Here is a 56,736-nt window from a genome sequence, read left to right as displayed (position 1 = left end):
GCTCAGCCAGTGCGGCGCGTGACCACAACGGTCCAGCGAGCCGACGGAGCTCCGGCCACGCTGATCAGGTCTCCACCAACAAGCTGGCGGCGAATCTGCACCAGGCCACACGGAACCTGCATGTCGTCGCCGAACTGTCCCTCGAGCCCGACTCGGCCTCCGCTGCACCGTGAATACAGCATGATGTCCGGATCCGCGGGGACGGCAATCGGAGTCCGGCTGTCACCGGCACCGGACCTGATCGTCAGAACGGTTTCGTCAGGCGGAATGTGAACGATGGTGTCAGGCACACCCACAGCTCGTCCTGGAAACGGATCAGGACTGGCGGCATAGCGGTTCTGGTCGCCGCTCGTGTAGGTGTGCGGTTGGTTGTCGGAAGACGATGCACAAGCCGTTGTCAGAAGCGCACTACCGACCACGCCTCCGACGACCCGCCCAAATGGGGTCAACGTTGGTACCAACTCCTGCGAATCCGGTGCGTCCCTCGAACGCACACCGAGCGATGGAAACGGAACCTCGCCTGGAGTTATTCATCGGAGAATCCTTTCGCTCGGCACAGGGACCCGGCCGCACAGTACTCACGCCACCCTGACACCTGCCCAGTCGGCCGTCCACACAATTACGAGCGCCACCGGCGTACCCAACGCTGCGGTTTGACCCACCGACGAGGGTCGGTGGGTCAAACCTCCCGAACATCGGGTTCAGCTCAGGGACGCCTTCCAGACCTGGTGCTGGTTGTTGTCGCATGCCTGGACGGTGATCGGGCCGGGGCGGGCGGTCGATCCGTCGGCGGTGAGACAGCGACCGTCGGCCTTCAGTTGGTAGTAGCCGACGCCCGCATTGACGAGGTTCCAGGTCTCGCCGGCGCCCTTGTCGCAGGGCTCCACGCGGCCGTCGATCTTCAGACACGCATCGCCGGCGGCGCGGACGGCGTACGAACCCTCACCCAGCTTGCTGACCTGCCAGCGCTGCACCGCTGTCGCGTCGCAACTCCCCTGGCCGGCATGGTCGGTGCCGACCGCGATGCCAAGACAGAGTGCGGTGGCTGCACTGGTCAGTGACGAGGTGGCCCCGTCACGGACCCCGGCGTCGTCGCCGGTGCCGACGCTCGAGCCGGTGTCGAAGTACGCCTTGCACTCCCCGTCGGAGGCCCAGGCGCTGGCGATCTCCAGGACCTTCCGGCCGTCCTCGGACGGCAAGAGGGGCGAGCTGTAGTTGGGGCAGAAGTTGTTGTACGGGTTCGGCACCTCGACCGGCGCGGCGATCTCGTACCAGGGGCCAGTGCCGTTGTCGCTGTTCACGAGGATCGTCCTGCCGTTGCCGTCGGCAACGGAGCCGTCCGCGTTCTGGAGGATCTGCCCGATCAGCAGCAGCTTGCCGTCACGCCTGCCCTCGTTGGCGCTCCAGGCAATCGTCGGCGTATGGGTGAAGTACTTCCCGTCAGCGGTGCGCGGCTGGACACCCCGATCCTTCGGGTCGCCCCAGTTCCATCCGTCCCGCGACGTCCGGGAGAACACCGCACAGTCGTACTGGCCGCCGAGAGCGCAGATCTCGTACGTCATGAAATAGCTGCCGTTCGGCAGCCTCCGGACGATCGGCATCCCCGGGCGGTGCCGCGAATCGTCGCTGGTCACCGTCGCCCTCCGATCGGTCCAGTGCACTCCGTCGGCCGAGCGGACCTCCATCAACTTCTGGTTCTGGGCCGGGTCGGTCTCATCGGAGTAGTGACAGACGAGCTGACCGTCGGCCGCGACGGAGAACTCCGGCTCCCACAAGCCGCGCGTGTTCGTCGCGTCCGCACAGTCGGACAGGTACGACCACGTCCTGCCCAGGTCGTTGCTGCGCCAGATCCGCAAGGACATCGGCCGGTCCGAAGCCCCGACCGAGGCAGACCACAGCAGCGTCCCGGCCGGCAGGTCGCCTACCGCCCGCGGCAGCTCGTACAACGTGGCGCAGCACAGTCCCTGACCGTCCGCGGACTCCGGGTCGGCGACCGCGCCGACCTGACGGAAACTGGCACCCTCGTCGCTGCTCTCGTAGATCGCGCCGAGCCCGTCGCCGTTCCCGACGAACGTGACGACCTCGGCCAGGATCCGGCCATTCGCCGCACCGCTGTGCTGCAACCGGATCGCCCGGGGATACAGCCCCGCTCCGTCGCGAAGCAAGGTACCGCCCGCGCCGTCCCCGACGGCGGCCGGCGCAACCGAGGACACGGCCGGAACACCGGACGCAGTAGGCGAGCCACCGGCGACGCAAGCCGTGGCGACGAGGACGACCGCCGGCAATATCCGCGCCACCGTCCTCGCGAATCCTCGTAACTGGTTCAGCATGGTTTGCAGATCCTCTCTGGGCGGGGGGCGGACGACCACTGCTCTGCAACCCGGGTCATGCAGCGTTGCGCAGCATCCTCGCCGATCCATTACAACGATGCAATAGCCCGTGGAGCTGTCTGAGCTCGGCTGAGGTCTTGCCGAGCAGGCGCCGCGCGACGATCAACTGCTGGATTTGCCCATCCTTCACAGTCAGCATTCCGTCGACGCCATCGCGGGCGGTCGCTCAGGCCCGCCCCTACCCGCTCAGCGATCTCTCCGGCAGCACCATCCCCTGCGTCAAGTAGACCGAGATGGGCGGCATGGCCCTCGCGCGCCTTACGTCGCTCGTGAGCGCGACCTGAAGACGATGCGGTGGCGGGCTCGCGGCCGCCAGGGTGGGTCCATGAACAGCAGATATCTGACAGTGGTTGCCCTGTTGGCGGCAGGGGTTGCGTCGGTGCTCAGTCTGATCGTCGGGCCTGGCGCGGACTATGCGCGGATCTTTCCGCCGCCGTGGCTGGGTCTGGTCGCGGCGGCTCTTGCGGCCGCGTCTGTCACGGTGCGGTGCGGGCGTTCAGGCTTCGGATGGGCGGCGACGGCCGTGTTCTTCGGAGCTTCCGGAGGGGTGATACTCGACGTGTTTCGCGCCTTCTTCGCCGTGACCGGTATCCCGGCGGGTGAGTTCTCGACCGTCGACTGGCCTGGCGCGGTCAGCCGGGCGATCTACCTCGTCGCCGCCTTCGCGACGGTACTATTCACCTCGCAGTCGGCCCGGCCGCCGGTGCGCGCCGGCGGACGGCGGATGCTCGCCTGGGGAGGGGTGGTGTTGTCGGTGCCCTACCCGCTGCTGAAGTTCTTCTGGTGGATGCAGGGTCACGCGAGCGTCGGATTCCCCATCATGGAACTGGTCTCGTTCGGCGCGGCGGCGATCTGGGTCGTCCTGCTCACTACGCCGGCCGGAGGTCGACTGCCCAGGTTCGTTCTCACGATCGGAGGCTGGCTGTCCTCGTTCGCACTCCTGAGCATGGGCGGTCTGATGGTCTTCGGCATGCTGTCGCAGCTCACCGGGCTGGCGAGCGAGGCTGTCGACTTCGGCAGCGAGTCCGCGTCGGTGATCGTGTTCGGGGTGTACGGCTGCTGGTTGGCACTCGGTGTTGTCATGCTGGCGTCTACGCTGTCATTCACGGCGCACAGGCGAAATGAGGTCGCAGTGTGAAGTTCAGCTCGGCTGTCATCGCGATCGTCGCCGCTGTCGTACTGCTGCCCTTCACGGCGGTGATGGCGTTCCAATCGTTGCCGTTAGCAATAGCTTGCGCCGTGACCGCGCTCGCCGCGGCTGCCCACGCAGCCGTCGCCTGGCGCAGTACACGCCCGACACTCGCGCTGGTGCTGGTCGCTACCGCCGTTGCCGGTCAGGCCGTGTTCACGGGACTGTTCTTCCTGTTCCCGTCCACCCTCGTCGTACTGCTCGTGATCTACGCCGCGGCGGCGTACGGGAGTCGGGTGGCCGCTCTCGCCGTCGGGCTCGCGGGCGCCGGCGCAGCCGCCGTGCGCTATGCAATCGATCCCGACGTGGCGGGCTCCGGTTTCGGGCCTGCCCCGTGGATGCTGTTCCTGCTGCTCGGTGCCGTGGTGAGTGTCGCCTGGACCATGGGGCTGCTCCGCCGTTCCCAATTGGATGCCGCAGCACTGGCCGTCGAGAGTGCCGAGTACGAACGCCGGGACCGCGAAAGCCGCGCGGTGGCGGCGGAACGGGCCAGGATCTCGCGCGATCTGCACGACATCCTGGCCCACTCGCTGACCGTCATTGTCGGTCAGTCCCGAGTGGTCCGCTTCGACACCTCCAAATCGGACGCTGCCCTCGACGTTATCGAGTCGACCGCGCGCGCCTCGCTGAGCGAGTTGCGGTCGACGCTGCGGTCGCTCCGCGACACAACGCTTCAACCCCAGGGGACGCTGCCGCAACTGCTGGCGCAGATGTCCAGCCTCGGTCAGCAGGTAGCACATACTGTCACCGGCACACCGCGCACGCTCAGCCCGTCTTCCGAGCTAGCGCTGTACCGCTTTGTCCAGGAAGGTCTGACGAACGCCGCGAAACACGCCCCTGGCGCCGAAGTCCGCTTCCACGAGCACTGGGAGACTGACCGAGTGACGATGACGCTCAGCAACAACGCGCCGGAGGACCGTGCCCCCGGCGTACCCGGACTCGGCCTGGTCGGCATGCGTGAGCGACTCGCGGCCGTCGGCGGTCGTCTGGTGGTCCGCGACGAATGCGGCTTCATCGTCATCGCCCAAGTGCCGTACCTGGTCGCGGAGCCGGCGTGATCAAGGTCTTCGTCGCCGACGATCAGGATCTGGTCCGGGCCGGCGCTGTCGCGACGGTGAACGCACAGCCTGACATGACAGTGGTGGGCGAGGCAGCCGACGGCGAGCAGGCAGTGCGCGGTGCGGCGAGTACCCGGGCCGACGTCGTACTGATGGACCTCCGGATGCCGCTCCTGGACGGGATCGAGGCGACCCGGAGGATCGTCGGATCGGAGCGACCGGCCAAGATCCTCGTACTGACGACGTTCGACGCCGACGAGTACGTGTACGCCGCGCTCCGCGCCGGTGCATCCGGGTTCGTGGTGAAGGACGCGCCGGTCGGCGAAATCGCGAGCGCCGTCCGGGCCGTCCATCGCGGAGACTCAGTACTGTCACCGTCGGTCACACACCGAGTGGTCGAGCAGTTGCTGGCCTTCGCCCCTGACCCTGCCCTGCGACAGGCTGGCGCGGAGCTACTCAGCGACCGCGAGCTCGAGGTCGTCCGCCTGGTCGCGACCGGCCTCAGCAACGCGGAGATCGGCGAGCGCGTCTTCCTGTCCGAAGCCACCGTGAAAACCCACGTCGGCCGCGTCCTGACCAAACTCAGCCTCCGCGACCGAGTCCAAATAGCCGTCTGGGCACACCGCCACGGCCTGGCCCGCTAGTCGCGCGTGTGGTCACAACAAGCCGGCTGACATAGGTGCCACGATCGCATCGGGCCTATTCCGGACGAGCGAGCGGCATGATTGTTGCACCGTGCTCGGTGCGAACACACCGGGACCAGCCGCCCCGTCCACCTTGCTGCGACAGGTGAGGTAGACGGTGCGCACCACAGCGACGACGGCGAGGCACGAGCAGCGGCCACCGGCATGTGGGTCGGTGAATCGGGTACTGGGCGACCGCTGCGGCGGCCAGCAGCGAGCCCGACGCCGCCGACAACGTACGAGGACCTCCGAACCCCTTTGATGAAAGGAGTCAGGAAACATGGACGAGCTCACCGCCGAGGTCGCCGTCAGGGCCGGCTCCCTGGAGTCTTATCGGGCGTTCACCGAGCAGATGGGGCAGTGGTGGCCGCCGGAGTTTTCGTGGTCGAGCGCCGATTTCCTCGTCCAAATCGGTCTGCGCGACGACGTCTTGTACGAGATCGGACCTCACGGCCTGCGGTGGGACTGGGGCCGCATGCTCACGTCCGAACCCGGTCGCCGACTGGTGTTCAGCTGGCAGATCGGGCCCGATCGTGTTCCGGTACCACGCGCCGAGGACGCAACCGAGGTCGCCGTCACCTTTAGTGACAACAGAGTCAGCATCACACACCGCTGCTGGGAACGACACGGTACGGCGGCCGACCAGTACCGCGAGAACTTCAAGGACGTCTGGCCCTACATCCTCAATCGCTTCGCCGACCACGTCGCCCGCCACCACTCCTAGCCACCTCACCAGTCACCGGCTGCACCGACGCATCGCACCCAAGGCGTTTCGCCGCAATCATTCGATGGCCGGGCTGCGGGCAACGACGCTGTGTACCTTCCACGTGGTTTGTCCGGCCGGCGTGAGGGCAACCGGGCAGAGGACACGAAGGAAGTGGTATCCGATGGACGAGCCAATTGTCGGTACTGAGGGTGAGCCGCTCGACGGGGTCCGCGAGAACATGCGTGTTCTCGATCGCAGCGGCGCGGAGTTGGGCAGTGTCGAATTGGTCAAGATGGGCGATCCGGAGGCGGTGACGACTGCCGGTCAGACCGGCGAAGGGACGGCTGGAGGGATCATCGGCGTACTGCGTCGCGCGATCGGTGGCGCCGAGCCGGACATACCGGAACCGCTGGCCGCCCGTTTGCTGCGGAAGGGCTTCCTGAAAGTCGACGGAAAGGGCGCCCTCGAGCGCGAAAAGTACGTGTCCGCCGACCAGATCGACAGAGTCGAGGACGACAACGTACACCTCAACGTCGACAAGGCGGACCTGGTCAAAGCCACCACCCGCGCGCCATAGCACGCACCGCGTCTGCGGGCACGGCGCCCAGCTACACGCCGACGCCGTCCGGTACGCCGGCCCCAGCACGTCCACGGCGTACGCCTGGCTCAGGACAGTGCGGACAGCACGACGCCGGCCCCGAGACCCAGTATGAGGCTGAGGGCGGCGGCAGCGGCGGCGGTTCGGAGCGGCCAGGTGAGGGCCTGAGCGGTCACTGGAGCTGGCTCCTCCGACGGCCGGCCGAACTGGAAGACCTGGATGATCCAGCGCAGGTAGTAGAACAAGCTGATCAGAGAGTTGCCGAGGACAACGAGTGCGAGCCATCGCAGTCCGCCGTCCCAGGCTGCGGTGGCGGTGGTGAGTTTGCCGACAAACACGACCGTGGGCGGCGTCCCCACAAGCCCCAGCAGCGCCACCAGGAGAGCTCCGGCCGGTACTGGGTGTGTCCGGCCAAGTCCGCGGTACGACGTCAGGTCGCGGCGATCCGGGAAGGCCATCGTCACGGCGAAGGCGGCAATGTTCGTGACCGTATAGCCTCCCAAGTACAGCAAGAGTGACGGGAGTGCCAGGTCGCTCCGGCCCGCGGCCGCGACCGGCACCAGAAGGAATCCGGCTTGGCTGACCGTCGACCATCCGAGCAGGCGGCGCGGGTCGTTCTGCCAGTACGCGGCGAGGTTCCCCAGCGTCATGCTCACGGTGGCGAGCGCCGCCACGAGCAGACCCCAGTCAGTCCCGTGGGGCATCGCGCCGATGAGTCGGTACGCCGCGATCAGGGCGCCGATCTTCGGCACAGTCGTGAGGAAAGTGGCAGCGGCGCCTCCCGCGCCCTGGGCCGCGTCCGGCACCCAGAAGTGTGCCGGGACACCACCGGCCTTGAACATCAGACCGGCCAAAACGCCGATGAACCCGACCGCCACGCCCGCGGCCGGTGCGTCCGCGAGGCTGCTCGGCAGGTCGGCGTACCTGCTGCTCGAGCCCAGCCCGGAGAGGATGGTGATGCCGAGCAGAAGCAGGATGCCGAACAGTGAACCGAGCAGATAGGTCTTGAGGGCGGCCTCGACCCCACCAGGACCGCGGACCATCCCGATGAGTGCATAGAGCGGGATGCTGGCCAGCAGGAACGCGACCGCGATCACCAGCAGGTCGGCAGCGCCTCCGAGCACAACAGTGCCGGTGGTAGCAAACAGCAACAGCGCGTAGAACTCGCTCTCTCGCGGCGAACCCGCCATCTCCTCCGTCGCCGCCGCGATCACCAGCAGAGCTCCGACCGCCGCCGCGATCCGAACCAGCCCGGTCGCGGTGTCGACGTCGACGGTCCCGTCGAACGCCGAACGATCAGGCCCGGCCAACTGTGCGATCGAGACGGCGACCGCGGCAATCAGCGCGAGTACGGCGACCACCCTGGTGATCCACTGCCCGCGCCGTGGCAGGAAGGAACCACTGATCAGGGAAACCAGCCCGCCGAGGAACATGAGGATCTCAGGCAGCATTCGCAGCGGCTCCATCCCCGATGTCATCTGCTCATCTCCCGACCAGATCGACAGCGGCCTTCGCGGCCGGCTCGATCACGTCCAGCAGCGGTCGAGGAAACACGCCAATAGCCAGCGAGAGCACCAGCAGCGGACCAACCGACCACAGCTCGGCAGGCCGCAGGTCGGTGAAGCCGTCCGACAGACCGCACATTCTGCCGGTGAAGAGTCGTTGCAGAGCCTTCAGGAACAGCGCCGCCGTGATCACGATGCCGATCAGGCTGATCGCGGTCGCCGGAGCGGCCGCGATACTCCCCGCGAAGATCTGGAACTCCGCGATGAACCCCGACAGGCCGGGCAACCCCAATGACGCAAAAGCACCGACTGCGAACACCGCGGCGTACCTCGGTGCGGGACCGGCCAGTCCACCATAGGCATCGAGGTCGTACGACGCCCCGCGGTCCTGAAGTACACCCGCCACCAGGAACAGTGCCCCGGTAACCAATCCATGGCTCACCATCTGGGTCACCGCCCCGGTGACCGCCACCGAGCGAGCCTGGGCATCCGTCGCGGAGACAAGCCCGGCGACACCGACCGCCATCGCGATGTAGCCCATGTGGTTGACCGATGTATACGCGACCATGCGTTTGAAGTTGCTCTGGGCAAGCGCCACCAGAGCGCCGTACAGGACCGACACGACACCGACCGCGACAATCACCCACGCCCACGACCGCCACGCGCCCGGGAGCATCGGCATCGCGATCCGGACGAAGCCGTACGTGCCCATTTTCAGCAGAACTCCGGCGAGTACTGCGGACCCCGACGCCGGAGCATCCGTGTGCGCGGGCGGAAGCCAGGTGTGGAACGGAAACGTCGGGGTCTTGACCGCCAGTCCGAGCAGGATCGCTCCGAGCACCGCTCCGCCCGCCAGGCCGTTGCCGGCCAGCGGAGTGGTCGCCGCCAGCCGCACCATGTCGAACGTGTGTGGGTCGGAGGCGACGTACAGGCCGATGAACCCGGCCAGCAGAGCGAGAGAGCCGAGGAACGTGTACAGGAAGAACTTCAGCGCCGAGCGAGCCGCGTTGCCATGTCCCCATCCGGCGATCACGAAGTACATCCCGACGATGGAGAGGTCGAAGAAGACGAAGAACAGGATCAGATCCGCCGAGACGAAGAGCCCAAGACTCACGCTCTCGAGGAGGAGGAACAGCGCAGCCCGCACCCGCGGCCGCCGCTGCGCGCTCAGATCGTAGACGGAACAGGCCAGAAAGATGATCGCGGTCATCGCGACCAGCGGCAACGCAAGACCGTCGACGCCGACGTGGTAGCTGCTGTTCACCCCGGGAATCCACGGGATCTGTTCCTCGAACGCGAGCCGGCCCGGGCCGGGATCGCTGTATCCGATCCAGGTCGCAACCACCAGCCCGAGCACGACCGCGCTCACGACGACCCAACTCCAACGGGCCGTCTTGTCTCCAAGGCGCGTCCAGAAGGCCAGCACGGCGGCTGCGGCCAGCGGCAGGAAGACGATCAGACTGAGCACGGGTCACCTCACCACGAGGAGGAGGACGACGCCGACGGCCAGCACCGCCACGGCTTGGACGTAGTACTCATGAAGCTGCCCGGTCTGCGGCATCCGAGCCAACCGGCCAAGTCGGCGCACCCCGCTCGCCAGACCCTCCACAGCCCCGTCGATCCGCCGGGCGTCAAAGCGGGACAGCGCTCGCGCGGTCCGTCGACACGCGGTCGCAGTCTTCTCCACGCATTGATCGACCACGCGGTCGTCGAAGCGGGCGAGCGCATCAGCCAGCCGGTACGTCGGCCGTACGACGAGGTACCGGGCGGCGTGTTCGAGACCGAGCCAGCTCACGGCCCAGCGCGGTGCCGGCACTCGCAGGCGCGTCATCAAGAGGACCACCGCCACCGCGATCACCGCGGATACCACCAACTCGGCGATCGTTGCCCCTGGTCCCTTGCCGACGGCAGCAGTCACCGCCGGGAGCGGCAGGCTCAGCACACCAAGTCCAGCGGCTCCGATGGCGAGAATCACCAGCGGCACCTGCTGAAGCCGCTCGACATGGCGTATCCCCGTCTCCTCCTCATCGGCGAAAGCATCGGCGGCCGCGGTCCGGGATCGCCAGATCACCACAAACACCCTTCCGGCGTAGGCGGCCGACAATGCGGAAGCGGCCAGCCCTGCCACATAGAGGGCGATCGAGTCATGCCGCGCGGCGGCCAGCACTTCGTCCTTCGTCACCCACATCGACAACGGCGCCACACCCGCCAACGAGAGCGCACCGACCGTCGCCGCCACGCCGACCATCCGCCACCGGCGAGCGACACCGGCGAGACCGTCCAATCGCTTGGTCCCCAGTGCGGTCAGCCACGCGCCGGCCGCCAGAAAGAGGAGGGCCTTGGTGAATGCGTGGGCGATCAAATGGACGGTTCCACCGCTCACTGAGCCGACGCCGGCAGCCAGGACCACCAGACCCAACTGGGCGCCTGTCGAGGCGGCCAGCAGTTGTTTGAGATCCGACTGCCACACTGCCACCGCCCCCAGCACGAGCGCGGTCACCGCTCCCACCCACGCCACCAGCGGACCGGCCCAACCGGTCGCCGTCAGCAGCGGATCTACCCTCAGCAGCAAGTAGGCGCCCATGGCCACCATCGCCGCCGAGTGCAACAGCGCGCTGACCGGGCTCGGTCCCTCCATCGCCCGCGACAACCAGAACGAGAACGGCAACTGTGCTGCCTTGCCCAAGGCGGCGACGAGGATTCCGAGCGCAGCGACATCGCGCCACCCACCACTCGCCGCAGGCAGATCCGCCAGCCGCATGCCGGCACCGCCCGCCAGCGCGGCCCCCGCAGCGACGTACAGACCCAGATCCGCCGCGCGTGTCGTCACGAACGCGGTCAGCCCCGCCGACACCTTGCCCTCGTCATGCCATCTGAACCCGATCAAGGCGTACGACGTCGCGCCCATCACCTCCCAGGCGATCAGCAGCGCCGGCAACGTCGCGGCGATCGCCGTCAGCATCGCAGCGGCGGCGAACAGCAGCATCAGGCCGTGGAATCTCGGCCTGGACTCGGCGATGTCGGCGGCCGAGAACATCAGGACCAGGAACGTTACGACAGCGATGGTTGGCACGACCAACGCGGCCAGTCCGTCGACCGCCAGACCGAACTCGGCACCGTGGACGAACGGCACCGACGTCCGCGGCCGCTCCACCGCCACGACGCCGGCTGCAGCCAGCCCTAGCCCAGCGGTCGTCACAGCGATCGGTGCCGCCACTCGTTCGGCCCGGGAGGTGAGTGCGAGAACACCGCCGACTGCTGCCGGAAGCAGGACGAGAGTCCACAACGCGATCTGGGCAGGACTCGTCATTGCCGTAGCTCCGAGGCCGCGTCGGTCATGTCCAGCGATCGCTCGCGATGGAACAATGTCGCGATGGCGAACCCCATCGTCATCTCGACGGTCATCGCGGCGATGATCACCAGCAGGAGCACCTGACCGGTCGTGTTCGGTGCGAGGAACCACCACAGTCCCGCTGCTATCAGGATAACCGCATTGATCATGAGTTCCAGGCCCATCATCACCATGACGACCACCTGCTGCGACAGGGCGCCGTACAACCCCACGCTGAACAGGGCAGCCCCGACGAGCAGTACCGTCTGCAAGGTCATCGGCCGACACCTCCTGGCTGCGGATCGTCCGGCCTCGAGCGCTTCAGGTCGTCGCCGTACCGGTCGTACCGTCCGCGCGGGGCCGCGAGTACGACGCCCGCGACGATCGTCGCCACCATCGCCGGAGCGATCACCGCCATGACGAGCATCTTCGATCCCATCAAGGCCTCACCGAGCGCTCGGGCCGTGTCCGCCGGCGGTGTCCCCCGGCGCGACGGCCAGGGTACGAGCAGCGCGCCCGCGCCGAGGACGGCGAACGTCGCACCAGCCGCGATCACGGCCGTTCGCTTGCTGTGCACCATCTTCATCGGCATCAAGGCCGGGTTCATGCCCATGAACATGACCATGTAGACCGCCATCACCGCCATCTCCATCACCATCATCAGGATCGTGACGAGGCCGATGTAGTCCTGGTGCAGGAGGACGACGACGATGCCGACGGTGATGAAGGAGATCGCCAGAGCGTACGTCGCCCGTGCCATCGAGTTCACCCGGAAGACGGCGGCCCCGGACAGCACCGTAGCGACAGCCAGTACCCAGAAGACAATGTTGACGAGCAATCTCAGCCCCTCCAAATCGCGATCACGGCAACGAGCAGGTCCTGCGCGAGAACCAGTGGCAGAACAAGTACCCAGGCCACCTCGAGGAGCCGGTCCGCGCGCAACAGCGGCAACCGGCGTCCCAGCCAGACCAGGGCAGCCAGCAACGCGAGCGTCTTGAACAAGGTCCATCCCCAGGGCGGAAGGAGCGGACCAGCACCACCGCCGAGGAACATCGGCACCGCGAACGCCGAACCAGCGGCGAGCAACGCGTAGCGCCCGGCCGCGAACAGCAGGCGATCAACCCCCGACAGCTCTGACTCGACCCCGCCCGCCAGATCGCTCCCCCGTGCCGGACCAAGCGGTCCCCAGACCGCGAAGCCGGCGACGCCGAGGCAGTAGACCACGAACGCCACCGGCATCCAGGTGACAAACCACAGACCGCTCTGGGCCGCGACGATGTCACCGACCCGCAAGCTGCCGGCCGCGACCGGCGGAGCGACGAGGGCGAACATCAATGGCAACTCGTAGGCCAGTGCCTGGGCCAAGAACCGGTAACCCCCAACCAGCGAGTGCACGGCGTTCGGTCCCCAGCCGACCAGCCACACGAGCGCCCAGACGAAGACGTCCATCGCGTTGAACCAGACGACACCGACGCTCAGGTCGGCCAGGGTCCATCGTCCCAGCGGGATCACCGCGATCATCAGCAGCGCGACCACGATCAGACCACTGCTGCCGACCCGCCACAACAAGTTGTCGGCAGCAACCGTCGTACGCCGGTTCTGCCGCAGCAGCCGCGCGGAGTCGCGGAGCGGGGCGAGTACTGCAGGTCCCATCGCAGCTCCCTCGGACCGCGCTGCCAAGATGGTGTCGAGCGCAGCGGCAACCACCGACAGGCCTAGGAGAATCCCAGCGGCAACGATCGCCCATGGACCTGACACGGTTGTGAGTGGCGGCTCAGCCATGAGCGGCCGTCTCGGAGTGAGCATCGAGACCGAGGCTGGCGATGACCAGCCGCGCCGCCCCCAAGTCCAGACCAGAGACGAGACTGGGCAGCATGTCCGACGGCGCGCCGGCCGGCCCCCGTCGCTCCCCCGTGAGCTCGTCACGAGCGCAGAGCAGCGCCGCAAGCAGTCTTTCGTGCACATCGCCGACCAGGTGTGTGGGTGCGTGCGGCGCATTGACCATGCCGAGATCGCGCAGCGACCAGCGCAAGAGGCGCGACCGCGAGACCTGACGATGCAGCCGCACGAGAGATGCCTCCATCCGGTTCCCTTCTGCTGCCGCGAGCGATTGGGTCACTCGGCGTGCATCGGCGGCTGCCTGCTGCCAACCGGCGAGCGCCAGTACCCCGGTCACGACGTCGCACCACCTGGCGGCACGCAGACGCGGTGACGCCGGATCCGGGCCGATCGGAGGTACGCCGCCCGGTAGCACGGTCGGCACCGCCTCGGCGATCACATCTCCGTGCAGGACACATCGCAGTACGAGCCCAGGCGGCCAGTACGGCAGCACCGGACCGAGCGGCACGTGCAGCACGTCCATCTCGAGCCCATCCCGATCCGAACGCCCCCGCGCCAGCCGAATCCCCGCCGGCGCCATCCCGCCATGACCCATCGCGTCGTGGCCCATCGCGCCGTGGCCCATCGCGCCGTGATCCATCGCGCCGTGGCTCATCGCCTCGTGATCCATCGCTCCGTGGTCGGGCGAGGACTGCTTGCCGTGCTCGACGGTCTCAGTGCTTGCTCTCGTCTCCGGCGGCGAATCACGCAGAATCAAAACGAGCGAATCCAGCGCAACCTGCAGCGTCTCACCAGACTCCACAACGGTTCGCGCACGAGGCCCGGGCAACTGCTCCCAAACCAGGTCAATCGCCCCAGAAAGCTCAGATCCCGGGATCCCACAGACAACGAGCGCGTCAGCCTCGGCAGGCGACAATGCCCGCACCCACCCCCGCGCGACGATCGCTCGCTCGGTCATCACCCGCAACAACCAGAAACCCGGTACCTCGGCAACAAGCACATGCAACCGCCGTACGGCAATCCGAGCCAGCCCCGACTTCATACCCATCGGAACGCTCCCTCACGCCAGGCCCAGACGACAGCCACGACCAGCGCACCGAGGAAGAGGAACATCTCCCACAACGCACTCGCACCCAACTCGGCCACCACGACTGCCCAGGGATACATGAACAGCATCTCGACATCGAAGGCCAAGAACACCAAAGTCGCCAGATACCACCGGACGTGAAACCTCGACAACGCATGCTGCTCCGGCCGCCAGCCCGACAGAAACGGCAACGCACCGGTGACGTCCTCCTCGGACGTCAACCGGTGCAGCAGCCGAACTCCCGCAACGCCGGCGAGGGCAACGAGTCCCAGATACACCACGCCCGCGTACATCCACTGTCCTCCGCCCTCTGGCTCTCTGCCAGGTTCCGAGTCCGTGACAACACTAAGCTGCCCGATTCAGACGGTGACGGATTGGACCCCCTCTGTCGCTCACAGATCCCCCGTCGGAGAGCCAACGAGGACGTGTACTCCGTCGTGTAGTCCGGTCCGCGCGCCGGCCGGAGGGCGACTACCACCAAGATCCTCTGCACCGGGTGCCTTTCGTCCTCTCGGCGACGAAGCTGTCTGATGATTCGTGGCGAGGTCTCCGGCGAACCTTACGAAGATGACCGCGAACGTCGGGTGATACGTCGGTCCGTTCGGCGTACGATCGTGAGCCAGTTGCTCCCAGCAACATCGCTTTGGATGCGTACGAAGTCAAGTCCACGTTCCCGTGCTTGGCGGGCCTGGTGCAAGCGTGGAGTCGGGTGTCCTCCACCGCAACACGCCCGAGCGCAGCAGTTTGAGAGTTCATGACGATCATTTCCGGCCCGACGACTGCGATGCCGCACTGAGCTACAGTCTGTGCAGGCACCGTCGGCTAGAAGCGGGTGAGGTCTCGGTGGCATTCGAGCGGGTGGTGTCCTGCTCGAATCAACTTCGCAGCCACTCCGGACCTGTCCTGGACCAGCCGGTCGTGCGGACCCGGATGCCGGTGACGGTCGACTGGTGGGGGGACGCCGTCGCCGGCATCCGGCTGGTCAGCAGCGAAAGTGCGAGAGATACGACGCGTTGAGTCAGTCCGGACGCGCGTCGAAGGCGAGGTCAGCGGCTATGTCGAGGGCGACGGTCGCGCAGTCGAGCACTTCGAGCGTCGGGTTCTCAGCCGTGGGCTCGCCGTAGACGCACGGGGCCTGGCGTCCGTCGGCTGTACTGCTGGCGATCTCGACCCGCAGCCCTACTCGCCGTACAGCCTGGCTCCCCGAGCTGAGCGAGCGCATACACGCGATCGGCGCTGTGCAGCGACAGGTGCATCGGCCGTTCCAGATCGTGCAGCCTCTCGGACCAGGCAGCGTCGACCAGAGGGTCCACAACGCGCCGATGTCGGTGCCGGGGCATGGCGTCAGCAAATGTCCGATGCCGGTGAGTGGGTCGAGGTACGCCGTGTGGGCGGTGAATTCCACGATCGTCACGTCGATGTACCCGGCGCCTGCCGACCGTCGGCCGTGCGTCCGGCCGGCTCGATCAGGCCCTCGCTGTTCTCGAGCAACTTCCAGCCGGCCCGGTCCAGCTCATCGAGGACATGAGCACGGTCCGCACTGTGCAACGAGAGACCACCGGCAGGCCTGTACGTCTCCCAGCCACCCGACCAGGCGACCTCGAGAAACCAATCATCCGGAGCAACCACATCCGTCTCAGGTCGAGGCGCCACGAGCAGGCCGATGGTAGTGCGTGAGCGCGGAGAGCGGAATCCTGCACGTCGACAGACTGTGGACACGCTCCGCCATCAACATCCTTCCGTTCGGGACTCCCCCAACCTTCTCCACCGCGCTTTGAGATCGCCCGATCACCCTCTTTACGATCCGATGACGCCGGGCGGTCACCGCCGAGCCAATGAATTGCCGTGTGCAATATTTGCGTGCACCAACACATCCGCCTGGCCTGCGGCCAGTCCCGGCTCGGATCAAGCGACGTGACCGCCCTCTAGCCGAGATTTGCGTTCTCTTGACGATTGCGGCAGTCCTCTTTGGCAACGACGGACCGGCGGGTAGATCTGGAGCCAGGTTCATGACGGCGAGAGGAGACCGGCAATGCCTCGGCTCGACAAATCTCCACATCCCGGAGAAGCATTTCAGGAAGCTGACAACACGACGGGCGGCACCGGCGACTGGTTCGACGTCGCCGTACTGGTCGAGAACGAATTGTCCAGCAGCTCCGCTCGGCGGATGACCGAGCTCTACCAGATCAAGAACACCTCGCTTCGGTACCACCTCGTCAGGCCTCTCGGAGACCCCTCGGCACGCACACACGGCCTTCGCGAAGACGCTGAGCGCCTCATGCAGAAGAGTGTCGAGCGTATGGAGGCTCTTCAGGCGCCGGTCACTGGCGTCGTCTCCGAACAGGAGCCGGTCGGGGCCCTGCTCGAGGTTGTCGCGACGACCCGGAGCCAGGAGGTGGTGATCGTGACGAGGCGGCACCGATTGGCGACGCTGCTCCACCGAGACCTTGCATCGCAGGTACGCGCCCGGGTGACCATCCCCCTTATCCACCTCATCGAGCGGTGAAGCGCGGTCACGCAGACATGGGTGTTCATTGCGATCGGCTGAACGAGTCCGATCGGTTGTTACCGAAGCGATCCTCTGGGTACGGGAAGTGAACAATGACTCATCAGGTGGTTGTCGCGGTGGAAGGTGAGCTGTCCGCTCACGATGCGTCGGCGGCCGTTGCCCAGTGTGCGACCGGGCGCCGCGTGGACTGTCACCTGCTCATCGCCACGAGGGAGGCGCCCCCGACGAGGGGCCTCGCGATGCTGGGTGTGCGGCCTGGCGACACGTTCGGCTCCGAGGCACTCGCCCGGCGTATGCATGTCCAAGTACCCGGAGACGACGCGACGGCCGCTTCCGACCTCGGAAAGCTCATGGCACAAAGCGCCGAGCACCTGAGATCCGCCTGCGGCGGCGAGGTCACCGTGTCGATCGCCCACGGCGACATGCTCGCCGGCGCCCGAGCCCTGATGAACGCTACGGGAAGCCAAGATGCCATCTTCGTTGTCGATCCGGGACGCTACCCCCAGTTCGCGATGCCTGAGTGGAAAGACCAACTGTCCGTCTACCTGGGCGCCACACACGTGCACGCAATCGAGCACGTCGCCGACTGACCGACGAGCGCCGGCGCTCACACCCATCCGGCGACGGGTCTCACTTTGAGAGTTCATGACGGTTCCTGCGCATCTCGTCGGCCGCGGCACCGATCCACCTATAGTCAAGGGCCGAACACAGCCCTCTGCCTGGCGGACTCACCGTGCCTTGGCGGCCCAGAGAAGGAGCGTCTGTGGAACGTCAACCGCCCAGCACCAATGCGACACCGACCCAAGAGATGAGCCTCTGGATCGCGGGAGCACTACTGACCCTCGCCTGGTTCGGATTCCTTACCCTGCTGGCCGGTCAGGTCGAGAGCCTCGACCTCGGCGAACGTCTCTTCGGACTCTTCGACGTCTCGGTGGTCCACAACTGCTTGCACCTTCTGCTCGCTGCGGCGGCGTTGCTCAGCGCACGCTCGTACCGAGGTTCCCAACGATTCCTGATGTGCGCAGGCATTGCGATGATGACGCTGACCATCTACAGCCAGATCGACAGCGCGCCTGCTCTTCCCCACCTGGTACCAATCGGCCCGGCCGACGGCGTGTTGCACGCCCTGGTCGGGCTGGCAATGATCGTGGCCGCCATCCTGCCCATGAGCCTCGGCCGCACATCACCGCCAAGGCCGTAAGCCGTGCACTCGCTGATGGCCCTTGTCGGGCCGTTGACGCAGATATTGAGACTTGTTGACGTTCCCCGGAGAGGTCATCTCTGGCTGGAGACCTTCCGTTTCCTGCTCTAGCGTCGCCCACAGGCCCGACAGACCTGGCGCGAACTCAGGCCGAGTGGACGCCCGGCCGGCGGCCGTTGAGGGGCGGCCGTCGCCGGCGTCCATCAACCGGGTACAGAAGCCTTCTACCCGATGCGCGTGACCGAAGCTCACGTCAGGGCAGATGCCTGTCGATACGGCGCAGGATCCAGCCGGCCAGCGGCAACTGGTGCCAACCGCGGGCAACGAACCAAGCCCGCGCACGACGGACACCGACTCGAAGCCATCGACCAGCAGACGGCTGCTGCGCGTCGTACCGCTCCGCCGCGCGCCGTTGAAGGAACCGAACGCAGCGAAGACACACGCCGACCTCAGGGTGCGACCCCAACCGCACCAACTCGCGCTCGGCGAACTCACCGCCGCAGCACCAACACCTGGGCGTCACCGCCCGAACCGTCTCGGCTTGCTCAGTCACACCTGCATCATCCCTCGACTGCACCAACCGGCCTAGTTCGTTGCCGACGTTCCCAGGCGTCGATCGGGCTGAACGGAAGACAGAACAGGTAGTCGTTGCGACGCAGTACCAGGTTCGGTACTGCGAGCAGCTCACAGCCGCCGCGCCCCACAATCGCGAGCAGCAGCAACGGCGCAGAGACGGCCACGAAGACCGCAACGGGATAGAACCGCGCGAGAGCGACGACCCCGATCGTCACCGCGCAGGCCGCACCATGGCCGAGGTGAAGCCTGGGCGCATTCCGGCCACGCACGAGAACCGCCAGGGTCAGCACCACCGGTACGACAACCCCGAAAGGACGCGGTCCGGGTACCGGGACTACCCGGACTGGACCGTCAACCTGGTCCGGTTCGTCAAACGCTCCCAGGACCTCGGGTACTCACTGACAGACATCGAACACCTGCTGCACCTCGCCGACGGCGGCGCGGCGAGCTGTGCCGAGGCCCGCGCCATCACCGCCGCACGATTGGCCGACCTCGACCGCAGGATCGCAGACCTGCGCCGGATGCGCGACTGCCTCGCAGATGTGGGCACAATCTGCCAAGGACCAGGCCCGGGCCGGCGCTGCCGACTGATCACACGAACGATCGAGAGCATCGCCCCGGACAGCATCGACGACACCCGAGCCGAATGCGACTGCAGCACACGTTGACGGCCACGACGCCCCGGCCACCGCGGGATTCCCGTCCATTGCCCTGAGCAACTGATTGGCCACGAAGCCCATCATCGCGGCCAGCCAGCCGCCCACCAGCGGCAACAGACAGGTCAACCAGGTCTTGGTCACGTCGCGACGTCGCAGAGCACGTCGGCGGAGGAGGTGGGGCAGTGCCGGCGCGCGCCGTGCCAGGTGTAAGGTTCCCTCTCGGTGTGCCGGGAAGTCTGGTCGGCGATACGCACATCCATACCCAGTGTCAGGAACTTGTGATGCCCAAACCGCCGACATCCGCAACCGCCACAGCACAGGTGCACGCGCGCAAAGTGCCACCACGCTGGGTGCTGTTCTTCGCCTTCGCCTTCGCAGTCATCGCCGACCCGGTCTCCTCCGTGGCTTACGCCATCGAAGCTGCCCTGCGGGCGCTGCACGGCGACCTGTCCCGCCTGCTGCCGACGATGACGCTGGTAGTCGCACTGGTGACAGTGGTGACAGCCAACTACTGGCAACTCGTTGCGCGCTTCCCACGCGGCGGTGGCGCCGCCGCGGCCGCAGGGCGGGCCTTCGGACCCCGATGGACATTCCTGCCGATCGGCGCTCTGGTCGTCGACTTCGTCCTCACCATCGGCATCTCCATCTCCGCCGCTGCCAGCGCGGTCATCGCGCTGGCACCGGCCCTGGCTCCATGGCGCATCGCCTTTGCGCTGATCCTGCTGGTAATAGTGGCCGGGCTAACATGGTTCGGGCACGGCGGACGACTCCTCTTCGCGCTGATGACCGCCCTCTTCGTCCTCGTCGCGCTGGCGGTGCTGCTGATGGGCTTCGCTGCCCCACACTCCATGGGACACGCCCCGGCCACCCCGCACCCCGGCGCACACTCAGCGACGCTGGCGGTCCTACTGGCATTTCCAGTGGCGATGGCGCTGGCTACCGGGGTCGAAGCGCCCTCGACCGCCATTGCGCAGCTCGGTCAGCTCGACAACACCGCACGACGGCGCTTCGGGCGTGGCACGCTCGTCCTGCTGGTCGTGATCGTCGGCGGCCTGACCCTTGCGCTGACTGCACTGGCTGGGCGACTGCACATCGGCATACCCGCAAACGACTCCACGCAGATCGCCGACATCGCTCACGCCGCGACCGGTCCCGGCTGGCTGTACGCCGCGTTCCAACTCACCAGTTCCCTACTGCTGCTGGCCGCCGCGAGCTCATCCTTCCAGGCCGGTCCCGGCCTGCTCAAAGCCCTCGCCGGCACCGACCAGCGGCCCGGCGTCCTGCCCGCCTGGCTGGGACGAACCAACCAGCACCACACCCCGTACTTCGCGGTCGTGGTCTACCTTCTCGCCGCCGGCCTGATCATCGTGGCCGCCGCCGGGCAGGAACAGGAACTCGTCCTGTTCTACGCGGTGGCGGTGTTCGTCAGCTTCCTGGTAGGCCTGATCGCGATGACGCGCTTCGCCCGCGCAGAACGCAAGCCTACCCTCGCGATCGTCAACGCAACCGCTGCGGCCGCCGTCGCCTTCACACTGGCCGTCAATCTCACACGCGGCTGGCCAATCCTCTCCCTGCTGGGCACCGTGTTGATCGCCGGCGCACTGTACCTGCGATGGACACGCGCCGGCAGGCCCAGCGACATCGAGGACGTCGAGGCCAGAGCCGAAGCCGACTGAACCCGACCTACTGATCGCGAGAAGGGGGCGTTCTTCCCGTACGTCAACGCGTGCCCCGCGGTCGGCTGCCCGCTGCACCGTGCGCTCGAGCCGCACCATGACGTTCACGATGCGCCTCCATTCGCGGACCACATGGTCCACGAATGGGTAGACTAACACCATGGCAAGAACACCGAAGCCACTCGCCCCGGAACGCGAAGAACTGCTGCTACTGGTGGCCGCACGCCACTTCGCTGCCGCGGGGTACACCGGCACCTCGCTGAACACGGTGATTTCCGAGGCCGACTGGGGAAAGAGCTCCTTCTACCACTACTTCTCGGACAAGCGCCGGCTGCACGACCATGTAGTTCGCACGTTGGCGGCACGCCTCACCCAGAAGGTCCAAGCGCCCGACGTCAAGACTCTGTCAGCCACTCAGTTCTGGCCGGCGATGACCGAGCTCGCCGAGCGACTCCATCAGGCAGGGCAACGTCGACCCGAGACGCGGTTCCTCGGCGAGATGTTCCACCGACCTGCCGACCGTGATGACGGAGCTCTGCAGGATGTGCGCGATCAGGTCGACCAATGGCTACGACAGGCGCTCAAGCGGGGCCGAGAACTCGGTGTCATCCGCAACGATCTCCCCTACGAACTTCTCACAGAACTCACATTGGCGGTACTGCGCTCCCTCGACCGCTGGGCCATCGACCATAAGCGCCCCCTCGCACCGGAGCGTTCCATAGCTTTGGTACGCAGTCTCATCGAGCAACGGTGAGCGCCTCAGCCGCGCTGTTCGCGGCTCGCACGGGTCGCGTGCGAGCGCATCGACAGCCGGATGTTCTCGCCGAGTGCTAACGTGGGCTATTCATAGACCAACTGGTACATGAATGGAGGTGTCGCGTGCGGGTGCTCGTCTCTGGCGGTGGTGTGGCTGGCCTCACCTGTGCCTACTGGTTGGATCAGGCGGGTCATACGCCCGTCGTTGTTGAGCGTGGCCAAGCTGGCCCCTTAGGCGGCTACGGCATCGACTTCTCCGGGACCGGGTACGACATCGCTCAGCGAATGGGCATCCTCGGGCGGCTCGCGGAGCGTCCGCTGCGCTCGGACTCGATCGCGTATGTGGATGCCTCCGGCCGGGTGGTGGGGCGCCTGGATCGACCGTTGGCTGAGAAGGTACTGCGCGGCCCGTATCTCGCCCTGATGCACACCACGCTCGAAGCCGTCCTGGCCGATGCCGTACGGGACCGTGTCGAGGTCCGCCATCGACAGAGCATCGCCGAAGTGGAGCAGGACAACGGCGTTCTCGTGACGTTCGCCGATGGCACCCAGGAGGAATTCGACGTACTGGTTGGCGCCGACGGTGTGCACTCGCGCACCCGCGAACTCGCCTTCGGCGCCGAATCACAGTGGGCTCGCCATCTGGGCCTCACCATGGCGTGCTACCCGGTGCCAGATATCGCGGGCCTGACGGATGTGCGTACCCATTTCGCGGAACCTGGTCGCCAAACCGTTCTGTACCCGACGGACAATGTCGGCACATCGATCGCACTGTTCCTCTACCGGGATTCGGCACCACATCACGTCGCACGCGCGGAGCGGGCTGCACGGCTGCGGACGATCTACACCGGCTCCAGATGGCACACGCCCGAACTACTCGCGCATGCGCCTGACGACGACCTCTTCATGGACACCCTCACTCAGATCGAGATGCCCCGCTGGCACGTCGGCAGGGTCGCGCTGATCGGTGATGCTTGTGGTGCCCTGACCCTCGCCTCCGCCCAGGGAGCCTCACTCGCAATGGCCGGCGGCTACCTGCTGGCCGAAGCGCTCGCTAAGCATCTCCACGACCACGCGGCCGCGTTCGCCGCCTATGAGGCACGCCTACGACCGGTCGTCACCCGCCGTCAGCGTCGTACCCGATCGCTCGCCCGCAGTCTGGTGCCGGCCACGCATGCCGGGCACGAGTTCCAGCGAGCAATCGCCCGGCTGATTCTGCGGGAGAACTGCGCGTCGTTGCTGCGCCGCGGCTTCGGCAACACCAGCACGATCCTGCCCACAACACCCGTCAGGTGAAGCAGAAGGAGAAGGACCAATGAGGGTTCTCGTCGCCGGTTCCACCGGCTATCTGGGACGGCACACCGTCCGGGAACTGAGCGACCGTGGGCACTACGTGCGAGCGCTTGCCCGCGACCACACGCGATTGGAGCCGATCCGCGATGCGGTCGACGAAGTCTTCACGGCCGACGCCACCGACGCGAAGACACTCGCCGGCTGCTGCGACAGCATGGATGCGGTCATTAGCTCTGTGGGACTCGTGGGTAAGGCACGCGGGCAAACTTGCTGGGACGTGGACTACGGGGCCAATCGGAACCTTCTGGAGGTGGCGCGCCACTCCGGAGTCAGCAAGTTCGTCTACACCTCAGTAGTCAGCGCGCCTGCCCTCGAGAAGCTGCAACTGGTCCGCGCGAAGCGGGCGTTCGAACAGGAACTACGCGACTCCGGGATGGCTCACACGATCCTGCGGCCCAACGGCTACTTCTCCGACTTCGACGCGTACCTCGATATGGCCCGCAAGGGTCGCGTCTACCTTTTCGGGGACGGCAGCTTCCGGATCAATCCGATCGACGGTGCCGACGTCGCCGCGGCTGCAGTCGACGCCCTGGAGGCGGGCGCAAGCGAGGTAGAACTGGGCGGCCCCGAAATCCTCACCCACGAGGAAATCGCCCGAGAAGCATTCGATGCGCTCGGGGCGGCGCCGCACATCACTCATATTCCCACCTGGATTCTCGCATCCAGTCTCGCGCTCATGAGGCGGGTGACCCCGCTGCGCGTTTATGGCGTCATCGAGTTCCCGCTCACGGTCCTCACCAACGACGTGCTCTCCCCGAAAACCGGAGCGCAACGTCTCGCCGACCACTACAAGAAGGCGGCACTGTGAATTCGCGGTATGAACCAACGTGCGATCAGTGCGCAGTCATCCGTGGTGATCGCGCACCACCACCACTGGGCATCTGGCTTGCTGAGCGCAGTGCTGACCCACCGACCCCAGGAGCATCCCCGCGAAAGCACCGTGGCCACGGCTTCCGTCCACAAGCAGGTCGGCGTCCTGCGCGGCTTCGACCAGCACGGCAGCGGCCGGTCCCTGAATTGCGGCCGAGGAAACTGACACTGAGCTAGTCGGCCCGAGCGCCTTCGCGATCGTGTCCTTCAGACGGTCCCTGGCCCGTGCTTCGAACGCACCGCGGCAACGCTCGGCTCGGACCCGTCAACTCCCACCACGATCTCGTGCCGTTCGTTGCCAGTGCCCATGTCCGTTCCTTCCGCCATCATGCCTGTGTCGAAGGTCGCGCACGTCGCAGGCCCCGGTCAGGGACTTCTGGCCCTTCTCCACAGGTCTCTCGGCCTGCACGCGTTGCCGGCGGCCGGCTGACGCGACGTGCGCGGCGGCCCTCGAAGATGTCGAGGATCTCTCCTGTGCGCAGCGTCGGGAGCGGCCAGAATGGCCCAATGTGGCCTCTGAACTGGGGATTTACGGCTCATCGTCGCTCGTCGCTGATCGTCGATTGTCAACGTCTGACGGAGCAGTGACGGAGCAAGCTGGCCCTGGCGGCCGTACAAGGGTCCCGATCTGTGGACTCCCGCATGAAGGAGCCGGCAACTGGACCTGAACCCCTAACCCCGCTCTTGTGTGCACCGAACCACGTCACCAACGACCAACCTCACATCCAGGTGCGGCCTGCGGTGTCGGGGACTCGCGCCCCCGCATGCGAGGGCATCAGCCGATGAAGGACTCGGGGCCGAAGAAGCGGCCCCACGCCACGAAAGCGGCCAGGGCGAGGTAGAACACGTCGCCCACGACGGTTGCTCGCTCGCCACGACGGAGGCGCGTGATGATCGCGCCAGCGAACAGCAGCACCCCACCTGTAGCGGCCAACGGAACGAGAACGGGCGCGATGCCGAGTACGGCGGGCAAGATCAGTCCCACCGCGGCCAGGAACTCGAGGCCTCCGATGGTCTTGAGAGCACCGGGGCTGAAGTCTTCAACCCATCGGGTCGCGCTGCCGAAGCTGGCCATCTTCTCCTTGGGCACGAACAGCTTGGCGCTGCTGACCAGCAAGACGGCGGCCAGTATTCCGGCGACGGTCCATAGTGCGATGTTCATGAGTTTGTCCTTGGCCAAATGTCGGAAGGGTGACGAACGGACCCGGACTCATCCCGTGTCCGCCCGGCAGCCTGAGTGGAATATCCGCGTCAGCAGGGCCATGAGTTGGTCTTCGTCGAAGTACTTCGCCGCGTTCGCCCACGCCTCGTCGGTGACGCCGCTGGAGTCGGCGAGGCGGGTGCCCTGCTCGGTGAGTTCCAGCGCCGCCCGCTCAGCCTCGGTGTAGACGGTTGTCTCCCGCCATGCCCCGACCAGGTTGATCCGCACCGTGCTCTCGCCGGCGGCCATCGGGTTGATCCGGGTTTCCATCGCTGTCTCCTTCGTCTTCGAGTGCTTGTACCCCTACGACGAAGTCCCCCGCCAAGACGTAACAACCACATCGACGGACGTGCGCTACTCGGGTCGCGCCGGCAGGCCCATGGTGTCGAGACGCTTGCGGTCGCTCACTGTCAGGAGCTCGACGATCCGGCCGTCGACCACGGTGCACGCCGCCACGCCGAGCACCTTGCCTTTCGCACCCCAGGCCACGAACCCGGGCTCGCCGTTGACCAGGACCGGGAGCGCCGAGGTCATCGACCGGATGCCTCGCAGGATTGGACCAGCCACCTCGGCTGCCCCGACTGTGGTCATCACGCCCTGCGGGTGGTACGTGCGCCAAGTCACCTGCGGATGGAGCAGCCGTACGAGCTCTTCGAAGTCCCCGTTCCGCGCCGCCGCGAGGAACGCGTCGACCACAACGCGCTGCCGTCGCGGCTCCTGCTCCGGCGGCGGGGTGCCCTGCACCTTCCGGCGGGCCCGGCTGGCGAGCATCTTGGTCGCGTCGGTGGACCGGCCGATGATTTCGCCGATCTCGGCGAAGGACACCGCGAACATGTCATGCAGGACGAACGCCAGCCGCTCGGTGGGTGTGAGGGTGTCGAGTACCACCAGCAGTGCCAGCCCGACCGATTCGGCGAGTATCGCGTCGTCCTCGGGTGCCGCCCCGCTGTCCACGGTCACCACCAGCTCGGGAAGCCGGTCCTCGTACGACGGCTTGGCGTGGGCCTTGCGCGAGCGCAGCGCGTCGAGGCAGACCCGGCCGACCACGGTAGTCAGCCAGCCGGCCAGGTTGTCAATCGTGGCCGCGTCCTGTCGCGCGAGCCGGAGCCACGCCTCCTGCACCGCATCCTCGGCGTCCCCTCGTGACCCGAGCATCCGGTACGCGACCGCCACGAGGCGCTCGCGCTGATCTTCGAAGGCTTCCGCCAGTGCTTCGTGCGGACCTGATCCGGTCACATCGCTACCTTTCTCGCGCGGACCCCGTCATGGTCATGACGGCTCCGAAGGCGCCGAGGTAACACCGACGCTGCCACAGCTGAACCGGTCTCACGCGGCCACTCCACGAACTCCCGCACATCGACTCGCTCCGCGCGACCCGGACGGTCGTTGTCGCGACAGCACCTAATGCCCCTGCCGAGCCGCGACAATCAAGGCGATGGCCAGTGTGTCGTCTCGTGGCCGGTTGGTCGTCGATGGCTCCGAGCCGCGGTGCGTCGGTTGACCGGCGAGGCTGTGTGGTCGGATCTGGAGTCGGCTTGAGGCAGGCTGTTAGGTTCTCGTGATGACGACCTACTCGCCGGCCGAGGCGGCCGCACAGTCCGGGTTCAGCATCGACACGCTGCGCTATTACGAGCGCGAAGGCATTCTGCCCCGCATCGAGCGCAGCACCGGCGGCCGGCGCATGTACAGCGACGGCGATCTCTGGATGCTCGGATTCCTGCGGTGCCTGCGGGACACGGGCATGTCGATCGAGCAGTTGCGCCGGTACGGCGAGTTGAGCCGCGACGAGGCCACGCTGCCGGAGCGCGCCGCGTTGCTCGACGAGCACGCCGCCTCGATCCGCGAGAAGATCGCCGAGCTCGACGCGACCCTCGCACGCGTAGAGGAGAAGGCGGACTGGTACCGCAAGGAACTCCGCCGCACGGGCGACGCAACCACCTGATCCACACCCCGCGCCCCGTGCCCACGCCTAGGCGCCTTCCAGGGCCGCCAACTCGTCCTCGGTGAGGATGGTGCAGGCGCCTACCACGGCCTCCTCGAGCTGCCCGACGCTGCTGACTCCGACGATCGGTGTCAGCGTCGGAGTCCCGGAGGCCAGCCACGCGAGCACCACCTGGCCCGGCCGCAGTCCACGCGCCGAAGCAACCCGATTCAGCGCCGCCAGCCGGCGTTCAGTGCCAGGGTGAAGGTACTCGGTCTCGAACGGGCGATCGTCGCGGTCGTAGCGACCCTGGAGGGTGGCTGTGTAGACCCAGCCGTCGAACGACGGATTACGTCGCAGGAAGTCGAGGCCGTCCGGTGACAGCATCCCCAACGGGATCGGCTGGCCCTCCACTGCCATACCGCCGGCGGGCTGCAGGTAGGAGTAGCGCTCCTGATAAGCGGTGGGTTGCGGTTGGCCGGCGTGTTCGGCGGTGGCCCGGATCCGCTCGAGCAGCCAGGACGGATAGTTCGACACGCCCCACCGAGCGGTCAGTCCGTCGCCGATCAGGCCACCGAACGTGTCGACGAGATCCTCCAGCGAAACGGCCGGATCTTCGACATGCGCCCAGTACAGGTCGACGCTGTCCACGCCCAGCCGCTCCAGGCTCTTGGCCATGGCTTCGCGCACGACGTCCTTGCGCAGTCCTTCGAGGTGGTCGGGAAACCCGCCGACCCGGGTCGGCTGAGCGCCGACCTTTGTGCTGAGCCGGACCGGGACCCCTGAGTTGGCCGCCAGCCAGCGGCCCAGCAACGCCTCGCTCTGACCGCCGAAACCGGTCTCGGAGGTCCAGAAGCTGTAGTTGTCGGAGGTGTCGACGAAGACGCCGCCCAGTTCGGCGTACCGGTCGAGGATCGAGAAAGCGGTCCGCTCGTCAACTCTCGTGCCGAAATACATCGTCCCGAGGGCCATCGTGGGTGTGTTCATGGCTCCAGCCTCGTTGCTGGAGGGCGCTCCAGGTCAAGCCGCGAGTGACGAGAGCTGAGGATTCGCGGGGCGGCAGGCTGAGTCGTGCCCAGCCGGTGGAGCGGGCCACCTGGTCCACCGGCGAGCTGGAGGTCTGGATCCGGCACAACGGCGAATGGCTCGGCAAGTTCCGGGACAAGAACGGCGAGCTCGCCTGGGTCCCGGGCAAGGACCTCCGCCCGCTCTAGCCAGCTCACACGCCAAGACCGGGAGGCTCGGCGTAGATCGGTGGGATGTCCTGGTCCGAGATCGGCTGGTACCAACGCGCCGGCGACTTCTTCGCCGCGCGTGGCGTGCTGCCGATGTCCAGTCCATACGGCCTGTGCTGGCCGTCGGTGCCAGCCAGGCGGCGGCCAGCGCTGGCCGCATCAGAGAAGTGCCGCGTGACGTCCTGTACGGCGGGCAGTAGCTCGTCGAAGCACGACACCTGGGTGGCTCGCACCCAGTACGGCTGTGGGTGACGCATCCGCCATACCGACGGTCGGATGTCGAACTCTGGATCGCGGATGGCGGCCGCAGGCTTGGGAACGAACAACCGGCCGGCACCGACCACCCACTGCCCCGACTCCTCCTGAACAGCCGCGACCCGGTGTGCAGCGTGAGCAAGCTCGTCAACGGCCTGCCGGATCTGCCGAGCCCCCGCATCAGTGGCAATGACCTGCCCCACCGGCTTGAGCTTGTCGCCCTCACGCAGCCGGCGCTGCAGCGCGACCAGGAGCTGTAAGAACGCCGGCTCGGCGCGGCTGTCGGTCCGATCGGTCTCGTCCGACATCCGGGTACGCCACGCCTGGCAACGGTCAGTGAAGAACCGATTGGGGACGGCTCTCCTGCATTCGAAGGTCGGATGTGCCATCCATCTCCAAGGGCCGGACGCGTTCGGCTCGCAGGGACAGCACAGCGGCGCCGAACAGCAGCGTCGCGATCAGGACCGACACCGCGGTGATGGCGTGAGCCGAACCGAACGCGCCGGCGGCGGTGTAGTAGACGCCGCCGATGACCGCGACCGACAAGGCGGCGCTGATCTGCAGGGTCGCGTTGACCAGACCGCTGGCCAGGCCGGCGAAGGCCCGCGGGATGTGGACGACCGTGATGCGGATCAGCGAAGGCAGTGCGAGGCCTTGGCCGAAACCGATGAGGGCCAGTGGTACGGCGCTCCAGGGCGTTCGGCCGAACCCGGCGACGAGTCCCGCGAAAACGAGGAGGCCGACGGTTTCCAGCCCCAGGGCGATCGCGGCGATCCGGCGCGGCAGTACCCGTACGAGGTGCGGCACGGTCAGCGGGCCGATCAGGAACCCGATGCCCAGTGGCAGGATGTCCATGCTCGCCTGCAGCGGCGTACGCCCGGCGGCCTGCTCATGTTCGGAGAAGACGAGGAAGAACGAGGCGATCGAGTAGAACAGGGCAACCGCGGCGAGCGCGATCCGGACTCCGGGCGCGGTGAGCGCGCCGGGTGGCACCAGAGGCAACACGCGGCCACGGTGCCGGTGGCCGTCGAGCGCCGTCTCGTAGCGCCAGAACCCGTACAGCAAACCTGCCGCGGCAACCAGGACAACGAAACACCACCAGGGCCAGCCCAGGGCGCGCCCCTCCACCAGCGGTAGGACGACCCCGGCGAGACCGGCGAAGAGCAGGATGGCGCCGCGCCAGTCGAGTTTCGCCTGGCCCCGGGTGCGTGGGTCGGGCAGGAACAGGCTGCCCAGCAGGGCCAGCGCGGCGACGGGCAGGTTGATGAGGAAGATCGCCCGCCAGCCCAGACCCAAGAGGTCGGCGGTGACGAGGAGCCCGCCCAGTGACTGGCCGATGACAGCGGCCAGCCCGAAGGTCGCACCGTGGAAGCCGAGCGCGATCCTCTGATCGCGGCCGTCGAGGCCTGCGCGGATGAGGGCCAGCGACTGCGGTGCCATCAGCGCGGCGGTGAAGCCCTGCAACACGCGCCCGATGAGGAGCAGCCACGGCTCGCCGGCCGCCCCGCACAGCAATGAGGCCAGGGCGAATCCGACGAGTCCGACGACGAAAGCCCGCCGGCGCCCGTACAGATCGCCGAGCCGTCCGCCGAGGGTCAGCATCACGGCGTAGGTGGCGGCGTAACTAGCCACCACCTGCTGACCGAGGATGTCACCCCCGCCGAGGTCGTCCTGAATCGACGGGATGGCGAGGTTGACGATGAAGAAATCCAGTGGCGGCAGCAGTGTGCCGCCGAGCAAGGTGCCCACTCCCAACCAGGTCCGAGCCGAGATCATGATCGGGTGTCGCCCTTCTCCAGCTCAGACTCCTCGCCCTGGTTCTCGGATTCGGCAGCTGACTGCTCGGCCAGCCGACGCAGGAGGATCAGGCCGTCGTGGCTGGCAGTGCCAGGCTCGGCACTGTAGAAGGACAGGTGCTGCCCTGGAGCGCCGGCGACGGCCAGCGTCTCGAAGTGCAGCCACAGTTCGCCCACCTTCGGGTGCACGAAGTGCTTCAGTTCGCGGGTGCGCGGGCGCACCTCGTAGCGGGCCCACAGGTTCGCGAATGCCGGACTGCGCAAGGACAGTTCGCCGACGACCCGCTCGATGTGCTCGTCCGCCGGGAACTGCGAGGAGGAGGCGCGCAGGTTGCTGACCGCGAGCCGTGACGCGGCGTCCCAGTCACCGTAGAAGGACCTGGCGTACGGGTCCAGGAAGATCATCCGCAGCAAGTTGTCGTACCGCGCGAACCCGCGGTACAGCTCCTGGGCCATCGCGTTCGCACCCAGGATGTCCTGCGCCGCACCGACCAGGAAGGCGGGCACGTCCGGCATGCCGTCCATCAGCCGCACCAGCTCCGGAGCGACGGTCAGCGACGCCGCCGCGCCCGCCCCGAACACCGGCAGGCCGAGCCGGAACAGGTGCGCCGCCTCGGCGTCGTCCAGCCGAAGTGCACTGGCGATCGACCGCAGCACCTGATCGGACGGATGCCGTTCCCTGCCCTGCTCAAGCCGCATGTAGTAGTCCGTACTCACCCCGGCGAGCAGCGCCACTTCATCGCGACGAAGCCCCGGGACCCGACGAGAGCCAACGTCGGGCAGACCAACGTCCTCCACCCGGACCAGAGCCCGCCGGGCACGCAGGTAATCACCGAGCTTGTTCTCACTGTCCACGTCGACGACAGTAATGCGGACCGACGCCGGACGCGTGGGTGCAGCGCACCCATGGAGATCCACTCGCGCCGCCGTATGGTCGTACCGGCGCGACAGGTGTGAGTGTTACTCGTGATCTTTCCGGAGGGTGGTGAAGAGTTCGGTCATGGTGGTCAGGAACCAGTACCGAGGCTTGAGTACGGCCGGTGAACGGGATGGTCCGGGTCGGGGCATCCGGCCGCGGCGTTGAGGAATGCCCGTCCTCGGAAGCCGGGGCTGTTGATGTCGTTGGTGACGGACTGCGCGACTGATCGGATGATGCCGTCGGGGCCGGCGCCCGGGGATCGCGCGGCTTCTGTCCGGGTACGGATCGCCTCGCCGGCTTCGGTCCTCGACTTCATCGGCCGGCGAAACGACGATCCGTGAGCCGCCGGGCCAGGAACGGCGGACGCGTAGGATCGCGCGGCAGCGGGCCGCTATATTTCGCGCGGCCGCGTGGGCTGTGTGGCATCGTCGGCCGGCGTCCGCGGTGGTTCTCCGGCCTGAGTGCCGTCCTGCTTCACCGGGACCGGTCCACCGGCGTCTGCTCGTTGGGCGATGATCCGGACGCCGACGACGACGCCGAGGCTGACCAGAGCCAGGGCAGAGATCAGGATCGCGAACAGGACCGGCATGCTCATCTGGTCGAACATGGACTCAGCTCCTTCGGGTTGTTCGTGACCCTATGCGCGAACAACCAGCTCGGGTCTTACACCGTCCTAACGAGACGGCGGCGTAAGCCGGCGGAAAGACCTGGCTGGATCCGCCGTCGGCTACTGCCGTTCCGGACCTTCGGTTGCCCGCAGCAAACTGTCCGGGCCTGCTCCAGCCGGCGTGCACGGCCTACGCCGATACGGTCCGTATCTCCGACACGAGGACCACCTGGCACATCGTCGAACAGTTCGAGACCCGCCGCGCCGGCGTACGACGTCGGGTCGTCACCCTCACCGTGAATCGACCGCAGGCATTGAACGCGCTGTCCGAGCTCAAATCCTCCGAACTGCAAATGTTCCTGGAGAGGTTGTCCTCGTCCGACGGATTCGTTGCCCGGGGCATCATCTTGACGGGCGCAGGAGAGAAGGCCTTCGTGGCCGGCGTCAACATCCGCGAGATGGGCGCAATGGATCCGGTCGCGGCACAGGCGTACGGACAGCTGGGCCAGCGCGTCACCACCCTGCTGGAACAGCTGCCAGTGCCGGTGATCGCCTGCGTCAGCGGGTACGCACTCGGTGGCGGCTGCGAGCTGGCGATGGGGTGCGACTTCATCTATGCGACCGAGCGGGCAGTGTTCGGGCAGCCTGAGGTCTCGCTGGGGCTCATCCCTGGCTTCGGTGGCTGTGTACGGCTCCAGCGGCGGGTCGGCCAGGCTGGGCAAGGGAGCTGATCTACACCGGCCGCAAGTTCGACGCGGCCGAGGCGCAGCGGAGCGGGCTGGTCAACCGTGTCTTCGTCGGCTACGAGGCGACGCTCTCTGCGGTGACCGCATCCATCCGCGAGACCGCGGCGAACTCGCCGGTCGCGGTGGCGCTGTGTAAGGCAACGGGGACACCATCGGCGCCCTCGACGTCGAGACGCGGGGATTCCGGGCCGCGTTCGAGAGTGAGGACATGCGCGAGGGCGCATCGGCATTCCTCGCCAAGCGCCCGGCGGTCTTCCCCGGCCGGTGAGCCCGGCACCTCGAAATCCCGGCCTCGCCCACCACCGGCGAGCCTCGCGGCCGGCGTCGGAGAGACGGAGTGCGTCCACAACCACGCTGCGCGGCTACTCTCCGGATCCGCGCACGTCTGGGGCAGGGTGACGCTACGCCGTCACGCCGTCCAAGGACTGCTGATGGCGACGGTTGGCCTCGATCAAACCGTCGAGCGCCGCTCTCGTCGCGATCAGCTCGTCGATATGGGTCGAGAGCTTGTCGCGTTCTTCGCTCAGCCGGCGAAACGCCGCCCGATCATTGCTCGCGGAGGGCGACTCGACGCAGGGAAGCAGGTCCGAAACAGTGCGGCTCGACAGGCCCGCGGCGTACATGCGCTGGATGAACGCGACGCGGGCCACGTCATCCTCGGAGTAGAGCCGCTGACCGCTGGGGCTGCGCCGGCTCGCCAGCAGGTACTGCGTCTCGTAGTACCGCAGCGACCGCACACTCACGCCGGTGCGGGATGCGAGCTCGCCGATGCGCATCAATGTGCCTTCGGTCACGTTGTGCTCCTTGCCCTTGCCTCTGACATCAATGTCAGATTTTAGCGTCGGCGACATGACCACGAAAACGCTCTTCGATCCCGTCGCCCTCTCCGGCCTGCAGCTGCCCAACCGCGTGGTGATGGCTCCCATGACCCGCGTGCGCGCCGACGCCGGCGGGCTGGCGAGCTCCCTGATGGCCACGTACTACGCGCAGCGGGCGAGCGCCGGCTTGATCATCTCGGAGGGGGTGCATCCGAGCGTCGTGGGCCAGTCCAACCCCGGCACACCCGGTCTCCACACTGACGAGCAGACCGCGTCGTGGCATCACGTCACGGACCAGGTACATGAAGCAGGAGGGCGCATCTTCGCCCAGCTCATGCACGCGGGCCGCGTCTCCCACGAGCAGACGACGGGGCACCAGCCCGTGGCGCCGTCGGCCATCCGCTACGACGCTGATGTCTTCACCCCCTCCGGCCCTCAGCCGGCATCGAAGCCGCGCGAACTGCCGACGTCCGAGGTGCCTCAGCACGTCGAGTCGTACGCCGTCGCCGCCCGCCGCGCCATTGACGCCGGCTTCGACGGCGTCGAGCTGCACGGCGCGAACGGTTATCTGATCAACCAGTTCCTGTCGAGCAACGTCAACCAGCGAACAGATGCCTACGGCGGCTCTGTCACCGGCCGGATCAGGTTCGCCGTCGAAGCGGCCGCGGCGACCGTCGACGCAGTGGGGGCCACGAGGGTCGGCATCCGCCTCTCTCCCGGGGCCGGACTCCAGGGCATCGAGGAGTACGACGTTGCGGATCTGTACACCGCTCTCCTGGTCGAGCTGGCCGCCCTCGACCTCGCGTACGTCCACCTGGAGACAGGCGCCCCCGACGAGGTGCTTGACGGCTTCCGCAGTACCTGGCCCGGCACCTTGATCATGAACCCGTCGAACCCGAAGGCGCCACAGCGCACCGAACGCGCCGCCGCCGACGAGTGGCTCGGGCGAGGCGCCGACCTCATCAGCTTCGGGCGGGCGTTCATCGCGAATCCGGACCTGGTGTCGCGGCTCCGCCTCGGCGCCCCCTTGGCCCCAGACGACCCGAAGACCTACTACGTCGGAGGCGAGGACGGCTACACCAGCTACCAGCCCCACTCGCGCACCGCCTGAGACCTGGCGTTCTTCTCGAGCTGCGCACAAGAAAGCTTGTCGACCACGACCGCAGCGACAAGACAGTTGATTGCTCACGCGGCGGAACATCAGCCCACCGGTCAAGGGCTCAGTCCCCTACCGAGTTCCCCGTCCTCTTCCCCGTCCTCGTCGTCGCATGGCGGTGATACTGCCGCGCCACGCGAGCCCGGTTGCTGCAGGTTGCGGAGCAGGCGGGGGGCATCGTGGCCGTGTCCGCCCCGCTCCCGTAGGTCCGAGTGGGCCGGGCCCTCCACGGCGAGTAGCGGCCATACCTGTGCCAGGTCACTGACCCGCGCGACCGCCTCCGCCACCGACATCGCGGAGTTCCGTCGCCTGTGGGTCCCCGGCGACAGCCGGTGCCCGCCACGCCGGCCACGGTGACGCGGAGATCACAGAGGTCGAGTCCCCTCGTCACCCCGCACGACCACGACCACTGACGGCCGCCTGGCCGGCGAGGTGGAGGTAAGGAGAACCGGCCGGCGGGGCACTGAGCTGAGACCGCCATCGACCTGCTTGAGGACATCACCACCATGACCAATAGCTTCAACCCCCTGATCGGTCGCAGTATCGAGGAGATGCGCGCGGATCTCGCGACCCAGCGCGCCGCAGCAGCCCCGGTGGTCGAGACAGCTCTGCCGGGCATGGGCCTGGTGCCTCGGTACGAGCACGTCCGGACGGCGCTGCTCGACCACGAGCACCTCAGCACGAAGGACAACTTCCTCCTCGCCCGGGACAGCGAGCCCACCCCGCTTCTGATCACCCAGAGCGACGGCGAGCGGCACACGATGCTGCGCGACCTCCTGCGTCCCGCCTTCAACCGGGCGGCCATGAAGGACGCCGGTCCGTGGATCCGCGAGCTGGTCGACGAGCTCCTCGACCAGCTGCCGCCCGGCGGCCCGGCCGACGTGGTGGGCGACATCGGTGTCCCCCTGACCGCTGCGGTCATCACCCGCCTGATCGGCGTCCCCGGAGCCGACGCCGGCCGTCTGGTGGAACTCACCCAGGCGCTCGCGGAGATGGTGCCGGCCAACCTGTTCGTCACACCCGAGTGGGCCGAGCTCGAGGCGTACTTCCGGGCGCGGTCCGAGGAGCGGCGCCTGCTGAGCGACAAGCCGCAGGACGTGCTGACCATGCTGGTCGACGCGTCCGTGGACGGTGTGCCGATGTCGGACCGCGAGGTGGCCTTCCATGCTTTCCAGCTGTTCGCGGCAGGCGTGGAGAGCACCTCGTTCACGCTCGGGTGGACGGTCCACCACCTCCTGGTCGAGCGCGAGCGGTGGGACGCGCTGCGCGCCGACCGCTCGCTGCTCGCTCTCGCCCGAGAGGAGGGCCTGCGGCACTGCACCGCGATCCGGTGGGTCACCCGCACCGCGGAGGAGGAGGTGCGACTGGGCAGCGCCTGCGTGCACGCCGGCGAGCGACTGCTGGTCAGCCTCGAGTCCGCCAATCTGGACGAGGACGCATTCGGGCCCGACGCCGACCGGTTCGACCTGCACCGGGAGTCGGCTCGCAAGCACGTCGCGTTCGGCCACGGCGTCCACCTGTGCCTGGGCGCCGAGCTCTCACGGCTCGAGATCGACGCCGCCCTCGACCGCCTCCTGGACCGGATGCCCGACCTGCGCCTGGCGGAGCCGGAGGCCTGGGACGACCTGCGCAACCCTCTGTTCAGCGGGCCGCGCAGCGCCCGGGTGAGTTGGTGAGCCGACGCTCGGGGACGCCGTCCCGCGGCACCTGACGCGCTCCTGGCGCGCTCCTGGCGCTCGCCGCCGGCGGTGGGCGCAGCATCGTCTCCTCGTCGCCGACGAGGTCCAACCCCTCCAAGACGAAGACGGAGTCAGGACTTGACCATCCACCACACGCACCAGACCCACCACCGCACGGTCGAGGTCGACGGACGCACGACCTTCTACCGCGAGGCCGGGTCCCCGCACGCCCCGACCGTCGTGCTGCTGCACGGCTACCCGACGAGCTCCTTCATGTTCCGCGACCTCATCCCCGTGCTGGGGCGCCGCTTCCACGTCATCGCGCCCGACCACCTCGGCTTCGGCCTGACCGACGCCCCCGGGGTGGACGAGTTCGACTACACCTTCGACGCGCTGGCGGACCACACCTCTGCACTGCTGACCCACCTAGGGATCGGCTCGTACGCGATCTACGTGCAGGACTACGGTGCTCCGATCGGATGGCGCCTGGCGCTGCAGGACCCGTCACCGGTGTGGGCGATCGTCAGCCAGAACGGCAACGCCTACGAGGAGGGGTTCGTGCCGTCGTTCTGGCAGAGCATCTGGGACTACACCGACTCCCCCGGCCCCGACACCGAGGAGGCGCTGCGCCCGGCCCTCGGGGTGGACGCCATCAGGTGGCAGTACACCCACGGCGTGAGCGACCCGAGCGTCGTCAGCCCGGACACGTGGATCCACGACGCCGCGCTCGTCGGCCGTCCCGGCAACGACCTGGCACAGCTGGCGCTCTTCCGCGACTACATCACCAACGTGCGGCTCTACCCCGCCTTCCAGGACCACCTACGCTCGTCCGGCGTCCCGGTCCTCGCGGCGTGGGGCCGCAACGACGAAATCTTCGCCCCGGCAGGCGCGGAGGCGTTCGCCAAGGACGCCCACGAGCCGGAGATCCACCTGCTCGACGGCGGACACTTCCTCCTCGAGACGGACCTCGAACAGGTGGCCGACCTGATGATCGACTTCCTCGGACGCAAGAGCCCCAGGTGACGCCTAGTCACTGATCCCGAGACGTCGGAAGGAACCTCTGGTTCGAAGGCACCAACGAAGGTCCGGCACCGAGAGTGCCTGACCGGTGGGGCGCGCCAACTCACCTCGGTCGGGTGCAGGCGGCCGACCGGGCAATCGTGCTCGACGTGGCGCGCCGCTGGTCGACGACGGCGCGCAAGCGATCGTCATCGCCAACACGGAGACGGCCTCGACGCGACTCGCATCCATGCCGACGCCGCGGTCGATCTTCTTCTCGCGACCGATCACGATCGAGCAGATTGACGCGCTCGGGGCGTTCGATGGGGACGTGGACTCTGGCAGTCGTCGAGATAGTGGCCCAGTGCGGGCGGGGCGGGGCGGGCCAGACGGAGGCAACCCTGGTGGTCGGCGCTCCCTCGGTCTCAAGCACAGACGCACTGGCACGAAGGGTTCCCCGCCCACTTGGGCGTCGCTGACCAAGGACGCGACCCGCTCTCGTCGTCCGGGATCGTTCGGCCTCCGTGCGCGCGCATCACCGTTCGGGGCGTGTGACCACGGACGTTTTGGCCGACAGCGTCCGATGCACCGGACAGCGACCGGCGATGCGGAGGAGGCTCGCGCGCTGCTCGGCCTCGAGACCGGCTGGGAGCTCGAGGTCCAGAGCGAGCACGTCGACCTTGCCGGAGGCGTCGTCCCGACAGTCCTCCGCGTGCACCCGGTCATGCGCGGCGCGAGCACGGATCTCACCTACGTCCCACCCTTTCCGCTGCGCATACAGCCGCATCGTCATAACGGTGCAGGCCGCCAGGGCGACAGCGAGGTGGTCATAGGGGGTGGGTCCCTCCTGCGTGCCGCCCGCGCCGAGGGGTTCGTCGAGGACCATCGCGAAGCCACGTGACTCCACGACCGTGCGCAAGCCATCGGAGCTGACCGCGGTCGCGCCTCCCGTCTCGTACCCCTTATGGAGGGCTAGGTCCGCCGTCGGCAGGTAGCGGCGGGCCCACGCGCCGATAACGGACGCCACGTAGGCAGCGTCGTCCGCACGGCTGAGGAGGTGGTCGGCCTCGTCGAGAGTGACGAAGCTTTTGGGGTGCCGAGCCGCGTGGTACAGGGCCTCGGCGTTCTCGATGCCGACGACCTCGTCCCGCGGTGCGTGCATCAGCAGCACGGCGCCTTGGAACGTCGCCAGGCTCGCCTGCGGAGGATGGGCGGCGAGGTCGTCCAGGAAGGCCCGCGAGATCTCGAAGCTGCGCCCGGCGATCCGTACGACTCCGGCGCCGTCGCGGCGCACGGCCGCGAGGTCGCCGTCCAGGACGTGCTGCACTTGAGCCGGGTCGGCCGGCGCGCCGATGGTCGCGACGGCTCGCACCGACGCGATCGCGGGCGCTGCGCTGAGGACGGCCGCACCGCCGAGGGAGTGACCGACGAGGAGGGCAGGAGGGACGACGGTCCCGGCAAGGTGCTCGGCGGCCGTGCTGATGTCGGCCACGTCCGCGGCAAAGCCTCCGGACGCAAGCTCACCCTCGCTGGCACCGATCCCAGCGAAGTCGAAGGACAGGACCGCGAAGCCCTCGGACACGAGAGCCTCCGTGAGTCGGCGCTCGACCCGCAGGTCCTTCGAGCACGTGAAGCAGTGGGCGAAGACCGCGCTGGCTCGCACGGGCCCGCGGGGAACCTCCAGCCGCGCGGCGAGCCGGGTTCCTCGGGACGAGGTGAGGGCGAATGTCGTCGGGTGTGGGTCCATCGGTCCGGCGATCCTCCTTGTGCACGACGAGTCTCACCCCGTCCGTGCCGGCACCTGCGCTGTCCTTACGGGCCGATCGTCCGACTGGCGCACCACTCGCACCGGACAAGCCCGTCGTTGCGGATGACACCGTCCATCGGCGTGCTGGTGCCGCAGCGGTCTTCCAGCTCGCCTGGTGCTCGTGATCGCGGTCGGGGCTGCACTCAGTGCCGTCCGCGCGCAACGTCTTGAGGACGCTGACGTTGGGAGCGGCGGTGACGCCAACTAGTATTTCCCCATGGGGCCGACCGAGCAGCAGCTCGAGCTGGAGGACGATGCTGGTCGGACGGTGTCCGCCCTGGACTCTTTGGACGAGACCTCCAGGCAGTGGCTCGCCGACCTTGACGCGACGTCAGACCGGCACGACACCGCCGTCGCCGAGCTCCATGCCCTGCTGCGGCGCGTAGCTCGCGCCGAAGCGTCACGTCGCGCAGGCACGCACGGGATCCGCGGAGTGGAGCTCTACGACCTCGCTGAGCAGGCCGCCAACGACGCGTGCGTCAGCGTCCTGCGGCGGTTGCCGGACTTCGAGGGACGCAGCCGCTTCACCACGTGGGCGAGCAAGTTCGCGATCCTGGGCGTCGCCCAGAAGATCGGGCGTCATCGCTGGAGCAGGGTCGGGGTGGTGCTGGACCCCGACGACTGGAACCGGCTTCCCGAGAGCCTTGCCACGGACCCCACCGAGGTCACGGCGGCGCGCGAGCTCATCGACGCCATCCACGACGTGGTGCGCACGGAACTCACCGAGCGCCAGCGCCACATCTTCGAGGCGCTCTTCATCAGTCGTGTGGGCTTCGACGTCCTTGCCATCGAGCTCGGGACCAACCGCAACGCGCTGTACAAAGCGGAGTTCGACATCCGCGCCAAGCTACGTCGCCACCTTGTGGCGCGCGGCCACATCAAGGAAGAGGAGACATGGCGGTGAACGCGCCCCGAGAGCCGCAGGTCACCGCCCGGGACCGCATCGTCGCCATGTTGCGCACGGATCCCGCTGACGTGGGATGTGGCCACTTCTTCGATCTTCTCGACCAGTACGTCGAGCTCGTGGTCACGGGCGAGGATCCCGAGGAGCATCTGCCGGGCGTCACGGCCCATCTGAAGGCCTGCGGGCCATGTGCTGAGGACTACCGCGGGCTGCTGGCCGCCGTGTCGGGTCAGGACAACTAGGCGTGCTGCGAAAGTAGATCTTGAGCTGTGATGATCATGGTGTGGCGCGAGGGGACTTGACGGACTGGCAGTGGGCTCGACTGGAGCCGCTGCTGCCGGCGGGGAAGAAGTCGGGGCGGCCACGGACGTGGGCGCGGCGGCAGTTGATCGACGGGATATGGAACGGATCCTGGAACAACTGCAGGTCCAAGCCGATGCACAGGGCCTGATCGCCTGGGACGTGAGTGTGGACTCGACCGTTTGCCGTGCCCACCGGCACGCCGCCGGCGCGCGCAAAAAGGGGATCTGCAGCGTGAGCCGCCCGGTGGGGTCGACACCGAGCCGGAGGATCACGGGCTCGGACGCTCCCGCGGCGGCCTGACAACGAAGATCCACCTCGCGGCCGAGCAGGGGCAGAAGCCACTGTCCCTGCTGATCACTGCGGGCCACCGTCACGACAGCCCGCAGTTCCAGCCCGTCCTCGAACGCATCCGCGTGCCTCGCACCGGTCCCGGACGCCCACGCACCACGCCGGACAGGGTCCGCGCCGACAAAGCCTACGGATCCCGTGCGAACCGCTCCTACCTGGGCAGGCGCAGGGCCACGAGATACGACAAACTCGCCGTCCGATACGAGGCGACCGTGCTGGTCGCAGCCCTCAACGAGTGGCTGTGGCCGGGCGCTTTCGGGACCGACTCTAGGTGTGGAATGTGGTGGTTGCCTCCAGGGCCGCCCGACCGGTCGTGACCCGGTTTACCGGCGCATTCTCGTCGGCGTAGCCGAAGGAGATGCCCACGAGCAGCTTCCCCTCGTCCACTCCGAGTTGATCGCGGACGGTGTCGGCGTAGAAGCTGAGCATGCCCTGCGGGCAACTGGCCACGCCGTAGCCGGTCATGGCCAGCAGCAGCGTCTGCAGGTAGGCGCCGACGTCGGCGGCCAGTCGCGGCCCGCCGTCGCCGGTGACGAACAGGAACGCGGCATGGGGCGCCCCGTAGAAGCCCATGCTCTCCACGTCGTAGGCGGCGCGGGCCGTGTGGTCATCGGGGCCGATGCCCAGCGCTCCGTACAGACCGGCGCCGAAGGCCGCCCGCCGTTCCTGGTGGACGGGGGCGTATATGTCCTCGGAGTACGGGTAGTCAGCCGTGACAGGTCGCTCACTGTAGGCCGTCCGCAGGGCGTCGGCCAGACGGTCTCGCCGTGCGCCGCCGACCACCTCGACCCGCCACGGCTGCGCGTTGGAATTGGACGGCGCCGCGCCGGCCAGGGAGAACACCGCGCGCAAAACGTCCTCGGGCACCGGGTCGGGACGGAACGCGCGGGTCGCGCGGCGCCCGCGGATCAGCAGCTCGGCGTACTCCGACGTTCGCGTCCCGCCCGGCTGTGTCCCGCCGGTAGGTGCCTCGCTCGGGCGTGTCCGGGTGAAGACCGGTCCACTCATGGAACTCTCCTCAGGATCGCTGAAGTAAACAGAATCGTTTACCTGAAGTGGCACTATAGCCAGCCACGCCCTCCGAAGTAAACAAGAACGTATACTTACGTGATGACCACGATGACGACGGCGTCTCGACGGCCGGGGCGCGGAGGGCGGGAGCGCATCCTGGCCGCCGCGGCCGGACTGTTCGCGGCCCAGGGGATCAACGCGACCGGCATGGAGCAGATCGCGGAGCGGGCACCGGTGTCCAAGCGCACCCTCTACGCGCACTTCAGGAACAAGGACGAGCTGGTCCTCGCCCATCTCAAGGACCTCTCCTCGACGGGACGCACCCTGGAAGGCGTGCTGGCACGCGAGGACATCCCCACCAAGGAGCGAATCCTCGCGCTGTTCGACCCGCCCCCGACCGGCACGGATCCCGTGCGCGGATGCCCGTTCATCGACGCCGCCGCGGAGTTCCCCGACCCCCAGAACGCGGTCCACTCCTACGCCCGCGAACAGAAACTGCTGATGGTGCGGCTGGTGACCGACCTGGTAGCGGAACTGGACTGCCGCGAACCCGCCGTCCTCGCCGAGCAACTCGTGACCCTCGCGGACGGCGCCGCCAGCCGCGCCATGGTGCTGGGCGAGTCGAACTACGGCCGGCACGCGCGGGCAGCGGCGGAGACCCTCCTGGAAAACGCGCTGCCGACCGCGATCTGACAGGTCCCACCGGGGTTGCTCGGTATGCCTAGCGCCTGATGCAAAGAGCCCGCCGCTCGATCGAGAGGAAGGCGGGACTTTCACAACAGGTCCTAGCCGCTGCGGCGCCGCGGCACCCGCTCAGCCTTCCCGCAGAACAGGCCCGGTCCGCCGGAGCCATCCGCCGAACGCACTCGTTGCAGATGATGCGAACTCGGGGAGTTGATCGGGCATAACGCACCACGAGATCCTCCTGGGTCGACGATGCGAGAGCGTTGCTCGGCCGCGCGGTGACGCCGGCCCTCCGAACGGAGGGATGGTGGCGTCGGCCGAACCGCAGGGCCAGTGTCGAAGCGAACCCGTTCAGCGGGTGGCACTGCGAGTGCGTACCCCTCTGCCCTCAATCCGTTTCCACTCGTCCAGAACTCGATTGGTGAGGTTGTGCAGGTGGCGTTCGGCTGCGGCTTGCGCGGCGTCGCCGTCCTGCTCCCGCAACGCGTCGAGGATGCGGGCGTGCTCGAGAACCGCCGGCCGCTTGCTGCTGGTCCATGCCGTGGAGTACGCAGCGAGCACCACCTGGGTCTGCACTCGTTCAAGGGTGTCGGCGAGGCATTCGTTGCCCGACAGGTTCTGGATGTACTGGTGGAACTCGAGGTCGGCACGCCGCGCGGTGGCCTGGTCTTCCTGTCGCATGGCGTGGTCGAACCGAGCGTGGATCGCCTCGAGGTCCTCCAGCGCTCGCTCCTCGATGTGCGGCGCCGCGAGGCGTGCCGCGAGCCCCTCCAAGGGCGCGCGGACCGCCAGCGCGTCGAGCAGGTCGAGACGATCCGGTGCGGCGACCCCCGCGCCACTAGCCGTTCGGCTCAGCAACCGTTCGGACATGAGCCGCTCGATCGCCGAGCGCACCGGGCTACGGCTCATTCCGAACTTGCCGGCCAAGGCGACGACGCTGACCGAGGTGCCGACGGCGAGTGAGCCGTCGAGGATCATCTCGCGAATGCGGTAGTAGGCCGCGTCGGTGAGGTTCTTGGTGGCGTCGATCTCTGCGACGTCTGCTGATGACACCGGTCTCACATGCTCCTCGCTCGGGATGCCTCTCAGGCTAGCGGAGCTTTTCACAGGTCTCCGAGTCCGCGGACCAGCTCTGGGGAGAGGTCCTTGATCGTGGGCGCTCCGAGCAGTTGCATGGTGCGCACGGTCTCGGTGGCCAAGAGCTCGCTCGTGCGACGTACCCCCGCCTCACCGGCAGCCATCAGGCCGTACAGGTAGGCGCGACCGACGAGCACTGCGGTTGCGCCCAGGCACAGGGCGACGACGACATCTGAGCCCGACAAAAAGCCACCGTCGACCATGATCTCGGTCTGGTCGCCGAGCGCTTCCACGAAGCGGGGCAAGACGTCGAGCGGCGTCGGGGAGCGGTCGAGCTGGCGGCCTCCATGGTTGCTGATCACGACCGCATCGACGCCGACGTCGACGCAGTCCGTGGCGTCTTGCAGCGACGTGATCCCTTTGACGATCAGCTTGCCCGCCCACTGATCACGCAGCCAGGCGAGGTCATCGAGGCTGATGGTCGGATCGAACAGAGTCGCAGCAAGCTCGGCGACCGTGCCCTGCCACTGCGCCAGAGAGGCGAACGACAAGGGCGGGGTAGTGAGCAGGTCGAACCACCAGTGGGGATGGCGCGCTCCGTCCACGACGGTGCGCAGCCCGATAGCGGGCGGGATCGTCATACCGTTGCGGACGTCGCGTAGTCGCGCGCCAGGAACGGCGGTGTCCACCGTCAGGATCAGGGCGTCATACCCCGCGGCCTCCGCCCGCTGGATCAGGTCGAGTGAACGCGCGCGGTCTCGCCAGACATACAGCTGGAACCAGCGCCTGCATCCCGGTATCTCAGCCGCGATGTCCTCCAGTGAGGTCGTTCCCATCGTCGACAGTGCGTAGGTGATGCCGGCGGAACCTGCCGCGCGCGCGACAGCGAGCTCGCCGGAGCTGTGCATCATGCGAGTGAACCCGGTCGGGGCGAAGACCACGGGAATCGGGGATCGCATCCCCAAGATCTCGGTGCTCGGGTCGGGTTGCGACACGTCGCGCAGCGTTCGCGGAGCGAACCGGGCCCCCTCCAACACCGAGCGTGCAGCTCTCAATGAGAGCTCCGACTCAGCGCCGCCGTCGACGTAGTCGAAGACTGCCTTAGGGACGCGCCGCTGTGCGATCGCTCGCAGATCGTGCACCGAAGCAGCGGCTGCGGCTCGTCGCCGGTCTCCGTGAAGCTCGATCGGCTTCGGACGAAGCAGTGGCCTGAGCTCGCTCCATCGTGGCAGCCGACGATGGGCAGAAGAGATTGTGGACACAGCCATCAGCATGCATGCAGGCAATGCGCCGGTCAACCAATACTGCATCCCTTATTGAAGTCTTTCGGCGTGACACTTGACAGACACTGCATGCAAAAGCACGATCGTGGTGTCAGGCAGGATGCGCCTGACCTTCTGAAGGGAGAGCGCACATGGCTGCCTCGTCTCGCGTACTGATCCCGCTGCCGGACACGGACTTCGACACCACGGAAGCCGCGATCTCATGGAGCCGGTTCACCGACGCAGGGTTTACCGTCACGTTCGCGACCGAAACCGGAAAAGTCGCCCGCTGTGACCAGCGGCTGCTCAAGAGCGGCTGGTTCAACCCGCTGCCGGCGGGCCCCGAAGCGCGCGCCGCCTACGCCGCGATGGTGGCCTCGGCGGAGTTCCAGGCGCCGATCACCTACCGCGCCATCGACGTGGAGGACTTCGACGCCATCCACCTCGGAGGCGGCCACGCCCAGGGGATGCGGCAGTACCTCGACAGCGCGGTGCTCCAGAGCAAGGTGGTCGACTTCGATCGCGCGGGGAAGCTCATCGGAGCGGTCTGCCACGGCACCCTGATCCCGGCGCGAGCCATTGACCCGTCGACCAACCAAAGCATCATTGCCGGTCGCCGGTTCACGACCTTGACCCTCCCGCTGGAGAAGTGGGCCTTCAAGATCACCTGGTATCGCGTCGGTCGCCGGTACCGCACCTACTGGAAGTACACCGAGACCGAGGTTCGCGAAGGTGTCGGCCCCCGCGGCGAGGTCGTCCGGGGAGAGTCGTTCGAGACACCGCTGGTCGTGGAGGACGGCAACTTCATCAGCGCCCGCTACCCCATCGATGTCCCTGAGTACGCCTCCGCGTTCGTAAGTCGCCTCCAGAACTCCCGGCGAGCCCCGGAGGACGTCTCTGGCAACGTCTCCGAGCAGGCAGCACCCCGCAGCCGCTAGCGCTCAGCGCTTCTCATCCAACCCGCGCTCCAGCCGATCCTGGCTACCCGAACTTCACCCACGAGCGAACGCGCACTGCCGCGCGCCTGAGAACAGCCACACTAGGAGAGTCATGCCCATCCCCGTTCCCGTCAGCGAGCGAAAGAACCGTCAAACCACCAACGCCCTGTTCTCGGAGAACAAGCTCAAGCTCGGCCTCTTCGGCCCCAACTGTGACCACGGCTGCGCGATGACGCTGTCCGACGACGTCCCACTGCTGACCTGGGACTACACCAAGCAGGTGGCACAGATCGCCGACCGCGCCGGATTCGAGGCCCTCGTTCCCGTTGCTCGATGGAAGCAGATCGGCGAGAACGGCTTCAACGGTCGCAACTTCGAGACCTACACCTGGGCTGCCGGGCTCGCCTCGGTGACCGACCACATCACCCTGGTCACCACCGCCCACGTCCAGGCAAGCCACCCCGCCGTCGCCGCCAAGCAGGTCGCAACACTCGACCACATCAGCGGAGGGCGGATCTGCCTCAACATCGTCAACGGCTGGTTCGAGCCCGAGTTCAAGATGCTCGGATCCGACTTTCTGCCCCACGACCGGCGCTACCAGTACACCACCGAGTGGTTCGAGCTCGTCCAGCGCTTCTGGACCGAGGACCAGGAGTTCGACTTCCACGGGGAGTTCTTCCAGGTCGAAGGCGGCTACTCCCAGCCCAAGCCGATCCAGTCGCCGATCCCCGCGATCATGAACGCCGGCGGCTCCAAGACGGGTCGCGAGTTCATCGCCAAGTACGCCGACTCCGGCTACGTGCTGCTCGCGGGCTACGACCTTGCCTCAGCACGCGCCCTGGTCGAAGAGCGCGCAGGCGACGCCGAGGCCGCCGGCCGCGAGGTCTCGACCTGGACCACCGCCTACGTCATCCAGCGCGACACCCACGAAGAGGCCCAGGAGTACCTGAACAAGGTCTTCGTCGACGAGGCCGACATGAGCGCCGGTGCGGCCGCCGCCCATTACCTCGGCCTGAACTCCTCGGCCATGGAGCCGCAGCAGTGGCAGGAGTTCAACCTCCACCTGCGGGCCGGGTACGGCGGCTATCCGCTGGTCGGCACGGCCGAGGACATCGCCGAGCGGCTCAACGAGCTCTCCGAGATCGGCGTCACCGGCGTCTCGCTCTCCTTCGTGGACTTCGTCGACGGCTTGGAGCGGTTCAACGCCGACGTGTTGCCGAAGCTCGAGGCCGGCGGTCTGCGCAAGCCTTTCCCGCTTGGAGTGTGAGGCATGACCACCGTGGACTTCTTCGACGGTCTCATCGAGAACCTGGCCGACGTCACCTCACCGACCCTGGTGGACGCCGAGGCCTTCCGCGACTCCATGGCGCGCGTCTGTGCGCCGGTGACCATCGTGGCCACGGTCGGGTTCGACGGTCCCTACGCGACTACCGTCAGCGCGTTCACCTCACTGTCGCTGGACCCGCCCATGGTCATCGTCTCCTTGGGCAAGCAGTCGACCCTCCTGAGCCATGTGCGCACGTCTCGCCGGATCTCGGTCAACGTCCTGGCCGTCGACCAGGGCGACCTGGCCATGCGATTCGCGCGCAGTGGCGAGGACAAGTTCATCGGCGTCACATGGCAGCTGCGCGACGGGCTCCCCCAGTTCCCCGGCACCGCCACGTGGCTCAGCTGCCGCGTGGATCGCTTGGTCGACGGCGGCGACCACGCGGTCCTCATCGCCACCGTCGCTCAGGCCGAGATCAGCGACGAACCCCCGCTTGTCTACGCGCGCCACAAGTTCGGCACCCACGACGGGCTGGCCCGAACGAACACCGAGACCTAGGGCGGAACAAGGATGACTGAGCACAACAAGTGGACACCGGAGCCCACCTCGTGAACCACTCCAGCCGCCACGACCACGCGCAGACAGGAGGTGAGCAGTGAGGGTCGCCAACGTCAACGGACGCGCATGGATCCTGACCGGTGACCGCACCGGCGTGGACATCAACCACGCGAGCGGCGGCGCCTTCCCAGCCGGCGTCCGCCAGTTGCTTTCGGAGCTCGGCCGACTCGAGAAGTGGCTCGCCGATCAGTCCCCCGGCGCCCTCGAGACGCAGATCAATTCGTTCGAACTCGACGACATCGCGCCCGTCGTACCGAACCCGCCGCAGATCTTCGCCATCGGCCTGAACTACCGAAGCCATAAGGACGAGACGGGCTACACCGACGCACCCGAGCCCGTGATCTTCACCAAGTACGTCAGTAGCCTGGCAGGACCACTGGCCGAGGTGGCGCTGTCCTCGGACACTGTCGACTGGGAGGCCGAACTCGTCGCCGTCATCGGCCGGCCCGGCCGCAACATCGCAGCAGCAGACGCCTGGTCTCACGTCGCGGGTCTGTGTGTCGGCCAGGACCTGTCGGACCGTGAACACCAGCTCGCCGCCACACCACCACAGTTCTCGATGGCCAAGTCGTTCGCCGGCTACTCCCCTGTCGGACCGTGGCTCGTGACGATTGACGAGATCGCGGATCCGTCCGACATCGAGATCGGCTGCTCGGTCGACGGCCGGATCATGCAGAAGGACCGAACCTCGAACATGATCCTGGACATCCCCGCGATCATCGAGCGCCTCTCCCGCGTGGTCGAGCTCAATGTCGGAGACCTGATCTTCACCGGAACCCCAGCCGGTGTCGGTATGGGGCAGCAACCGCCGACGTACCTGCAGCCCGGGGCCGAGCTCGTGACCTGGGCGGCCGGCATCGGCGAGATCCGTCAACGGCTGCTGCCACCCGCCAACTGAAGACCGCTCTACTGAGAGTAAGGGCAACCGCGCGAGCCCCTGTCTACCGGCAACCGGGAGCATCCGACGTTCTCGAGGTCGTTGAAAGTGGCCTGCCCCAGCCGGGACCTGGAGAAGCGCGGGTGCGGGTGGTCCGCGCCGGCGTGAACACGACGGGCTGGAAGTTCCGCACCCAGACGATGAGCGGCCACCACAACGTCAGGCCCGGGGTCGAAAGTTTGGCAAGTCCTCATTGACGAGGGCCAGCACGAACAACCGGCTTCAGGCCACGAGAGGAACCTACGATGAACCTTGCCGAGCAGCACCGGATCTGCGCTGAGAACCCCGAAGCGTTCTGGCAGCAAGCAGCCAGCCTCATCGACTGGTCTCAAGCGCCGACCCGGGCGCTTCCCGACGCTGCTGCAGACGGCGGCTGGTTCGCCGATGGCCGCCTCAACACGTGTCATAACGCCCTCGATCGCCACGTTCAGGCCGGTCACGGCGACCGGCCCGCGGTGGTGTTCGAGAGCGGGATCAACGGGGCGAGCCAGATCCTGAGCTACGCCGAACTCGCTGCAAAGGTCCAAGAATGCGCCGCGGTCCTTCAACGTCTCGGTGCCCGGGCGGGCGATCGGGTACTCATCTTCATGCCGATGATCCCGGACGTCGTCGTAGGCATGCTCGCCTGCGCGCGCATCGGCGCAATCCATTCGGTCGTTTTCGGGGGCTTCGCCGCGCCCGAGTTGGCCGCTCGCATCGACGATGCCGAGCCCAAGGTCCTGCTCGTGGCCTCCTGCGGGCTCGAGCCGAGCCGGGTCGTCGACTACATGGAACTCGTCAACGGAGCCCTGACACTGGCCGAGCACTCCGTCGACGCGGTGCTCGTCAAGCAGCGCCCCGAGCACGGCGCAGTCCTTCTTCCCGGCCGGGACCACGACTGGGACCACGAACTGGCCGCGCATGCCGGAGCGAACGTTCCGTGCGTCGACCGATCCAGCAGCGACCCGCTCTACATCCTCTACACCTCAGGTACGACGGGCCGGCCCAAGGGTGTCGTGCGTGACAACGGAGGCCATGCAGTCGCCCTCGCCTGGTCGATGGCAAACATCTTCGACATCACGGCCGGCGATGTCTGGTGGGCCGCCTCCGACGTCGGGTGGGTCGTCGGACATTCCTACATCGTCTACGCACCCCTGCTCGCCGGATCCACCACCGTCCTCTACGAGGGCAAACCGGTCGGCACACCTGACGCCGGCACATGGTGGCGCATTTGCGAGAAGCACCAGGTCCGCGGGCTGTTCGCCGCGCCCACGGCCATCCGAGCAATCAGACGGGCCGACGAGCCCGGAGAACACGTCCGCGCTTCGCAGCTCACCAGCCTCAAGACGCTCTACGTCGCCGGCGAACGAATCGACCCCGAAACGGCCGATTGGGCTCGCCGTACGCTCCAGGTACCGGTCGTCGACAACTGGTGGCAGACCGAAACCGGCTGGCCCATCACGGTCACCATCCCGAGCGACGAATCCGATTCCGGAGCGAGTAGCCGTGCGGGCGGTCAGCCTTCACCGGGCTACGACATAGCGGTCCTTAACGACAACGGTGAACCAGTGCCGACCGGAGACGAAGGTTCCATCTGCATTCGTCTGCCACTCCCGCCCGGCCCGGCATCCGCGATCTGGGGCGACGAGGAGCGCTACACCACCGAGTACCTGTCGACCTTCGAGGGCTACTACCTCACCGGCGACGGCGGCTTCCTCGACGAGAACGGGCGACTGCACGTACTCGGACGGACCGATGACGTCATCAACGTTGCCGGCCATCGGTTGTCGACCGGAGCCCTCGAAGCCATCGTCGCGGCCCACCGAGCGGTGGCTGAATGCGCAGTGATCGGGAGGGCCGACGCACTCAAGGGACAGACCCCGCATGCGATCGTAGTGCTCAAGGACGGCCACAGCCCCGACACCGACGCCGTAGCCACAGAGATCGTCGAACTGGTCCGCGCCGAGTTCGGAGCTGTCGCCGCCCTGCGCGAGGTTCACATCGTCTCGGCACTCCCCAAGACTCGCTCGGGCAAGCTGCTGCGCCGCACGATGCGCGACCTTGCCGAGGGGCGAACCACCGTTGTACCCGGCACGGTCGAAGACCCCAGCATCGTCGAGTCGCTGCGCGGGGAACTCGGGACCACATCCCAACCGGCCGCCCGATGAGCCAAGCGTCCGAGGCCCCGCGCACCAGCGTCGTTGCCCTCGTCTGCTCCCCCGGAGGCCATCGAACCGCACAGCACTCCAGCATGGTCCTCGCCGGCGCCTCCGCCGCGGGCGCAGAACCTCTGCAACTCGACTGCGGCGACGGACGAGTGGACGAACAGCTTCTCGAGGTCATCGAACAAGCGGACGCCGTGCTGTTCGCCGCGCCAACGTACCGCGGGCAAGCTGCGTGGCCGCTCAAGGCTTTGCTCGACCACATCCCGAGAGATCGGGACGGGAACTCGGCGCTGCGGGGGAAGGCAGCCGGAACGCTCCTCACTGCCGAGTCCGTCCACCACTTCCTCGGCGTCGATCCGACCCGATCCATCCTGTGCGACTTCTTCGGGATGCAGGTGCTGAGCCCCAACCTCTTCATCCCTCGCACCGACGGTGATGGTGCGGCCGCTGAATCACGCGTTGCCGCGCGATGCCACGACTACGGAGTTGCGCTCACCGATCTCGCGAGGTGGCTCGTAAGCTCCACATCTGCCAATAAGATCCGTCCCCTGGTCTAGGACCACCTGACTGACTCGATGATCAGCCAGGTGGCCGCTGAGCTCGCGGGGCCGGCGCACGGCGGCGTACCTGGCCCTGTCGGTGCGAGGATGGCGCGGCACCTGGTCCTACTGAGTTCGGGTGCGGGTGTAGTTGTCGACGCGCACGCGTTGCACCGGCAGGGCTGGACGATCTCCGCGATTGCCCGACATCTGGACGCGACCGGTCGCGCTCGACGCTCACCCGCCAGATCCGCACCCGGGGCCTGCGGCCGCACTGCGAGCCCTGCAGCGCCACGAGGGGCCGGGCGAACGCGTCCATCGAGCACCCGCCCGGTGAGGAGACCCAGTGGGATTGGGTCGAGCTACCCGATGCCGCTGGTGACTTTCGTGACCCTCGTGATGGTCGCTATGTCCTGCGGAGCATCTCCGCTAGTCGCGACAGCGTGTCTTCGTTGCGCTTGTAGTGGACCCATTTGCCGATCCGTGTGGACCGCACGAGGCCCGCCCGTTCGAGGGTTGCCATATACGACGAGATCGTCGATTGCGCCAACCCCGACTTGGCTTGCAGGTGGCTGACACAGACCCCGACGTCGTCCCGGTCGGCGATCGGTTCCCACTGCGCGAACTCGCCGTGGGGGTCTCGCAGCCAATCCATGATCTGCAGCCGCGCAGGGTTGGCCAGGGCCTTCAAGGCTTCGACCGCATCCAGCGGGGCATCGTTTCCTGTCTCGCTCTCTGGGCCCATCGCCTGTGCCTTCGCCACGGTGTCTCCTCTCCCTGAGGCACCACCGTATCTCGATGTGACGAATTGAGCTCTTCCTCCGTGCCAACAAGTTGACAGATCGCGATATGACGATATGTTTGGCAAGCCAAGTTCGTCGCGTCGCGGCCGCCCGGCTGCGGGCCGCCGCGAACGCCGGGCATACACAAGAGGAGTGCGCAATGCCTGACACCAGTAAGCCGCTGATCGTCGTCGCGGGTGCCACCAGCAAGCAGGGAAGGAGCGTCGCCACGTCCTTGCTCGAGAGCGGCAGGTTCCGGGTGCGAGCCCTGACCCGGAACGCCGATTCGGCCCAGGCCCGGAGCCTGGCAGGACTGGGAGCGGAGATCGCCGAGGTTCCACTCGCGCCGGGCCACCAGCGCGAGCTCGTGGACGCGTTCGGATCGGCCGAGGGAGCTTTCCTGATGACGCCGCCCCTCCTGCCGCCCGACTCCGAGGAGTACCTCATCGGGAGCCAACTTGCTGATGCCGCAGGCGAAGCCGGAGTAGGTCACGTCGTCTTCAGCACCCTGGAGAACGTCGAGGAGAGGACGTCGGGCACAAAATGGGCGCCGCACTTCACCGACAAGGCGCTAGTCGCCGAGCACATTCGGACTCTGCCGATCGCGCACACCTTCGTCTCGCTCTCGTTCTACTACACCAACGCGCTGGAGTACTACGTCCCGCACGTCGACGGTGACACGGTGGTCATGCCCTTCTACTTTCCCGAGGACTTCCGCGTCCCGTTCGTGGACCCTCTCACCGCGGCCGGCCCCGCCGTTCTGGAGGTGTTCTCCAACCCCGACACCTACCGCGGCGCGTGGCTACCGGTCGTCGGTGATGTGATCTCCCCGGCCGAGATGGTCGAGACGTTCTCCCGTGTTACCGGGCTCAAGGCCGAGTACCGCAACGCCTACACGCGCGAAGGCCTTCTTGAGTACTTCCCTTTCCTGGGCGTGAACCCTTTGGCAGCCGACGAGACTATCGGCATGGTCGAGTACGCGGTGGAGTTCGGATACTTCCGCGGCGACCGCGACCTCCAGTGGAGCCGACGCATTGATCCCAACACGCTGACCTGGGAACAGTTCGTCCGCAACACCGGCTGGCGCGGGGAGCGGGTCGCCTTCGGCAGCTAGACCCAATCATCGACGAGATTGGAAGCTTCGAGCCGTACTGCCAACAGGAACCTTCACCGAGCAGGACGAGAACCTCGCCGCGCCACGAGCACTGCTGACGCCGCGCGCGTGCTGGTGGGCCATCAGACAGATCCGGCGTGAGCACAGCTCAGTCGCCGGCGTGGCCCGCCAGCTGGGCACGACCTGGAACACGGTGTGGTTCTCGATCAAGCCACTCATTGAGCAGGTGGCTGGCGATGAGTCCCGGTTCGCTGGCGTCAACCGGCTCGGTGTCGACGAGCACGTGTGGCATCACGTGCTCGTCGACATTGAGCGACCTCGTGCCCGGTCGGTCGGGGAAGGCCTGCAGCGACTGGCTCGAACAGCGCGGGGGTGCAGGAACACGGCGGCGTGCCACGGTCGCGGACAGGCCAAGCTGCGGCGGGACGAGGAGATCATCACGGCGATCCTCCAGCTGCGGGAGCGCAACAAACTCAACAAGCGGCTGGGGTCCAAGAAGACGTGGATCACACTTCGCGGCGAGGCCATGACGTCGCCCGGTGCACGATCGAGCGGCTCAACCGCGAGAACGGCTGGGAGGGCACGAGCCGACCTGGACCGGGATGGTCTACGTGGCGTTCGTCACCGATGCGTTCGCTCGTCGGATCATCGGCTGGCGTGCCTCTCGTCGGTGGCATTCACAACCAGGTTGATCGAGGCCGGCGTGGACCCCTCGGTCGGATCAGCCGGTGACGCGCTCGACAACACGCTTGCCGAGACCAGCGTCGGGGCGACACGGGGCCTCGAAGCTCGACGTAGCCGACCAACGCCCGACCCATCACCGCCACGAGGACGTCGCCCGTACGGCGCTTTTCGCCGAAGAACTCGTAGGTGGCCGGATCGGAGGGCCGCGGGGCCGGGGTCACCGCGGGTGTCCACGGTGCAAGGTCAATGCGAGCAAGCTCAAGGGCGTCAACGTCACTCGCCCCGCGCGCCCTGATCACCAACCGGTCGTCCCTCTCCAGCCGTTCCGGACTCTCAGTCACCTGCGAGGATCTCCGTAACGGCCAACGCCCAGGCCCCACTCGACGCCTCAGCGTCTGCAGCTCTCGCGGAGAGGAGAGCCGCTGGACCCAGCTTGTCGGGCCGCATAATGCCGGAGGATAAGGCGTGCGGTCGACTCGCCGGCACTGGCGCCGAGCCGCATGCAGCCGTTCCGCCGTGACGGTGTGTGGCTCTCCGGTTGACACGGGCCGCGTCGGGCGGACGGATGCGACTCTGGCGAGCGCGTTGCTAACTCTGCTTGGAACTCTGCTTGGGCGCTGCGTCGTTCAACGCAACCATGCCGCGAGCCGCGCCGAGTGCGGCCAGCGCCGCCGAAGCGAACACAGCCCCCACCCACAGCGGCGCCACATAGGCGGAGCTGGCGGTCAGGGCGAGGCCGCATACCCAGGCTCCCAGCGCGTTCCCGACGTTGAGGGCGGCGATGTTCACGCCGGACCCCAGCGTGGGGGCGTCGCCGGCGAAGCGCATGACGCGCAGCTGCAGTGCCGGGGCCGAGGCGAAACCGACGATGCCGAGCAGAAGCATCAGCACCACCACGGCGGCCTTGACCTCGGCCAGTAGGGCGAACGCCACGAAAAGGATGCTCATGGTGGCGAGAGTGACCGCGAGGGACCGGTCGACTCCTCGGTCGGCGGCCCGGCCGCCGAGAAGGTTGCCGATGAAACTCCCGACGCCGAAGAGGAGCAGTAGCCACGGCAGGCTCGCAGTGGCGAAGCCGCTGACGTGGGTGAGCGTGAAGGCGCTGTAGGTGAAGGCGCCGACGAGGCCGCCGAAGGCCCCGACGCTGACCAGGGCCGAGGCGAGGACCTGCCCACGCAGTACGACCCGCAGCTCGGCGCTCAGCCCGACTGGCGACTGCTCGTCTACGCGTGGGTGCACCAGCACGGCGATGCCGATCATCGCGACTACGCCGACCACGCTGATCGCCCAGAAGGTCGACCGCCAGCCGGCGAGCTGGCCGAGGAACGTGCCGACCGGAACGCCCAGAACGTTGGCGACCGTGAGACCAGCGAACATCAGGGCAATCGCCTGCGCCGCACGACTCTTCTCGACCAGCTGCGAGGCCACCACCGCACCGATACTGAAGAAGGCCCCGTGGCACAACGCGGCTATCACCCGCGCCAGCAGCATGACCGCGAATGTTGGTGCGAGCGCGGAGAGCAGGTTGCCGAGAATGAACAAGCACATCAGGGCGAGGAGCACTGGCTTGCGGCTGAACCGGCGCACGGCCACGGTGAGCCCGAGTGCGCCGACCGCCACGCTGAGCGCGTAGCCCGAGACCAGGAGGCCAGCAGTGTCCTCGCGCACGCCGAAGTCGTCGGCGATCTCAGGCAGCAGGCCGACGATGCCGAACTCCGTGAGTCCGATGCCGAACCCTCCCAGCGCCAGTGCGATCAATCCCCATCTCATGTGGATCCCCCTTTGGCTATGCATCGCGAATTCGCGATATGTTAAGCAGACCAAAAAGGCGATCCGAAGGCAAATTGAGTTGGAACACCACGCCCCGCCGTCGCGGGGAGCAGGCTCCACGCATGGCCATGAGGCTGGCGCTACGTTGAGAGGCGTCCTGATACTCGCAACGCACGGACAGGAACGTGAATCGCGATCGTGGTCGGCTTCGGCGTGGCGGTGTGGCTGGGCTTCCGCGACGACCGCGTAGGCTTGGGCGACGGCCTCGGCGTCCGCGTGGTGCCACGGCTCGGCGCCGTGGTCGACCGGGTCGGCGTCGGCTTCGCGCCCGGCGTCTTCGATGGCGTCTTGCTCGGCGTCGGCGTCGGGCTAGGCGTCGGGGGTCGCGATCGGAGTGGCTAGGGGTCGGGTCGTCCACGGGCGGGGTGTCGGAGGTGACGACGGTCAGCGGCTCGTCCTGGCTCGCTGCCTTCGACTACGCCGGGCGCAGCCGGGAGCCGGCGGGGCGTTCTTGCCGTCCCGGGTGAGGAACCACCCGCCGCCCGCGACCAGCCCGAGGAGGACGAGAGCCGCGAGCACCGGTCCGGCGACGCCCCGTCGTTTCGCCCGCCGAGGACCTTGGTGGCCAGGGATTTCGTCGTACTGAGTGTTGGACGCCCGAGGCAACGTAGCGGAGTTCACTCGCGGCGCCGACGACCCCTTGCGAGGAAGGACGTCCCGGCTCTTACAGACCTTTGACGTACCGCTGTTCAGGCGTGGTCCGGATCTAGCAGCGCGCGAGGACGATGTCCGCGACGACCTTCCAGCCCAGGCTCCGGTAGAGCCGAGGCCGCGCGGCCGGTGCTCTTATCGGTCAGGCGACCTGCTGGAGATAGAAGCGGGCGGAAGCGACCAACCCCTCACGCTCGGTCCAGATCGCCGGGCCGCCGAGCTGCGCGGGTTCGCCGTTGACCTTGGTACCGGTCATCCACCACTCCGACCAAACTTCGGTGCCGTTCACTGCGGTCCGCAACACCTCGGCGTGGAGGTCGGGGATGCCTGCAAAAATCTGCGTCCAGTTGCGGAGCACATTGTCGTTACCGACGAAGCCCATGGCCGGCTGCAGGGGCGTCACCACCTCGTAATCGGTGGTGAAGCAATCTGCGACGCGTTGCGGATCGTGAGAGTTCATCGCGTCGCGCAGCGCGCGGACAGCAACAGGTAGGTCGATCGAATCGGCAGGAGTTTCG

60 protein-coding genes and 3 pseudogenes (1 of these 63 only partly in view) are annotated in these 56,736 nt (G+C 67.3%); 34 read left to right on the top strand and 29 right to left on the bottom strand.

The genetic code is table 11. The features are described 5' to 3' along the window. Positions 1-2 precede the first annotated feature (2 nt). Positions 3-290, bottom strand: a complete 288-nt coding sequence (locus AB0M51_RS11645) for a hypothetical protein (protein ID WP_363749164.1) — start codon at positions 288-290, stop codon at positions 3-5. Positions 291-701: 411 nt separating this feature from the next. Continuing rightward, positions 702-2,213, bottom strand: a complete 1,512-nt coding sequence (locus tag AB0M51_RS11640) for a ricin-type beta-trefoil lectin domain protein (RefSeq protein WP_344187879.1) — start codon at positions 2,211-2,213, stop codon at positions 702-704. Positions 2,214-2,715: 502 nt separating this feature from the next. Here AB0M51_RS11640 and AB0M51_RS11635 point away from each other — a divergent pair. From AB0M51_RS11635 to AB0M51_RS11615, 5 genes are all read left to right on the top strand, one after another. Continuing rightward, complete coding sequence (locus AB0M51_RS11635; RefSeq protein ID WP_344187880.1) at positions 2,716-3,528, top strand: hypothetical protein; 813 nt, start codon at positions 2,716-2,718, stop codon at positions 3,526-3,528. Continuing rightward, entirely contained in the window at positions 3,525-4,637 is a 1,113-nt protein-coding gene (locus AB0M51_RS11630) for a histidine kinase (RefSeq protein ID WP_344187881.1), read from the top strand. The genes AB0M51_RS11635 and AB0M51_RS11630 overlap by 4 nt, the downstream gene beginning before the upstream one ends. Further along, positions 4,583-5,281 (top strand): response regulator transcription factor, encoded by a 699-nt coding sequence (locus tag AB0M51_RS11625; RefSeq protein ID WP_344187882.1) that lies wholly within the window; start codon positions 4,583-4,585, stop codon positions 5,279-5,281. Before AB0M51_RS11630 ends, AB0M51_RS11625 begins: the two co-directional genes overlap by 55 nt. A 319-nt stretch (positions 5,282-5,600) precedes the next feature. Next, positions 5,601-6,044, top strand: a complete 444-nt coding sequence (locus tag AB0M51_RS11620) for an SRPBCC domain-containing protein (protein WP_363749160.1) — start codon at positions 5,601-5,603, stop codon at positions 6,042-6,044. Between the two features lie 64 nt (positions 6,045-6,108). Continuing rightward, positions 6,109-6,603 carry a hypothetical protein gene (locus AB0M51_RS11615; protein ID WP_344187884.1) on the top strand — a complete coding sequence of 165 codons (495 nt, stop codon included), beginning with the start codon at positions 6,109-6,111 and terminating at the stop codon, positions 6,601-6,603. An 89-nt stretch (positions 6,604-6,692) separates the two neighbouring features. Here AB0M51_RS11615 and AB0M51_RS11610 read toward each other — a convergent pair whose 3' ends face one another. The 8 genes from AB0M51_RS11610 to AB0M51_RS11575 form a co-directional block, all read right to left on the bottom strand. Continuing rightward, positions 6,693-8,102 (bottom strand): proton-conducting transporter membrane subunit, encoded by a 1,410-nt coding sequence (locus tag AB0M51_RS11610; protein ID WP_344187885.1) that lies wholly within the window; start codon positions 8,100-8,102, stop codon positions 6,693-6,695. Between the two features lie 4 nt (positions 8,103-8,106). After that, positions 8,107-9,597 carry an NADH-quinone oxidoreductase subunit M gene (locus AB0M51_RS11605; RefSeq protein WP_344187886.1) on the bottom strand — a complete coding sequence of 497 codons (1,491 nt, stop codon included), beginning with the start codon at positions 9,595-9,597 and terminating at the stop codon, positions 8,107-8,109. Between the two features lie 3 nt (positions 9,598-9,600). Beyond that, positions 9,601-11,289: a proton-conducting transporter membrane subunit gene (locus tag AB0M51_RS11600; protein WP_344187887.1), complete on the bottom strand. Its 1,689-nt coding sequence runs from the start codon at positions 11,287-11,289 to the stop codon at positions 9,601-9,603. A 146-nt stretch (positions 11,290-11,435) separates the two neighbouring features. After that, complete coding sequence (locus AB0M51_RS11595) at positions 11,436-11,738, bottom strand: NADH-quinone oxidoreductase subunit K (RefSeq protein WP_344187888.1); 303 nt, start codon at positions 11,736-11,738, stop codon at positions 11,436-11,438. Then, a complete protein-coding gene (locus AB0M51_RS11590; RefSeq protein ID WP_344187889.1) occupies positions 11,735-12,298 on the bottom strand; it encodes an NADH-quinone oxidoreductase subunit J in 564 nt (187 codons plus the stop codon). Before AB0M51_RS11590 ends, AB0M51_RS11595 begins: the two co-directional genes overlap by 4 nt. A 2-nt stretch (positions 12,299-12,300) precedes the next feature. After that, entirely contained in the window at positions 12,301-13,113 is an 813-nt protein-coding gene (locus AB0M51_RS11585) for a complex I subunit 1 family protein (RefSeq protein WP_344187890.1), read from the bottom strand. A gap of 121 nt (positions 13,114-13,234) precedes the next feature. Continuing rightward, a complete protein-coding gene (locus AB0M51_RS11580; protein ID WP_344187892.1) occupies positions 13,235-14,347 on the bottom strand; it encodes a hypothetical protein in 1,113 nt (370 codons plus the stop codon). Beyond that, positions 14,338-14,679, bottom strand: a complete 342-nt coding sequence (locus AB0M51_RS11575) for an NADH-quinone oxidoreductase subunit A (protein WP_344187893.1) — start codon at positions 14,677-14,679, stop codon at positions 14,338-14,340. Before AB0M51_RS11575 ends, AB0M51_RS11580 begins: the two co-directional genes overlap by 10 nt. Positions 14,680-15,229: 550 nt before the next feature. On the opposite strand from AB0M51_RS11575, the gene AB0M51_RS11570 reads away from it, so the two are divergent. Continuing rightward, positions 15,230-15,403 carry a hypothetical protein gene (locus AB0M51_RS11570; protein ID WP_344187894.1) on the top strand — a complete coding sequence of 58 codons (174 nt, stop codon included), beginning with the start codon at positions 15,230-15,232 and terminating at the stop codon, positions 15,401-15,403. Position 15,404: 1 nt separating this feature from the next. Here AB0M51_RS11570 and AB0M51_RS11565 read toward each other — a convergent pair whose 3' ends face one another. Continuing rightward, positions 15,405-15,800 (bottom strand): hypothetical protein, encoded by a 396-nt coding sequence (locus AB0M51_RS11565; protein WP_344187895.1) that lies wholly within the window; start codon positions 15,798-15,800, stop codon positions 15,405-15,407. Between the two features lie 618 nt (positions 15,801-16,418). Here AB0M51_RS11565 and AB0M51_RS11560 point away from each other — a divergent pair. The 3 genes from AB0M51_RS11560 (at position 16,419) to AB0M51_RS11550 (ending at position 18,096) form a co-directional block, all read left to right on the top strand. Beyond that, positions 16,419-16,892 carry a hypothetical protein gene (locus AB0M51_RS11560; protein WP_344187896.1) on the top strand — a complete coding sequence of 158 codons (474 nt, stop codon included), beginning with the start codon at positions 16,419-16,421 and terminating at the stop codon, positions 16,890-16,892. Between the two features lie 95 nt (positions 16,893-16,987). After that, on the top strand, positions 16,988-17,485 hold the full coding sequence (locus AB0M51_RS11555; protein ID WP_344187898.1) for a hypothetical protein: 498 nt from the start codon (positions 16,988-16,990) through the stop codon (positions 17,483-17,485). Between the two features lie 173 nt (positions 17,486-17,658). Further along, positions 17,659-18,096, top strand: coding sequence for a DUF4383 domain-containing protein (locus AB0M51_RS11550; RefSeq protein WP_344187899.1), 438 nt, complete (start codon positions 17,659-17,661; stop codon positions 18,094-18,096). Positions 18,097-18,656: 560 nt separating this feature from the next. Here the strand turns inward: AB0M51_RS11550 and AB0M51_RS11545 are convergent. Next, positions 18,657-18,887: a DUF6410 domain-containing protein gene (locus tag AB0M51_RS11545; protein ID WP_344187900.1), complete on the bottom strand. Its 231-nt coding sequence runs from the start codon at positions 18,885-18,887 to the stop codon at positions 18,657-18,659. A 24-nt stretch (positions 18,888-18,911) separates the two neighbouring features. Here AB0M51_RS11545 and AB0M51_RS11540 point away from each other — a divergent pair, with 24 nt between their 5' ends. The 5 genes from AB0M51_RS11540 to AB0M51_RS11520 all read left to right on the top strand — a co-directional run bounded on the left by AB0M51_RS11540 (position 18,912) and on the right by AB0M51_RS11520 (position 23,924). Beyond that, a complete protein-coding gene (locus tag AB0M51_RS11540) occupies positions 18,912-19,340 on the top strand; it encodes a MerR family DNA-binding protein (RefSeq protein WP_344187901.1) in 429 nt (142 codons plus the stop codon). A 215-nt stretch (positions 19,341-19,555) separates the two neighbouring features. After that, positions 19,556-21,007, top strand: a complete 1,452-nt coding sequence (locus AB0M51_RS11535) for an amino acid permease (protein ID WP_344187902.1) — start codon at positions 19,556-19,558, stop codon at positions 21,005-21,007. Between the two features lie 160 nt (positions 21,008-21,167). Beyond that, entirely contained in the window at positions 21,168-21,761 is a 594-nt protein-coding gene (locus AB0M51_RS11530) for a TetR/AcrR family transcriptional regulator (protein WP_363749152.1), read from the top strand. Positions 21,762-21,886: 125 nt separating this feature from the next. After that, positions 21,887-23,059: an FAD-dependent monooxygenase gene (locus AB0M51_RS11525; protein WP_344187904.1), complete on the top strand. Its 1,173-nt coding sequence runs from the start codon at positions 21,887-21,889 to the stop codon at positions 23,057-23,059. Positions 23,060-23,078: 19 nt separating this feature from the next. Beyond that, entirely contained in the window at positions 23,079-23,924 is an 846-nt protein-coding gene (locus tag AB0M51_RS11520) for an SDR family oxidoreductase (RefSeq protein WP_344187905.1), read from the top strand. A gap of 36 nt (positions 23,925-23,960) precedes the next feature. On the opposite strand, the gene AB0M51_RS11515 is transcribed toward AB0M51_RS11520, so the two are convergent. The 4 genes and pseudogenes from AB0M51_RS11515 to AB0M51_RS11500 all read right to left on the bottom strand — a co-directional run bounded on the left by AB0M51_RS11515 (position 23,961) and on the right by AB0M51_RS11500 (position 26,423). Further along, on the bottom strand, positions 23,961-24,185 hold the full coding sequence (locus AB0M51_RS11515; protein ID WP_363749474.1) for a universal stress protein: 225 nt from the start codon (positions 24,183-24,185) through the stop codon (positions 23,961-23,963). A gap of 576 nt (positions 24,186-24,761) precedes the next feature. Continuing rightward, on the bottom strand, positions 24,762-25,148 hold the full coding sequence (locus AB0M51_RS11510; RefSeq protein ID WP_344187907.1) for a DoxX family protein: 387 nt from the start codon (positions 25,146-25,148) through the stop codon (positions 24,762-24,764). Positions 25,149-25,238: 90 nt separating this feature from the next. After that, positions 25,239-25,433 (bottom strand): annotated as a pseudogene (locus AB0M51_RS11505) (carboxymuconolactone decarboxylase family protein); the annotation flags it as partial. Between the two features lie 108 nt (positions 25,434-25,541). Further along, complete coding sequence (locus AB0M51_RS11500; protein WP_344187908.1) at positions 25,542-26,423, bottom strand: sigma-70 family RNA polymerase sigma factor; 882 nt, start codon at positions 26,421-26,423, stop codon at positions 25,542-25,544. 325 nt (positions 26,424-26,748) lie between these two features. Here AB0M51_RS11500 and AB0M51_RS11495 point away from each other — a divergent pair, with 325 nt between their 5' ends. After that, positions 26,749-27,129 (top strand): MerR family transcriptional regulator, encoded by a 381-nt coding sequence (locus AB0M51_RS11495; protein WP_344187909.1) that lies wholly within the window; start codon positions 26,749-26,751, stop codon positions 27,127-27,129. A gap of 27 nt (positions 27,130-27,156) precedes the next feature. On the opposite strand, the gene AB0M51_RS11490 is transcribed toward AB0M51_RS11495, so the two are convergent. Next, the gene (locus AB0M51_RS11490) at positions 27,157-28,095 is read right to left on the bottom strand and encodes an aldo/keto reductase (protein WP_363749147.1); all 939 of its coding nucleotides are present in this window, start codon (positions 28,093-28,095) and stop codon (positions 27,157-27,159) included. 44 nt (positions 28,096-28,139) lie between these two features. Here AB0M51_RS11490 and AB0M51_RS11485 point away from each other — a divergent pair, with 44 nt between their 5' ends. Beyond that, on the top strand, positions 28,140-28,322 hold the full coding sequence (locus AB0M51_RS11485) for a hypothetical protein (RefSeq protein WP_363749145.1): 183 nt from the start codon (positions 28,140-28,142) through the stop codon (positions 28,320-28,322). A 5-nt stretch (positions 28,323-28,327) separates the two neighbouring features. On the opposite strand, the gene AB0M51_RS11480 is transcribed toward AB0M51_RS11485, so the two are convergent. The 4 genes from AB0M51_RS11480 to AB0M51_RS11465 form a co-directional block, all read right to left on the bottom strand. Beyond that, positions 28,328-28,906, bottom strand: a complete 579-nt coding sequence (locus tag AB0M51_RS11480) for a hypothetical protein (RefSeq protein WP_363749143.1) — start codon at positions 28,904-28,906, stop codon at positions 28,328-28,330. Between the two features lie 25 nt (positions 28,907-28,931). Continuing rightward, positions 28,932-30,347, bottom strand: coding sequence for an MFS transporter (locus AB0M51_RS11475; RefSeq protein WP_363749141.1), 1,416 nt, complete (start codon positions 30,345-30,347; stop codon positions 28,932-28,934). A gap of 23 nt (positions 30,348-30,370) precedes the next feature. Continuing rightward, positions 30,371-31,249: a helix-turn-helix transcriptional regulator gene (locus AB0M51_RS11470; RefSeq protein ID WP_363749139.1), complete on the bottom strand. Its 879-nt coding sequence runs from the start codon at positions 31,247-31,249 to the stop codon at positions 30,371-30,373. Positions 31,250-31,704: 455 nt separating this feature from the next. Beyond that, the gene (locus AB0M51_RS11465) at positions 31,705-31,920 is read right to left on the bottom strand and encodes a hypothetical protein (RefSeq protein WP_363749137.1); all 216 of its coding nucleotides are present in this window, start codon (positions 31,918-31,920) and stop codon (positions 31,705-31,707) included. A gap of 143 nt (positions 31,921-32,063) precedes the next feature. Between AB0M51_RS11465 and AB0M51_RS11460 the strand changes: the two genes are divergently transcribed. Next, positions 32,064-32,651, top strand: coding sequence for an enoyl-CoA hydratase-related protein (locus AB0M51_RS11460; RefSeq protein WP_363749135.1), 588 nt, complete (start codon positions 32,064-32,066; stop codon positions 32,649-32,651). Positions 32,652-33,067: 416 nt separating this feature from the next. Here the strand turns inward: AB0M51_RS11460 and AB0M51_RS11455 are convergent, their stop codons facing one another. Continuing rightward, on the bottom strand, positions 33,068-33,460 hold the full coding sequence (locus AB0M51_RS11455; protein ID WP_363749133.1) for a MerR family transcriptional regulator: 393 nt from the start codon (positions 33,458-33,460) through the stop codon (positions 33,068-33,070). 55 nt (positions 33,461-33,515) lie between these two features. Here AB0M51_RS11455 and AB0M51_RS11450 point away from each other — a divergent pair, with 55 nt between their 5' ends. The 3 genes from AB0M51_RS11450 (at position 33,516) to AB0M51_RS11440 (ending at position 37,342) form a co-directional block, all read left to right on the top strand. After that, complete coding sequence (locus tag AB0M51_RS11450; RefSeq protein ID WP_363749131.1) at positions 33,516-34,595, top strand: alkene reductase; 1,080 nt, start codon at positions 33,516-33,518, stop codon at positions 34,593-34,595. A gap of 551 nt (positions 34,596-35,146) precedes the next feature. Then, the gene (locus AB0M51_RS11445) at positions 35,147-36,316 is read left to right on the top strand and encodes a cytochrome P450 (RefSeq protein WP_363749129.1); all 1,170 of its coding nucleotides are present in this window, start codon (positions 35,147-35,149) and stop codon (positions 36,314-36,316) included. A gap of 141 nt (positions 36,317-36,457) precedes the next feature. Then, a complete protein-coding gene (locus AB0M51_RS11440; protein WP_363749127.1) occupies positions 36,458-37,342 on the top strand; it encodes an alpha/beta hydrolase in 885 nt (294 codons plus the stop codon). Positions 37,343-37,853: 511 nt separating this feature from the next. Here the strand turns inward: AB0M51_RS11440 and AB0M51_RS11435 are convergent. Then, the gene (locus tag AB0M51_RS11435) at positions 37,854-39,065 is read right to left on the bottom strand and encodes an alpha/beta fold hydrolase (protein WP_363749125.1); all 1,212 of its coding nucleotides are present in this window, start codon (positions 39,063-39,065) and stop codon (positions 37,854-37,856) included. A 277-nt stretch (positions 39,066-39,342) separates the two neighbouring features. Here AB0M51_RS11435 and AB0M51_RS11430 point away from each other — a divergent pair, with 277 nt between their 5' ends. The 4 genes and pseudogenes from AB0M51_RS11430 to AB0M51_RS11415 all read left to right on the top strand — a co-directional run. Further along, positions 39,343-40,029: a sigma-70 family RNA polymerase sigma factor gene (locus AB0M51_RS11430; protein WP_363749122.1), complete on the top strand. Its 687-nt coding sequence runs from the start codon at positions 39,343-39,345 to the stop codon at positions 40,027-40,029. Further along, positions 40,020-40,271, top strand: coding sequence for a hypothetical protein (locus AB0M51_RS11425; RefSeq protein ID WP_363749120.1), 252 nt, complete (start codon positions 40,020-40,022; stop codon positions 40,269-40,271). Before AB0M51_RS11430 ends, AB0M51_RS11425 begins: the two co-directional genes overlap by 10 nt. A 41-nt stretch (positions 40,272-40,312) precedes the next feature. Next, positions 40,313-40,480 carry a transposase gene (locus tag AB0M51_RS11420; RefSeq protein WP_363749118.1) on the top strand — a complete coding sequence of 56 codons (168 nt, stop codon included), beginning with the start codon at positions 40,313-40,315 and terminating at the stop codon, positions 40,478-40,480. A 61-nt stretch (positions 40,481-40,541) separates the two neighbouring features. Then, positions 40,542-40,850: pseudogene (locus AB0M51_RS11415) on the top strand (transposase); the annotation flags it as partial. A 97-nt stretch (positions 40,851-40,947) separates the two neighbouring features. Here the strand turns inward: AB0M51_RS11415 and AB0M51_RS11410 are convergent. Next, positions 40,948-41,688, bottom strand: coding sequence for a nitroreductase (locus AB0M51_RS11410; protein ID WP_363749116.1), 741 nt, complete (start codon positions 41,686-41,688; stop codon positions 40,948-40,950). 102 nt (positions 41,689-41,790) lie between these two features. Here AB0M51_RS11410 and AB0M51_RS11405 point away from each other — a divergent pair, with 102 nt between their 5' ends. Next, positions 41,791-42,384: a helix-turn-helix domain-containing protein gene (locus AB0M51_RS11405; protein WP_363749114.1), complete on the top strand. Its 594-nt coding sequence runs from the start codon at positions 41,791-41,793 to the stop codon at positions 42,382-42,384. A 342-nt stretch (positions 42,385-42,726) separates the two neighbouring features. On the opposite strand, the gene AB0M51_RS11400 is transcribed toward AB0M51_RS11405, so the two are convergent. After that, the gene (locus AB0M51_RS11400) at positions 42,727-43,428 is read right to left on the bottom strand and encodes a GntR family transcriptional regulator (protein WP_363749112.1); all 702 of its coding nucleotides are present in this window, start codon (positions 43,426-43,428) and stop codon (positions 42,727-42,729) included. Between the two features lie 50 nt (positions 43,429-43,478). Then, complete coding sequence (locus AB0M51_RS11395; RefSeq protein ID WP_363749110.1) at positions 43,479-44,594, bottom strand: alpha-hydroxy acid oxidase; 1,116 nt, start codon at positions 44,592-44,594, stop codon at positions 43,479-43,481. Between the two features lie 272 nt (positions 44,595-44,866). Here AB0M51_RS11395 and AB0M51_RS11390 point away from each other — a divergent pair, with 272 nt between their 5' ends. From AB0M51_RS11390 to AB0M51_RS11365, 6 genes are all read left to right on the top strand, one after another. Further along, the gene (locus AB0M51_RS11390; RefSeq protein WP_363749108.1) at positions 44,867-45,652 is read left to right on the top strand and encodes a type 1 glutamine amidotransferase domain-containing protein; all 786 of its coding nucleotides are present in this window, start codon (positions 44,867-44,869) and stop codon (positions 45,650-45,652) included. A 112-nt stretch (positions 45,653-45,764) separates the two neighbouring features. Further along, complete coding sequence (locus AB0M51_RS11385) at positions 45,765-46,919, top strand: LLM class flavin-dependent oxidoreductase (protein ID WP_363749106.1); 1,155 nt, start codon at positions 45,765-45,767, stop codon at positions 46,917-46,919. A gap of 3 nt (positions 46,920-46,922) precedes the next feature. Further along, the gene (locus AB0M51_RS11380; protein ID WP_363749104.1) at positions 46,923-47,477 is read left to right on the top strand and encodes a flavin reductase family protein; all 555 of its coding nucleotides are present in this window, start codon (positions 46,923-46,925) and stop codon (positions 47,475-47,477) included. 97 nt (positions 47,478-47,574) lie between these two features. Next, the gene (locus AB0M51_RS11375; protein WP_363749102.1) at positions 47,575-48,435 is read left to right on the top strand and encodes a fumarylacetoacetate hydrolase family protein; all 861 of its coding nucleotides are present in this window, start codon (positions 47,575-47,577) and stop codon (positions 48,433-48,435) included. A gap of 284 nt (positions 48,436-48,719) precedes the next feature. Beyond that, the gene (locus tag AB0M51_RS11370; RefSeq protein WP_363749100.1) at positions 48,720-50,621 is read left to right on the top strand and encodes an AMP-binding protein; all 1,902 of its coding nucleotides are present in this window, start codon (positions 48,720-48,722) and stop codon (positions 50,619-50,621) included. A 149-nt stretch (positions 50,622-50,770) separates the two neighbouring features. Beyond that, positions 50,771-51,175 carry an NAD(P)H-dependent oxidoreductase gene (locus AB0M51_RS11365; RefSeq protein WP_363749098.1) on the top strand — a complete coding sequence of 135 codons (405 nt, stop codon included), beginning with the start codon at positions 50,771-50,773 and terminating at the stop codon, positions 51,173-51,175. A 388-nt stretch (positions 51,176-51,563) separates the two neighbouring features. Here AB0M51_RS11365 and AB0M51_RS11360 read toward each other — a convergent pair whose 3' ends face one another. Next, positions 51,564-51,920: a metalloregulator ArsR/SmtB family transcription factor gene (locus AB0M51_RS11360; protein ID WP_363749096.1), complete on the bottom strand. Its 357-nt coding sequence runs from the start codon at positions 51,918-51,920 to the stop codon at positions 51,564-51,566. A gap of 71 nt (positions 51,921-51,991) precedes the next feature. Here AB0M51_RS11360 and AB0M51_RS11355 point away from each other — a divergent pair, with 71 nt between their 5' ends. Next, positions 51,992-53,053: an NmrA/HSCARG family protein gene (locus AB0M51_RS11355; RefSeq protein ID WP_363749094.1), complete on the top strand. Its 1,062-nt coding sequence runs from the start codon at positions 51,992-51,994 to the stop codon at positions 53,051-53,053. Between the two features lie 590 nt (positions 53,054-53,643). Then, positions 53,644-53,813 (top strand): annotated as a pseudogene (locus AB0M51_RS11350) (IS3 family transposase); the annotation flags it as partial. Positions 53,814-54,325: 512 nt separating this feature from the next. Here AB0M51_RS11350 and AB0M51_RS11345 read toward each other — a convergent pair. Next, positions 54,326-55,507, bottom strand: coding sequence for an MFS transporter (locus AB0M51_RS11345; RefSeq protein WP_363749092.1), 1,182 nt, complete (start codon positions 55,505-55,507; stop codon positions 54,326-54,328). A 198-nt stretch (positions 55,508-55,705) separates the two neighbouring features. Here AB0M51_RS11345 and AB0M51_RS11340 point away from each other — a divergent pair, with 198 nt between their 5' ends. Then, entirely contained in the window at positions 55,706-55,909 is a 204-nt protein-coding gene (locus tag AB0M51_RS11340) for a hypothetical protein (RefSeq protein WP_363749090.1), read from the top strand. A 451-nt stretch (positions 55,910-56,360) separates the two neighbouring features. On the opposite strand, the gene AB0M51_RS11335 is transcribed toward AB0M51_RS11340, so the two are convergent. Further along, positions 56,361-56,736 carry the 3' portion of a nuclear transport factor 2 family protein gene (locus AB0M51_RS11335; protein ID WP_363749088.1) on the bottom strand. Its footprint extends 5 nt past the window's final position, so 376 of the gene's 381 nt are visible here — the last part of the coding sequence; the start codon falls outside the window, past its right edge; the stop codon is at positions 56,361-56,363.

The sequence above is a fragment of the Kribbella sp. NPDC051137 genome (assembly GCF_040682535.1).
GTDB lineage: Bacteria > Actinomycetota > Actinomycetes > Propionibacteriales > Kribbellaceae > Kribbella > Kribbella karoonensis.
This window is presented reverse-complemented; position numbering and strand designations above follow the sequence as displayed.

Coding starts and splice junctions, on each gene's coding strand:
- AB0M51_RS11465 (WP_363749137.1), bottom strand. CDS start 31,920: ATGTTCGACCAGATGAGCATGCCGGTCCTGTTCGCGATCCTGATCTCT.
- AB0M51_RS11380 (WP_363749104.1), top strand. CDS start 46,923: ATGACCACCGTGGACTTCTTCGACGGTCTCATCGAGAACCTGGCCGAC.
- AB0M51_RS11575 (WP_344187893.1), bottom strand. CDS start 14,679: ATGTACGCGGGCGTGGTGTATCTGGGACTCGTTGCCCTCGCCGGCGTT.
- AB0M51_RS11435 (WP_363749125.1), bottom strand. CDS start 39,065: ATGGACCCACACCCGACGACATTCGCCCTCACCTCGTCCCGAGGAACC.
- AB0M51_RS11510 (WP_344187907.1), bottom strand. CDS start 25,148: ATGAACATCGCACTATGGACCGTCGCCGGAATACTGGCCGCCGTCTTG.
- AB0M51_RS11345 (WP_363749092.1), bottom strand. CDS start 55,507: ATGAGATGGGGATTGATCGCACTGGCGCTGGGAGGGTTCGGCATCGGA.
- AB0M51_RS11555 (WP_344187898.1), top strand. CDS start 16,988: ATGACTCATCAGGTGGTTGTCGCGGTGGAAGGTGAGCTGTCCGCTCAC.
- AB0M51_RS11425 (WP_363749120.1), top strand. CDS start 40,020: ATGGCGGTGAACGCGCCCCGAGAGCCGCAGGTCACCGCCCGGGACCGC.
- AB0M51_RS11520 (WP_344187905.1), top strand. CDS start 23,079: ATGAGGGTTCTCGTCGCCGGTTCCACCGGCTATCTGGGACGGCACACC.
- AB0M51_RS11495 (WP_344187909.1), top strand. CDS start 26,749: ATGACGACCTACTCGCCGGCCGAGGCGGCCGCACAGTCCGGGTTCAGC.
- AB0M51_RS11490 (WP_363749147.1), bottom strand. CDS start 28,095: ATGAACACACCCACGATGGCCCTCGGGACGATGTATTTCGGCACGAGA.
- AB0M51_RS11625 (WP_344187882.1), top strand. CDS start 4,583: ATGCGGCTTCATCGTCATCGCCCAAGTGCCGTACCTGGTCGCGGAGCC.
- AB0M51_RS11370 (WP_363749100.1), top strand. CDS start 48,720: ATGAACCTTGCCGAGCAGCACCGGATCTGCGCTGAGAACCCCGAAGCG.
- AB0M51_RS11585 (WP_344187890.1), bottom strand. CDS start 13,113: ATGGGACCTGCAGTACTCGCCCCGCTCCGCGACTCCGCGCGGCTGCTG.
- AB0M51_RS11480 (WP_363749143.1), bottom strand. CDS start 28,906: ATGTCGGACGAGACCGATCGGACCGACAGCCGCGCCGAGCCGGCGTTC.
- AB0M51_RS11620 (WP_363749160.1), top strand. CDS start 5,601: ATGGACGAGCTCACCGCCGAGGTCGCCGTCAGGGCCGGCTCCCTGGAG.
- AB0M51_RS11390 (WP_363749108.1), top strand. CDS start 44,867: ATGGCTGCCTCGTCTCGCGTACTGATCCCGCTGCCGGACACGGACTTC.
- AB0M51_RS11405 (WP_363749114.1), top strand. CDS start 41,791: ATGACCACGATGACGACGGCGTCTCGACGGCCGGGGCGCGGAGGGCGG.
- AB0M51_RS11385 (WP_363749106.1), top strand. CDS start 45,765: ATGCCCATCCCCGTTCCCGTCAGCGAGCGAAAGAACCGTCAAACCACC.
- AB0M51_RS11430 (WP_363749122.1), top strand. CDS start 39,343: ATGGGGCCGACCGAGCAGCAGCTCGAGCTGGAGGACGATGCTGGTCGG.
- AB0M51_RS11580 (WP_344187892.1), bottom strand. CDS start 14,347: ATGGGTATGAAGTCGGGGCTGGCTCGGATTGCCGTACGGCGGTTGCAT.
- AB0M51_RS11450 (WP_363749131.1), top strand. CDS start 33,516: ATGACCACGAAAACGCTCTTCGATCCCGTCGCCCTCTCCGGCCTGCAG.
- AB0M51_RS11530 (WP_363749152.1), top strand. CDS start 21,168: ATGGCAAGAACACCGAAGCCACTCGCCCCGGAACGCGAAGAACTGCTG.
- AB0M51_RS11410 (WP_363749116.1), bottom strand. CDS start 41,688: ATGAGTGGACCGGTCTTCACCCGGACACGCCCGAGCGAGGCACCTACC.
- AB0M51_RS11635 (WP_344187880.1), top strand. CDS start 2,716: ATGAACAGCAGATATCTGACAGTGGTTGCCCTGTTGGCGGCAGGGGTT.
- AB0M51_RS11610 (WP_344187885.1), bottom strand. CDS start 8,102: ATGACATCGGGGATGGAGCCGCTGCGAATGCTGCCTGAGATCCTCATG.
- AB0M51_RS11445 (WP_363749129.1), top strand. CDS start 35,147: ATGACCAATAGCTTCAACCCCCTGATCGGTCGCAGTATCGAGGAGATG.
- AB0M51_RS11560 (WP_344187896.1), top strand. CDS start 16,419: ATGCCTCGGCTCGACAAATCTCCACATCCCGGAGAAGCATTTCAGGAA.
- AB0M51_RS11615 (WP_344187884.1), top strand. CDS start 6,109: ATGGCCGGGCTGCGGGCAACGACGCTGTGTACCTTCCACGTGGTTTGT.
- AB0M51_RS11595 (WP_344187888.1), bottom strand. CDS start 11,738: ATGACCTTGCAGACGGTACTGCTCGTCGGGGCTGCCCTGTTCAGCGTG.